Below are 57,671 nucleotides of genomic sequence, written 5' to 3'. Positions count from 1 at the left end.
GGATTGCAGCACTAAAAGAGATTAAAAAAATTGAACCTAGTGCAAAAGTTATTATGTGTTCCGCAATGGGTCAACAAGCGATGGTTATTGATGCGATTCAAGCTGGTGCTAAAGATTTCATCGTAAAACCATTCCAATCTGATCGTGTAGTTGAGGCAATCAACAAAACGTTAGGCCTATAGTCTTATGTTTTTGCCCTTAGCTAACGAACAAACTCAAGATTTAGGTCAATATAATCCTATTGGGGATATGTTAACTGTCATTGTTGTTCTTGCTATCATTATCGTTTTAATTATCGTATTGGTACGTTTTTTAGGTAGAAAGAACCGTCTTTCCTCAACTAATCGTTCAATACAAACGATGGGTGCTGTGGGACTGGGGCCTAACAAGTCTCTTCAAGTGATTCAAATCGGCGGAACGATGTATTTGGTTGGTGTAGGTGAAAATATCAATTTAGTTGATAAAATTACCGATCCCGATGAAATTGAGCTTTTGAAGCGAGCATTTGAAGAGGCTGATCCTGAGTTCCCAGCGATTACATCGGCGTTATCTAATTTGATGACGCGCTTTAAAAAGAAAGAGAGCTTCATTCAAGAAGAAGAACTTGAAGGCTCCTCTTTCCATGAAGTATTCCAGACGCAAATTCAGAAGAGACCTAATCGTAAGCAGCAAATTCAAGAGTTGCTGGAGGAATCGGAACAAGAAACTACAGATCGGTCGAGGGATTCATGAAGAAAAAGCTCATTATAATTGGCTTAATTGCAAGCCTTTGGAGCATTGTAGGTGTGTCTATAGCTTCTGCAGCCTCTGTGAATCCCATACCTAATGTGGGGATTCAGATCGGAGATTCGTCAGGACAGCCTAGCACTAGCTCATTGTCTATCATCCTTCTTATTACAGTATTAAGTATTGCACCTGCAATTCTAGTATTGATGACAAGCTTTACGAGAATTGTTATCGTACTTGGTTTTGTTAGAAGTTCACTGGGAACGCAGCAGATGCCACCAAACCAAGTTTTGATTGGGTTAGCCCTATTTTTAACCTTGTTTGTGATGAGCCCTACCTTATCTACGATCAATCAGGTTGCTCTTCAGCCTTATATCAAAGGAGAGATCACACAGACAGAAGCTTTGGATAAGGCAGCCGTTCCAATGAAGGAATTTATGTATACACATACAAGGCCTAAGGATATTAAGCTATTTCTAGATTACAGTAAGACGAAGGCACCTGAAAGCTATAAGGACATTCCATTAAGTGTGATGATTCCTGCGTTTGCAATAAGTGAACTCAAAACAGGCTTTCAAATGGGATTTATGATTTTTATTCCATTTCTCATTATTGATATTGTGGTCGCCAGTGTGCTGATGGCTATGGGGATGATGATGTTACCACCGGTTATGATCTCACTACCATTTAAAATACTACTATTTGTATTGGTAGACGGCTGGTATCTCGTTGTAAAGCAGTTGTTAATTAGCTTTTAAAAGTTAATAGAGTATGGAATAGAGCTTTGATTATCAATTGATGAATGTAAGAGGGGGACGCGGTAATGAGTTCGGAATTTATAATCGGTTTAGCCGGACAAGCTGTTTTTACCGTATTGAAAGTAAGCGCACCAATGCTTTTAATCGGTCTTACCGTTGGTTTGATAGTTAGTATTTTTCAAGCGACTACACAAATTCAAGAGCAGACGCTAGCTTTCGTTCCCAAAATTGTTGCTGTTCTCGTAGCTTTATTATTGTTTGGACCATGGATTTTAACAACATTAGTAGATTTTACTTATAACATTTTTAATAATCTTGCCAAGTATATTAGTTAGGATTATATGATGACATTAGGGAGTTTGTTACAGGGTTGGTCCATTTTTTTGTTAATCTTTTGTCGAATAACTGCTTTTTTTGTAGTTTCGCCTATTTTCTCAGCACGAAATGTGCCAAATAGCTTTAAAATAGGTTTCTCAACGATGATTGCCGTTTTAATATTTTTTGTTCAGGATGTAAATACACCTCTGCCAACCGATCTTAATTATGCTTTGATGGTCATAAGAGAGGTTTTAATTGGTCTTTTAATGGGGTATGTTGTATCGCTGATGTTTGCAGTCATTCAAATGGCAGGATCCTTTATCGATATTCAAATTGGATTTGGGATCGCCAATGTCATTGATCCAATGACGGGGACAACTGCACCAGTCATCGGTAACTTCAAATACATTTTTGCGGTTTTAGTTTTTTTAGGGATGAATGGACATCATTACTTAATTGATGCGGTTGTTCGTAGCTATAACTGGATCCCACTGGATAATGAGTTGTTTCAGCGTATTTATCAAGGAAATGTATCTGAATTTTTAATTCGTACATTCGGAAATGCCTTTTTACTTTCGTTTCAAATGGCAGCTCCCTTAGTTGTTGCCTTATTTCTAACGGATGTTGCATTAGGCTTTCTAGCTCGCTCAGCACCACAGTTTAATGTGTTTGTCATTGGGATTCCCTTAAAAATTGTTGTAGGTTTAGTTGTACTGTTATTGCTTGTACCTAGCTTCACCTATGCATTTGAGCAATTATTTGCCGTATTGTTCAAATCGTTACAAGGACTGCTTGGTACTATAGGGGAACGGCCTTAAGTTGTTTGGGAGGAATCCAAATTGAATTTACGCTATAAGTTGGATTTGCAGTTATTTTCCGGTGAAAAAACAGAAAAAGCAACTCCCAAGAAACGTCAGGAGTCCCGTAAGAAAGGGCAAGTCGCCAAAAGTCAGGATGTGGCTGGTTCACTTGTTATGTTGTCTGTCTTTTTATGTCTCATGACTTTTGGTGGTTACATAAAAGAAAGATTAATTAAGTTATATAGTGATGTTTTTTTACATCGTCTCACGATGGATGTGACTCAAGAAAATGCGATGGTGATGTTTAGAAGTTATGGTGTTCAGCTCATTTTGTTACTTGCGCCCATCCTTCTTATCGTTTTTGTTGTCGCAGCAGTAGCTAATTATGCGCAAGTTGGTTTCTTATTTACAGGAGATCCGATTAAGCCAAAATTCAGCAAGCTAGATCCCATTAAAGGGATGAAAAATATATTTTCAGCTCGTTCCTTAGTCGAATTTCTTAAATCTGTTTTAAAGCTCGTCATTATTGGTTATCTCGTATTTTCCACAGTATGGGGTGCGATGGACAGCATTTCTTCACTTGGTCATGTGTCAGTTGAAGAGGCCTTTAAATTTACAGCCAAAATGACGATGAATCTTGGAATTAAAATCTCTGTTGCTTTGTTTGTATTAGCAGTTTTTGACTATATGTATCAGCGTTATGAGTATGAAAAAAACTTAAGAATGTCCAAGCAAGATATAAAGGATGAATATAAGAAAACAGAGGGTGACCCTTTAATTAAAGGGAAGATTCGTGAAAGACAACGTCGAATGGCCTTGCAACGTATGATGCAAGAAGTACCCAAGGCGGATGTCATTATTACAAACCCAACTCACTTCGCTGTTGCATTAAAATATGATGCAAGCAAAATGGAAGCACCAGAGGTTGTTGCAAAAGGACAGGATTATGTTGCTCTACGTATTAAAGAAATCGCTAAGCAAAATGACGTAATCACAGTAGAGAATAGACCACTCGCAAGAGCTTTGTTCCAAAGAACAGAAATCGGAGATTCTATTCCAGCTGATTTGTTCCAAGCCGTAGCTGAGGTGTTGGCTTATGTATACAAATTACAGGGTAAAAATTAATGAAATGATGGGGATCGGAGGCGTCAACTGGTGAAGAAGTTTAAAGATATATTTGTGTTAGTGGGAGTTATCGGTATAGTTCTGTTGATGATTCTTCCGATCCCAATATGGCTGTTAGACGTCCTACTTATTCTAAATATATCGATTGCATTAATGATTTTGCTAGTTTCTATGAATACGAAGGAAGCACTACAGTTTTCTATTTTTCCTGCGCTTTTGCTCATTACAACATTGTTCCGCCTTGCGCTGAACGTATCCACGACGAAGCTGATTTTAGGTCAAGCCAAGGCAGGGGATGTAGTTGCCACATTTGGTTCGTGGGTTTCTCAAGGTCAACCCGTCATTGGATTTATTGTGTTCCTAATCTTAGTTGTCGTTCAATTTATCGTAATTACAAAAGGTTCTGAACGGGTTGCAGAGGTAGGGGCAAGATTTACGTTAGATGCGATGCCAGGGAAGCAGATGAGTATTGATGCTGACCTCAATGCAGGCTTAATTAATGAGCAACAAGCGAAAGAACGTCGTAGTAAGATTGAGAGAGAAGCTGACTTTTATGGTGCGATGGATGGTGCGAGTAAGTTTGTAAAAGGAGATGCTATTGCCAGCATCATCATGCTCATCATTAACCTGCTTGGTGGGTTTATTGTAGGGATGACGATTCATGGTATGGATTTCGGAACGGCACTAAATACTTATTCCATCCTTACGATTGGTGATGGCTTAGTTAGCCAAATTCCAGCACTCCTTATTTCAACAGCATCTGGTTTAATTGTTACTCGAGCTTCGTCGGAAGGTAACTTAGCATCTGATATTACCTCGCAATTGTTTGCTTATCCTAAGCTGATTTACATTGTTGCAGGCACGATTGCTTTGTTGGGGTTATTTACCCCTATTGGTCCAATCACAACATTACCTTTTGCAGGATTGCTAGGATATGCTGCATGGAAGATGCAGAAAAACTTCGATCTCAAACAGATTGAACAAGAGCAAGAAGAAGAGGAGCAGCAGATTGAAGAGGTTCGTAGTCCAGAAAGTGTCATTAATCTTCTTCAGGTTGATCCGATTGAATTTGAGTTTGGGTATGGTCTAATCCCACTTGCGGATGCTAGTCAGGGCGGTGATTTGTTAGATCGGATTATTATGATTCGTAGACAATGTGCCTTAGAACTAGGACTTGTAGTGCCTGTTATTCGTATTCGCGACAATATTCAACTAAAACCGAACGAATACGTCATAAAAATTAAAGGAAATGTCGTAGGTAATGGTGAATTATTACTTAATCACTATTTGGCAATGAGTCCAGGGATGGATGATGATTCCATCACAGGGATTGAGACTAGCGAACCAGCATTTGGTTTACCTGCGTTATGGATTGATGAAAGCACAAAGGATCGTGCAGAGCTGTCAGGTTATACGGTTGTAGACCCACCTTCTGTGGTGGCAACCCATTTGACTGAAATGATTAAAAAGCATGCACATGAATTGCTTGGTCGCCAAGAAACGAAAACACTTGTCGATAATCTTAAGGAAAACTATGCTGTGTTGGTTGATGAATTAATCCCATCTGTATTGTCGATTGGTGATGTGCAAAAAGTGCTTGCTAAGCTACTTCGTGAAAAGATTTCTATTCGGGATATGGTTACCATTTTCGAAACCTTGGCTGATTATGGAACCTACACCAAAGATCCTGACATTCTCACAGAGTACGTAAGACAAGCATTATCTCGTCAAATTACGCAGCAATTTACGCAGCAAGGTGAAACGATGAGAGTGATTACAGTGGGCCCTAGTCTTGAAAAGAAGATTGCCGAAAGTGTTCAGCAAAGCGAGCAAGGAAGTTATCTTGCTTTAGACCCACAATCTACACAAACGGTGTTCCAAAAATTAACAGAGCAAATCAATCGTCTCATTCAATCTGGGCAGCAGCCAATCGTTTTGACATCACCTACGATACGCATGTATTTGCGTCAGATCATCGAACGTACGATGCAGGATATTCCTGTATTGTCTTATAGCGAGCTTGAGCCGAATGTCGAAATTCAAAGTGTCGGGGTGGTTAATTTATGAGAGTAAAGCGATATATCGTAGATACGATGCCTGATGCAATGCTTAAAATTCGTGCTGAGCTTGGATCTGATGCAGTCATTTTAAGTACGAAGGAAATGAAAATTGGTGGCTTTCTAGGAATGTTCCAGAAAAAAAAGATAGAAGTGATTGCAGCCTCAGAAACATCTGAGGCTGCACCACAAACTAAATCTAAAACGATGGCTGCACCTATAGTACATGCTCCAGTTGCGAGAGGAACTGCTCCACAAGCTTATCGTAAAACGGCGCAGATGTTAGCAGGTAAGGAATCTGAGGAAGAGAAGGTGCAAATATCACAAAAAACCTCTTCGGTAGTAAATGCGATACAAGAAAAAACAGCGATTCAACCTAATAACGAAGTTGCTGTTGAAACATTAAAACAAAAAATAAATGCATTAGCTACTAGTGATACTTTGACGACTGAAAATGCACATGAAGATTCTCCATCTAATAATGAAAAACGTTTATTTGAAGAACTTCATCAAATGAAGCTGATGATGACGAAGCTAGCTAAACAGCAAGACCAGACACGTGAGCTTCCCGAAGCATTAGAAGAGATAAAAGAGTTACTTCTTAAACAAGAAATTGCAATGGAACTAATTGATCAATGGCTTGAGCCTGTATATGAGTCATGGAATCAAAGTAATAAGACAATATCGGATCAAGAAATGAAGCAAGCTGTGATGAATCAGGTTTCTACCTTTTTACAGAGTGTAATAGGAGAAGGGATTCGTAGTACAACAAAAATTGTTTATGTTGCAGGTCCAACTGGTGTTGGTAAAACAACGACGATTGCCAAACTAGCAGCAGATCAGATTTTTCGTGAACGTAAGCAGGTTGGTTTCATTACTGCAGACACGTATCGAATTTCTGCGATAGAGCAATTAAGAACGTATGCTACAATTTTGAATGTGCCGCTTGAAGTTGTGCAATCTCCAGGGGATATGCATCGAGCACTAAATGCATTATCGACTTGTGACTTGATTTTTATGGACACGGCAGGGCGGAATTACTTAAATGAGTTGTTTGTGGCAGAGCTCCATAGCTTGTTTAATCTATCAGAGCATAGTGAAACTTATTTAGTGCTCAGCTTAACCTCTAAAACAAAAGACATGCAAAAAATAACTGATCATTTTAGTAAATATGGCCTACAAAAGGTTATTTTTACAAAGCTTGACGAGACGGAAAGTGTAGGTCCGTTATATAATTTACTTAATGAATATCCATTAAAAGTTTCCTACATCACTAATGGGCAAAACGTCCCGGATGATATATTACCTGTTGATGATAAACTAATGCTTCAAATGTTAATGGAGGGACGGTCATGAGTGACCAAGCACAATCGCTACGACAGCTAGTATCTTCACATGATGACATTTTAACTACACGACCAAAGGCTGAGCGAGGTGCTAAGGTTATTACCGTAAGTAGTGGGAAGGGTGGCGTAGGTAAGTCAAACTTCACTTTGAACTTTGCCTTAGCATTAAAAGCTTTAGGAAAAAAGGTGCTTTTGTTTGATGCAGATATCGGGATGGCAAACATTGATGTGCTAATGGGTGTACGCTCCCAGTATAGTTTGTATCATTTACTGAAAGGCGAAAAGGATATAACGGAAATCATAAGTATTGGTACGGGGTCACTCCCTTATATTGCAGGTGGCTCAGGTATGGCTGATTTATTTACTTTATCCTCTAATGATCTTAACTTATTTATGACACAGCTTGAGAAAATTACAGCCGACATGGATTTTATTATTTTTGATACTGGTGCTGGCTTATCTAAGGAAGTATTGAATTTTATAACTGCTGCAGATGAATGCATTATTGTTACAACACCTGAGCCTACATCGATAACTGATGCTTACGCACTAATTAAAGTGATTCAGAGTCTTGAAGAACAAGTTTCTTTTAGACTGATGATAAACAGAGTGTCAGATGAACAAGAGGCGAAGCAGGTGTCAAATAAAATAGCATTAGTGGCTTCAAAGTTTCTAAATATTCAAATTCCGATGATTGGTTATATGAGTGATGACCAGCATGTAGTACGAGCTGTAAAAAAACAAGTTCCGTTTTCAGTTGCCTTTCCAACATGTACTGCCGCAAAGGATGTACAGCGGATGGCGATGAAATATATGAATGTGCCACAACTTCAATCCAAAGACACCTATTCTGGAATCAAAGGATTTATGCACAAATGGCTTAAGCGAACAAAATGATTCTGATATTTAGACAGGGGTGGACAAATTGAAGCCTTATCGGATAATGGTCGTTGATGATTCGGCCTTCATGCGTAAGATTATAAGTGATCTAATTGAAGAGGATCCTTTATTTAAAGTAGAAGCAACAGCAAAAACAGGAAAAGAAGCAGTAGAGAAAATCACCGCTTTAGCTCCCGATCTTGTCACGATGGATGTTGAAATGCCAGACATGAATGGTTTGGTAGCCTTGAAAATTATTATGGAGCTTCATCCGTTGCCAGTAATTATGTTATCAGGAATTAATGAGCAAGGGATGAAAGAGACGATCATGGCACTTGAGGAAGGTGCATTTGATTTTATACGCAAGCCTTCCGCATCAACTAGCTCCTATGATATTACTCAAGTTGGACGAGATTTAAGAAGTAAAATAAGCTCTGCACTCCAAATGAAGGAGCGTAAGATTGCTAGAGAAAAAGAGCAGCTTAAGGAAAAGGAATTACCAGTCAAGCCTAAGCTTAGCCCTCTACTTCAGTTCGATGAAGAAATTAATGCTTCTCAAAAGCAACAGACGCAACAGAAGATGGAGCAGCCAATACCAAAAGTAATACCGCAGGTAAATCCGATCATTCAACAAGCAGCAACAAAGGAAGAAAATATAGGGAATATAAAGGTTAATCCTGAAAAGCTTATAAAGCCTCCAGTCCCATCACCTAAGCCGGTGAGCAAACAAAAAGAGGTGGAGAGCAAACAACAAAAACCAGCACTTAAGGATTTATCACAGAATAGCATAAAGCGTGAAGTACAAAGGCCTATTACAAGCACTAGACAAAATGATAGTGGACAAGTAACATCTGCAAAAAAAGAGCTTGTCACAAATGTAAAGCCGATAACACCTCTTCGCAATAAAGCTGATTCTGTTTTAGATAAAAAGATGAATGTACCACGTAGTACAGGATTTTCCGACCTTGTTGCAATTGGGACCTCTACTGGTGGACCTAAAGCACTGAAAGTTGTGCTTGAACAAATACCGTCACGGTTTCCTGCACCTATTGTCATTGTTCAGCATATGCCTGCTAATTTCACTAAATCGTTAGCTCAACGATTAAATAGCCTTTGTGCAATAGAGGTTGTAGAAGGTGAAGAGGGAATGGTTCTAAAGCAAGGTACAGCATATATTGCTCCAGGTGGCTACCATATGGTTGTTGTACCAAGCGGCGGTGGACAATACAAAATTTCGTTATCTAAGCAAGATCTACGTAATGGGCATAGACCTTCAGTAGACGTTTTGTATGAATCTATTTTACCTTTGACCACATTGAAGCGACATGCTGTTCTATTAACAGGTATGGGCAGTGATGGGGCAAAAGCAATGAAGCAGCTGTATGATTCAGGGGTGACCTCCACAATTGCCGAGAGTGAGGAAACTTGTATTGTTTATGGTATGCCACGTTCTGCAATAGAACAAAAATGTGTTAATTATGTACTGCCACTACATGAGATTGGCGCTAAGCTAGTTCAAGTAGTGAGATAATGGATCTCTTGAAGGAGGTGCCTCACCATGGACATGAATCAGTATTTAGCCATGTTTATCGATGAGTCGAATGATCATTTACAGTCATTAAATGAAAAAATGTTGGAGCTTGAAAGCTCGCCTGATGATCTCAGCATAGTACAGGTCATTTTTCGTTCCGCCCATACCCTTAAGGGGATGGCAGCAACGATGGGGTTTGAGGATTTATCCTCACTAACACACCAAATGGAAAATGTGTTGGATTTAGTACGTAATGATAAGCTAAAAATGCAGGACTATATTTTTGATACGTTGTTCCAAAGTTTAGATGCACTTCAAGCTATGGTTGAGGATATTACTAATGGTGGAGAAGGCAAAGCTGATGTTAGCCATATCGTTACCTCTTTACAAAGTATTGTTAAAGGTGATTTTGTAACTACAAAATCAGCAACAATCTCATCTGTGGACACAACGGCAGATACAACCTCTGATGAAGGAGCAATTCAATTAGATGAGTTTCAGTATTCAGTACTGGAACAATCTATTTCTGAAGGTCATAAGGTGAATTACATTGATGTTGCTATTCGTGAAGACTGTCAGTTAAAGGCAGCGAGAGCTTACCTTGTGTTTGACCTTTTGGAGCGTTATGGAGAAGTGGTTAAGTCTAATCCTTCTGTTCAAGATATTGAGCAGGAAAAATTTGATCGTAGCTTTTCTTTGTTTTACATAACTCAAAAGGATGCTTCTGAAATTAAAGGATTAATCTCCAATTTATCTGAAATTGACACCGTTGAAGTGACTGATTTGGATCATAGTACATTGAAGCAACTCTGCTCTGGTGTAAGGGAGACTGCAATTACTTCAGCACCTGAAGCTCCAAAAGGTGAAGAAGTAAAACCTGTCGCAGTGCATGATGATGCGAAACATAAAAGCGCAGGTGGACACGGTGGTTCTACACCATCTAGAACAATTCGTGTAGATATTGATAGACTTGATGTGCTGATGAATTTACTTAGTGAGCTTTTAATCGATAGATCCCGACTTGAACAGCTTGCTGCGGAAGTTAAACGTTCTGATTTAACTGAAACTGTGGAGCATATGAGCCGCGTTGGTGGAGACTTACAAAATATTGTATTGAAGCTGCGCATGGTTCCAGTAGATACTGTATTTAACCGATTCCCAAGAATGGTTCGTGACTTGGCTAAATCATTAGATAAAAAGATCGATCTTATTGTTGAAGGTGCAGAGACAGAGCTTGATCGTACAGTTATCGATGAAATTGGAGATCCATTAGTTCACTTGCTTCGTAATGCAGTTGACCATGGTGTGGAATCAACAGCACAACGTATTGCTGCTGGTAAGCCTGAAACAGGAACAGTTCATCTTCGTGCATTCCATAGCGGAAACCACGTCTTTATTGAAATTCAAGATGATGGTAGTGGAATTGATCGGGAAAAAATTCTTGCTAAAGGGATTAAAAATGGCATCGTGACTGAAGCTGAAGGTGCCTTAATGTCAGATGAGCAAGTCTATATGTTATTGTTTGCAGCTGGCTTTAGTACTGCTGAAGTCATTTCTGATATATCTGGGCGTGGTGTTGGACTTGATGTTGTTAAATCTAAAATCGAATCCTTAAATGGGATCGTTTCGGTTGAATCAACACTAGGACAAGGAACAAAGTTCTCCGTTCAGCTCCCATTAACCTTGTCTATTATTTCTGCAATGCTTGTTAAAGTAGGCTCAGAGAAATATGCAATTCCATTGTCTTCTATTGTTGAAACTGGATTGATTAAACAAGATAAGGTGAAAAATGTACATGGTTATACGATGATTTCTTATCGTGATAGCTCGATACCTTTATTGTCTCTAGCTAAATTGTTTGATGTGCCTGATTATGATGAATCAGATGAAGAGGAAACTGAGATCGTCGTTATTCGTAAAGGTGATCGCTTAGCTGCAATTACAGTCGAAGACTTTATTGGTCAATCTGAAATTGTAATTAAAAATCTTGGCAAATACCTTCCTCCAATTCAAGGTATTGCGGGTGCAACCATTTTAGGTGATGGTCAAGTTGCTCTAATTATTGATTCTAATGCATTTATTAAATAGGAGGTTTTAGGCATGGGAGAAGAGTTGAAAGTAATCGTATTTAAGCTTGGGGAAGAAGAGTATGGAATTGAAGTAGATGCAGTACAAACGATCGAGCGTATGATGCCAATTACAAGAGTGCCCAAAACTTTATCTTTCGTAAAAGGGGTTATTAATCTACGTGGTGTCGTAATTCCAGTCATTGAGCTTCGTGGACGTTTTGGTCTTCCTTCTGTGGAATATACAGATCAAACTCGTATCATTATCGTTTCAATGAATGAAATCGAAGTTGGGTTTATCGTCGATTCTGCAAATGATGTTATTGACTTGAATTCCGATCTCATTGACGCACCACCAGATGTTGTTGGAGGAGTCAAAGCTAAATATTTAAGAGGTGTTGCCCGTATTTCAGAAGAGCGGCTTCTAGTGATGTTGAATTTGTCCGAGGAATTGAATCGGGCAGAAATTTCGCAATTAGAGAGCTTTGAGGGCTAATTAGTGAAGGATTTATTTGAACATCAAAGAGATTTCAAAATGGATGTACTGAAGGAAGTAGGGAATATTGGAGCTGGGAATGCCGCCACAGCTCTTTCCCGATTGCTAAACAAGCCAATTGACATGGCTGTACCCAAAGTACAAATGTTGCCTTTTGAGGCAATTGCAGAACGTGTTGGTGGTTCTGAAAATATTGTGTGTGCCGTGTTCTTTCGTGTAGAAGGCGAAGCACCAGGAAATTTGTTTTTTATTATGAGTCCCGCAGCAGCCAAAAGATTGTTAGAAAGATTAGCGGGATTTGAGGTTAATGAGGAAGAAGAGTTTTCAGAGATGGAATGGTCAGCACTTGCAGAAATCGGAAATATTTTAGCGGGTTCCTATTTATCTTCGTTAGCAGATTTTACATCTTTGTCTATGATGCCTACTGTCCCTGCCTTGGCATTAGATATGGCAGGAGCAATTTTAGGATATGGTCTCCTTCAGTTTGGTGAAATGGGTGATTCAGCCCTACTCATTGATACAACTTTTATTGAAGGTCAAGACGAAGTTGAAGGACAATTTTTCCTCATCCCAGACCCAGAGTCTTTTGGCAAAATTTTTAAGTCGTTAGGAATTTCGTCAGATCATGATTGAAGAACAAAAAATTGTTAAAGTGGGAATGGCTGAGTTAGACACGATAACCGGTCAAGGCCTTATTCGTACAACAGGACTTGGTTCATGTGTAGGTGTAACATTGTTTGATCCACACAGAAAAGTTGCAGGGCTTGCTCATGTTATGTTGCCATCATCTGATATTGCAAGAGAAGGCACACTAAATATTGCTAAATATGCAGATACTGCTTTGCCTGAACTGGTAGATCGCTTAAGTGATCTTGGTGCTGTAAAGGGTAAATTAGTGGCTAAAATGGCAGGTGGGGCTCAAATGTTTACATTTGGAGGAAAAGGCGATTCAATGAGAATAGGTCCTCGTAATGTAGACTCCTGTAAGCTTATGTTGTCTAAGTTAAATATTCCTCTAATTGGTGAAGATACTGGAGGAAATTACGGACGTACAATTGAGTTAGATCTAGAATCAGGTATTTTATTTATTCGTAGCATACAAAAGGAAGTAAAGGAATTGTAGCCATGTCTGGAAAAGTAAAATATTATTTACTGATAGGTTTTATTGGTTTCTTAATTACCTTTGCGGTATCTTCAGGTAGTAATCTTTTAGCTACCAGCTTACTACGAGGGGGATTGGCCTTCGTAGCATGGGCAGCATTAGCTTTTGTTGGTAATTGGATGCTTAATTTTATGAGAGAACATGGTGAAACCTCTGAAGAAAGTCAAATGTTGGCTGCGATCTCTGAGCAAGTAAAGGGTGGCAATCTTGATTTAACTACTCCTGATGAGAGTGATGAAATTAATGATCTATTGAAGCAGCCAATAGAGGGAGCCATACCTACTACTAATCAGGAAGATTTTGCTCCACTTAATCCGCCTAAACTAGTTAAAACACCTAATGACAATGATCCGGAAGAGCTGGTTAAGGTCGTTCGTCACCTGACAGAAGAATAAGGATGGTGAGGTCAATTGCACGAACGGAAAGCATCAACTCTAAACTATTCTGATTTATGGGAGAGTTGGAAAGAACACGGTGACATTAATGCAAAAAAACAACTAATCGAAAAATATTTGCATATTGTAGATTATGTCTCAGGGCGGCTTGCCGTTGGGCTTCCTAAAAATGTTTCTAAAGATGATTTAGCTAGCAATGGTGTAATGGGTCTTATTGATGCTGTAGATAAATTTGATTATAAGCGTGGTTTGCAGTTTGAAACCTATGCCTCATGGAGAGTAAGAGGCGCTATTTTGGATGGATTAAGACAAGGGGATTGGGTTCCACGTTCTGTACGGGAAAAATCAAAGCGGATTGAAGAAAGCTACCAATACTTAGAGCAACATTATTTGCGTTCAGTCAGTGATCTTGAAGTAAGTGAATATATGAATATCACTGAAAAAGAATTCCAGACAATGTTGCAGGAAGTGGCGGTGATGACCCTTTGCTCTTTGGAAGATCCAATTCGCGAAGAGGAGTCCGAGACAAGGCTTACTTTGCTAGTTGATGAGAAGGCTAAAAATCCCGACCATACCGTTCGAGAGTTTTATTTAAGAGAATCATTGTCTAAAGGGATTGAGAAGCTGACAGAGAAGGAAAGAACCGTTGTTTCCTTGTTATATTATGAGGATCTTTCCTTAAGTGAAATTGCAGAAGTAATGTCCCTATCTCCCTCACGAATATCTCAACTTCATTCTAAAGCTATTTTGCGATTAAGAGGTAGCTTGGAGAAGCAACGCGATATGTTAATGCAGGAAGATTAAACGAAGAAGACTTGAGGTTTTATTTTCTTACTACGGAATTGTTATGTATTTTAATAGTATGAAAAGGGGAGCAGTTTATGGAACTGGGTCAGCTGGATAAATTTTTGAGCGTGACAATTAATGAAGATAAAACTGTGGCATACCTGCAATTTATACAAAAAGATGATCAGTTTTCTTGTACTGCGGACGTTTTACGCCATTTTCTTCATAGTCAAGGCATCAAATATGGTATTCAGGAGGATATTGTTTCACGTATCGCAATAAACCCTCGTGAGTACTACTTCAGCAGAACACCAATTGCCATGGGGATTGAGCCTGTTGACGGGCAAGACGGTAAAATTCGTTATGCGATGCAACTGGAAGACGACCAACGACATGTACCCTCAGAAAAGGACGATGGGAAAGTAGACTTCAAAGATGTTACTCGCCTTAACAATATTTTTAGGGGACAAATCATCGCAGAGCTTGTACCAGCTATCCCTGGTAAATCGGGTACTGCTGTAACTGGAGAGTTAATCCCATGTCGAAATGGGAAGGAAGCCGTATTAAAGGTTGGTAAAAACGTTGTCCTTAACCCTGAGCAGACCGCTTTATATGCTGCCATTGATGGCTTAGTTACAATGACAGATAAAGGGAAAATTAATGTATTTCCGATCTATGAAGTGAATGGGGATGTGGATTACGGAATTGGTAATATTGATTTTGTTGGTACTGTTGTAATTCGGGGCAATGTATTAAGTGGCTTCCGAATTACAGCATCAGGTGATATAAGAGTCATTGGTGGAGTAGAAGGAGCAGAGCTATTTGCTGAAGGCTCCATTGAAATTACAGGTGGAATTATTGGCTATAATAAAGGGCTTGTTAAAGCAGGACATAATGTAAAAAGTTCTTTTATCCAAGATGGTAATGTGCAGGCAGGTGAAGACATTATCGTTTCACAAAGTATTATGCATTCTAATGTAAGAGCTGGTAGAGATGTGATATGTGATGGTACAAAAGGGCTTATTGTTGGTGGTAATATTCAGGCCGCTGAAAAAGTCATCGCTCGGATTATTGGAAATCCGATGTCAACAACTACAGTCATAGAAGTTGGCGTAGTTCCTGAACTAAGAAATGAGTTAATTGAACTGAAGCAAAAAATTAAAGAGCTCATGTCCAACATGGACAAAACAGAGAAAGCGCTGACATTGCTAGATCAGCTAGCCTCGTTAGGTAAGCTTACTCCTGATAAAGTCGCAATGCGTTCCAAATTAGGAATTACTAAGAAAAGTAATATGCGAGAAATCGATGAAATTAAAGAAAGAATGTTATATATTGAAAAGACATTAGAAGATACAGGGAAGTCTCGTGTAGAAGTTCTTAAAATGATTTATGGTGGTTCAAAGATTGTAATTGGACGATATATTAAGTACATTAAAGAACCGACATCCCGTATGGCTTTTTATTATAGTGAAGGGGATATTATGATGTCCTCCTACGTGTAAAATGCTTGGAACTTAAATTATTCCATTGCAAAGAGGGTAGATATGATGAATATGAAACCAGTAGAGATGCAAATTGCTGTTCCTAGAACAAGTGAAGCGACGCGCATTCAGCAGGATCAACAATATCGTCCTTTGAGCGATCAAGCCTTGCTAGCACATCAAAATTCAAAAGAGGCTGAGCATAACCGCAAAGTAAGCCCTGGTGTAGATGAGAGTGGGCAAAACACAGTCATTAAACGTGAAAAAGACCATCCCTCTTCACAGCAAGACCAAAGCTCACATGAGCAGCCTACGCCAGAGCAAGATCAAGAGCAAAAGCATTTTGCAGAACATCCATACAAGGGGAAAAATATAGATTTTTCTTTGTAGCTACTACGAAAAGCAAAAGGTGAGGATAATCGTGTTTACAGAACCATGGTTCTATATTGTTATGCTTGGAGTGGCAGCGATTCTTTATAGCTTCTTAATTCCAGGAAGGGTAAACAACAACATGAAACCCAATCAAAATAATGAGATTGAAGCAACACTGGAACAATACATGGCTGAGATTGAAAATGAAAATCAAGAGCTAATTCATTTAATTACTCAAATGAAGCAGGAATTTACTACGAAGCAATTAGCCGCACAAGAACAAATTGTAGAGTTGAGAAACCGATTGGTAACTGTGGAACAGGGTATGCAGTCTCAAGAAATAAAGCTTCGTACATTTACTTCTACTCAGGAGACAACATTAATGGCACGCATGTCTGAAGCTGCTTTAGCTCAAGCTGATTTAAAACAAGTTGTTATAGAGGAAGAAGCTACACCAGTATTGGAAGAAGTAGTAGAAGAAGAACCTACAAAGAAACACGAAGATTCTCTTCATTATAGATACCCTGAATTATTTGAGTTATATAATCAAGGAAAATCGATAGATATGATTGCAAAAGCAGTAGGTATTCAACGGGGCGAAGTCCAGCTAATTTTACAATTAGCAAACAAGGAGGAGTCCAGTTGATGAAAAATCCAAAGTTTATGTTTGGTCTTGGTGTCGGGCTTATTTTAGGTGCATTATTATTACAAATTATGAATATGGGCCAAGGGACATCAAATGTGACTTTAGACAAAGATCAAGTAATTGAAGCGGCAAATCGCCTAGGACTAAAGATTGTAGAGCCTACTGAGAAGCTAATGACTGAGGAAGAGTGGAAGGAAAAGTCCAAAACTGAGCAGGAGCAAAGTAAGAAGGATAATCAAAAGGACACTAACGCTACTAACAAGGATGCCAAAACGTCAACTGCTCCTGAGACACCCAAAACTCCTAGTGCACCTAGTAGTTCCGACACAGAAGCTAAAACTGAAACACCACAGAAGCCTACTACACCTTCTACACCCACCACTGCACAAGTAGATCAAACTCAGAAGCCGGTAGCGGCAAATACTCCAGCAGCAAAGGAAATCTCCTTTACAATTAAAAAAGGAGATTTTTTGTCAGATGTATCAAGTGGTTTGGAAAAGGCAGGGATCATAGGTAGTGCGAAGGAATTTCAGAAGGAAGCTGACGCAAAAAAAGTGAACTATAAGCTAAAAATCGGAACGTATAGCTTTACTGCCGGTGAAGAGTATAGCTCAATCATTTCTAAAATTGCACCTGGTATAAAATAATTTGTAGATGTGTTAGTTGCAAGCCTTGGCTACTTATGGTATATTAATTGACGGTGTTATAACGCACGCAAATCGATTTTGTGAAGGGTGCTCTTAAAATATAAGAGTCTTCATGGGAAATGACATTTGCGGAGGAAGCATCAAAAACCAAACTTTAGGAGGTGCGTGAAGATGGCAGTAATCTCCATGAAACAACTGCTTGAAGCAGGCGTACACTTCGGACACCAAACACGTCGTTGGAACCCGAAAATGGATCGTTATATCTTCACTGAAAGAAACGGAATTTACATTATCGACTTACAAAAAACAGTTAAAAAGGTTGACGAAGCTTACAACTTTATTAAAAGTGTAGCAGAAGACAACGGAACTATTCTTTTTGTAGGTACTAAAAAACAAGCACAAGATTCAGTTAAAGAAGAAGCTGAACGTGCAGGTCAATTCTACATCAACCAACGTTGGTTGGGTGGTACTTTGACTAACTTCGAAACAATTCAAAAACGTATTGATCGTTTGAAATTGTTAGAAACTTGGGAAGAAGATGGTACTTTCGCAGTACTACCTAAGAAAGAAGTTATCCTTCTTCGCAAAGAGAAAGATCGCTTAGAAAAATTCTTGGGCGGTATCAAAAACATGAAGGGTCTTCCAAGTGCATTGTTTGTTATTGACCCTCGTAAAGAACGTATCGCAGTAGCAGAAGCTCGTAAATTGGGTATCCCAATCGTAGGTATCGTTGATACTAACTGTGATCCGGACGAAATCGACTATGTAATTCCAGGTAACGATGATGCAATTCGTGCAGTTAAATTGTTAACTGGTAAAATGGCTGATGCTGTAATTGAAGCTAATCAAGGCGAACAAACTACAGTTTAATATCGTCTGAATCTTAAATAAATTAAATGAGAAAGGGTGGTTGGTAGGTGTAAACCTCTCACTACCCTTTTTTTAAGGAATAAATATGAAAGTGCTGTTTATTTAATCATATTAATGGGGGTAATTTAATCATGGCAGTAGATGCTAAATTGGTAAAACAATTGCGCGAAAGAACTGGCGCAGGTATGCTTGATTGTAAAAAGGCTTTAGAAGAGGCTGATAACAATCTTGATAAAGCGATTGAAATTCTTCGCGAAAAAGGCCTTAGCGCAGCAGCTAACAAAGCTGGCCGCGTTGCAACAGAAGGTGTAGTACAATCTTACATCCACGCTGGTGGACGTATTGGTGTATTGGTTGAAGTTAACTGCGAAACTGACTTTGTAGCAATGACTGATCAATTCAAGGACTTTGCACGTGATATCGCAATGCAAATCGCAGCTGCAAGCCCTCGTTATGTAAGTCGTGAAGAAGTTCCACAAGAAGAAATCGAAAAAGAAAAAGAAATTTTGACTGCTCAAGCTTTAAACGAAGGTAAACCAGAAAAAATCGTTGCTAAAATGGTTGAAGGTCGTATCAGCAAATATTACGAAGAATATTGCTTGATGGAGCAAAGCTTTGTTAAAGACCCAGACAAAACAATTACTCAATTGTTGAATGAAAAAGTAAGCACAATTGGTGAAAACATTACGATTCGTCGTTTTGTACGTTATGAGCTTGGTGAAGGTCTAGAGAAAAAACAAGAAAACTTTGCTGAAGAAGTTATGGCGCAAGTAAATAAATAAGTAATTTTATAATTGAATGTAGCAGAAAGTTGGAACACATCGTGTTCCTTCTTTTTTAAAAAATAAGGATTTATAACTTGAAAATTATAAATCCTTATTTTCGCCAAAATCGTTTTTGTGAGAGAACGATAAGAAACTTAATGTTGAGAACTATCAAGTACTTAGGCGATCTGCTATATTCTAAGTGGAGGGTATACATTTGGAACAACCTGTGTTTAAACGCGTAGTCTTGAAGGTAAGTGGCGAATCACTTGCAGGTCAAAATGGGTATGGAATAGATGCGGAAACGATCACATCTATTGCAGAACAAGTCAAAGAAGTTGTAGAGTTAGGAGTAGAGGTTGCTATCGTTTGTGGCGGGGGTAATATCTGGCGTGGTATCGCTGGTAGCGCTAAAGGTATTGACCGTGCTACAGCTGATTACATGGGGATGTTAGCTACTTTGATGAACTCGCTTGCTTTACAAGATGCATTAGAGCAAATCGAAGTACCTACTCGTGTACAAACCTCCATTGCCATGCAGCAAATTGCTGAGCCTTACATTCGTCGTCGGGCAATCAGACATTTGGAAAAAGGTCGCGTTGTTATTTTTGCAGCAGGAACAGGAAATCCTTTCTTCTCAACAGATACAACAGCAGCACTTCGTGCAGCTGAAATTGAAGCAGAAGTGATTTTAATGGCTAAAAACAAGGTGGATGGCGTATACTCTGCGGATCCATTTGTAGATGAAACTGCTGTGAAATATGATGTATTAACCTACATGGATGTATTGAACAAAAACTTGGGTGTTATGGACTCCACAGCTTCATCTTTATGTATGGATAATAATATTCCTTTGATTGTATTTGCAATTACTGAGCAAGGAAACATTAAACGTGTTGTACTTGGTGAAAAAATTGGAACAATTGTTAAAGGGAGTGTAGACTAATGCCGGAATCGGTTAAAAAAAGTGCCGAGGAGCGTATGGAGAAAGCGATTTTAGCTTTAAAACGTGATCTTGCTACGCTACGTGCTGGACGTGCAAATTCTTCATTATTAGATCGAATTCAAGTTGACTATTATGGATCACCAACGCCTGTGAATCAATTGGCTAATATTAATACACCAGATTCTCGTACCTTGATGATCCAGCCTTGGGATAAAAGCTCTTTAGCTGATATTGAGCGTGCAATCCAGAAGTCAGATTTAGGCTTAACACCTGCCAATGACGGTACTTCGATTCGTCTGTCAATTCCGCAATTGACTGAGGAACGTCGTGTTGAGTTAGTGAAGCTAACGAAAAAGTTTGGTGAAGAAGCCAAAGTTGCTATTCGCAACATTCGTCGGGATGCAAACGATGATATTAAAAAGCTAGAAAAAAGTGAAATTTCTGAGGATGAATCCCGTAGACATCAAGAGGATGTGCAGAAAGCCACTGATAAATTTGTCGCAGAGGTTGAAAAAGTATTGTCTGCGAAAGAGAAAGAGATTATGGAAGTTTAAGAGACATACAGCGGCCCCTCCTTTTCGGTGGGGTTTTGTCTCTTTTTCATTATCGGCTGGAGGAAAAAGGAATGATTAAGTTTTTTCAATCCTGGTTGGACAAAAAGAAAAGTCCATCAACTGTTCAAGAAACATCAGATATCATACCAAAGCATGTTGCTATTATAATGGATGGGAATGGTCGTTGGGCTCGTAAGCTTGGCTTACCTAGGGTTGTTGGTCATCGAAACGGGATGATGGCAATCAAGAGAGTGACTATCGCTGCTGATGAAATGGGTATCTCGATTTTGACCTTATATGCATTCTCGACCGAAAATTGGAAAAGACCAAAAGATGAAGTTGATTATTTAATGTCTCTTCCACAGGAGTTTTTAGCTTTAGAGCTTGAGGAACTTATTCAAAAAAATGTGCAGGTTCGTATGATGGGACATACAGAAGGCGTTCCGTCGAACACGCTTGAAGCTTTGCGAGAGGCTATTGTAAAAACTAAAAATAATACAGGACTTATTCTTAATTTTGCATTTAACTATGGTGGGCGACATGAAATTGTAGAAAGTGTGAAAAAGGTTGCTGCATTAGTCCAGAGTGGGGAAATGACGATAGATGATATTACAGAAGACACAATTCAGAGTCATTTGATCTCAAGTGACCTGCCTGATCCGGATCTATTAATACGTACAGGGAAAGAATTACGTTTAAGTAATTTCATGTTATGGCAAACTGCATATAGTGAGTTATGGTTTACAGATATTTATTGGCCAGCATTTAAGGAAGAGCATTTAAGAGAAGCTGTTGCCTCATATGGACAACGGACCCGCAGATATGGCGGATTATCATGATTTACAAAAGGGTGTGAAAGCTTGAAGCAACGTGTAATTACCGGGATTGTTGCTGGAGGCGTGTTTTTAGCTGTATGCCTGCTTGGTGGATGGAGTTATCATACGCTAATCATGCTGATGGCTTTAATTGGTTATTACGAATTTGTTCGTATGATAAAGTTGCCTTCATTAAGTTTCGTAGCGATTTTAGGTTATGTAGCGGTTTTATATTTTACTATCCCTTGGGGACTATTTAGTGATCATAGTGTGCCCTTAACAGCGACTTCTTTTTTATGGTTATTTCTTTTGTTGCTGCTAACAAGTACAGTGGTCACCAAAAATACAATATCAATTGATCAAGTCGCATTGTTGTTTATAGGTGCAGTTTATATCGGCTTTGGTTTTGAATATATTATAGCTACAAGAAATATGCCTGACCAGCATGGTTTGTTTTGGACCTTTTTATTGCTATCTTCAATATGGAGTAGCGATGCAGGTGCTTATTTTACCGGGCGTAGATTTGGTAAGACGAAGTTATGGCCTGCGATTAGTCCAAATAAAACAATTGAAGGTGCTGTTGGCGGTATTATATTGTCCATTGTGTCTGCGCTTATATTTGCATTGTCATCAGGGGGTATACTCGGCGTAGGTAGGGCAATTTTAATTGGGCTTTCAGCAGCAATTGTCGGACAGATGGGTGATTTAATTCAATCTGCCTATAAACGTAAATATGGGATCAAGGATTCTGGTAAATTACTTCCAGGACATGGTGGAATATTAGATCGTTGTGATAGCTGGATCATGGTGTTTCCATTCATACATATCCTGATGTTGTTGCCTTAATCAAGAAAAGTACGAGGTGTACAATGAAAAAAATAGCCGTAATAGGTTCTACTGGTTCAGTTGGAACCCAGACTTTAGATGTTGTTAAAAAACATCCTGAGCGCTTTTCAATTGAGGCTTTGGCAGCAGGTTCAAATATTGACTTGCTCTTAGAACAGGTTCAGCAATTCCGTCCTAAAATGGTATCTGTAGGTACAAAAGAGCTAGCAGATAAAATTTCAGGTGCATTACCAAGTGGTACAAGCGTGTTTTATGGTGAAGAAGGCTTGATTCAGGTTGCTGCTCATAATGATGCAGAGCTTGTTATTACTGCGATCGTGGGTAGTGTAGGGTTGCCAGCTACGCTAGCCGCAATTTCAGCAGGTAAACATATTGGACTTGCTAATAAAGAAACACTGGTGACAGCAGGACATATCGTCATGGAGCTGGCTCGTGAAAAAAATGTAGCTATTCTTCCTGTTGATAGTGAGCATTCAGCGATTTTTCAATGTCTAAATGGCGAAAACATCAAAGAGGTTGCTGGAATTACGATCACCGCTTCAGGTGGATCATTTCGTGATCGCACAAGGCAGCAGTTGGAGCATGTCACTGTAGAGGACGCACTGAAGCATCCCAATTGGTCGATGGGTGCAAAAATAACAATTGATTCAGCCACGATGGTCAACAAAGGACTGGAAGTGATTGAAGCACATTGGTTATTTGGACTTCCATACGAACAAATTGGTGTGGTGCTTCATCCTGAAAGTATCGTCCACTCTTTCGTTGAATACCGTGACAGTAGTGTTATTGCTCAGCTTGGGACGCCGGATATGAGAATACCTATTCAATATGCACTATCTTATCCAGAGCGTATTCCCTCCAAATCTTCTAGACTATCATTAACACAGGTTGGCGCACTTCATTTCAGAGAGATGGATTTTGAACGCTTTCCTTGCTTAAAAATGGCATATGATTGTGGTAAAATTGGAGGAACTGCACCAACTGTATTTAATGCTGCAAATGAAATTGCAGTTGCTCGTTTTCTAAATAAAGAAATTTCATTTTTGCAAATTGAAGAAATTATAGAAAAAATGATTGCCAAACATTCGGTGATTCATAACCCTGATCTTGAGACAATTCAAAATGTAGATGCACAGGTGCGAAAACTAGCGCTTTCTCTACTAAGGGATTAATTTGCAAAAATACAAAATAAATTAACAAAAGTAAGTAAAATGGTATTCTCTTGTGCCTCGCTTGAGAATAATGATATTCTATAACAATAGTGGACTAGTTAGTTGGCCAAAAAGGAGGATGCTTAGCTCTTGGAAACGATAAAAATCGTTTTAATGATTGTGTTTATGTTTTTTGTCATTGTAACCGTTCATGAATGGGGACATTATTATTTTGCTAAGCGTGCAGGTATTTTAGTGCGTGAATTCGCAATTGGTTTTGGTCCTAAGTTATATTCCTACAGAAGAAATGAAACCCAATTCACATTACGTTTGCTACCCTTCGGTGGTTATGCACGTATGGCGGGTGAAGAGCCTGAAATGGTTGAGGTGTCTGAAGGGCAAACTGTCGCATTACGTGTTTCAGAACAGGGACTCGTTAGCAAAATTTACCTTGATCGTTTAGATAGTCGTAAAAATGTCATTCGTGGTGAAGTACAATCGGTTGATCTTGTAGATGATTTGCATATCAAGCTTGATGTAGATGGCGAAATCATCTCTTACAAAGTAGAACCTAAGGCAATGATCGTTACAAAAGGAAAAGATACACAAATTGCGCCAAGAGATCGACAATATGGTAGTAAGACCGTGGGACAACGTGCATTAGCTATTTTTGCAGGACCACTTATGAACTTCTTGTTGGCATTTGTACTGTTTATCGTTCATATTCAGTTAGCAGGTGTTCCAGCTTCTGGACCTACACATCTTGAAATTGGACAAATTACCGAAGGTATGCCTGCCGCTCAAGCGGGTTTAAAGAGTGGAGACATTGTTGAAAGCATTAATGGAACTGCGGTGGGTACGGATGCAGAAAAAATGATCTCTGCGATTTCAGGCTCTGCTGGCAAGGAGATGAACTGGAAAATTCGTAGAAACAACGAGTTACTTGACATTAAAATTACACCTACCACAGTGGAAGGTCAAAAAGGTGGTAAAGTAGGCTCGGTCATCATTACGTTTGTACCAACAAGAGATGCGACAATTGGCGAGACATTTACAAAAGCTGGCGAGCAGATGCTAGACATGTCTAAGCTAATTTTTACAAGTCTCAAGCAAATTGTTAGTTCATTTGCAATCGATAATTTTGCGGGTCCAGTAGGAACCATTGAAATTACGGCACAAGTAGCGAAACAAGGCTTTGAACGGTTTATTTATTGGATGGCTTTAATAAGCTTAAACCTTGGTATTTTTAATTTGTTGCCATTCCCAGCATTGGATGGTAGTCGACTTGTTTTTCTTGGGGTTGAAGCGATTAGACGCAAACCAATAGATCCAAACCACGAAGGGATAGTTCACTTCATTGGGTTTGCAATGTTATTTTTATTAATGATTGCAGTCACCTTTAATGATATAGTTAGGTTAATTACTGGTTAAAATTTAGGGGGAAATGGGCAGTTATGGCTAAGGATGAAAAACAATTTGTAACAGAAATTACACCACAAGGCGAGGATTTCTCTCGTTGGTATATTGATGTCATTAAAAAAGCAGATCTCATGGACTATTCACCTGTTCGTGGGTGTATTGTATTTAAGCCAGACGGTTATGAAATCTGGGAGCATATCCAGCATGAATTAGATCGTAGATTTAAAGAAACAGGACATCGAAATGCCTATTTTCCAATCTTTATCCCTGAAAGCTTTTTCCAAAAGGAAAAGGAGCACGTGGAGGGCTTTAACCCTGAGTTACCATGGGTGACTGAAGCGGCTGGAGAAAAATTAGAGGAACGGTTAGCTGTTCGTCCTACTTCTGAAACGATGTTTGGACACATGTACCAAAAGTGGATTCAATCTTATCGTGACTTACCTGTACTTATTAACCAATGGGCTAATGTAGTACGTTGGGAGAAGCGGACATTACCGTTTTTACGTACAAGTGAATTTTTGTGGCAGGAAGGTCATACTGCGCATGAAAATGAAGAACAAGCACGTGAAGAAACAATGAAAATGCTAGAAATTTACCGCGATTTTGTCGAAAACTATTTGGCGATACCCGTTATTACTGGACAAAAAACACCTTCAGAGAAGTTTGCTGGTGCGGTGGATACATTCTCCATTGAAGCAATGATGAAGGATGGACGTGCAGTTCAGGCAGGAACATCACATTACCTAGGAACTAACTTTGCGACTGCGTTTGATATTAAATATTTAAATCGCGATAATGAGCAGGAATATGTGCACACCACTTCTTGGGGCGTAAGCACAAGACTAATTGGATCATTAATTATGGTGCATGGTGATGATCGTGGACTTGTTTTGCCACCGAAGGTAGCACCAAAGCAAGTGATGATTATCCCGATTGGACCTCCAAAAACTAGAGATGCTGTCGTTGGACGTAGTGATGAATTATTTGCTGAATTAAAAGCAGCTGGCATTCGTGTTGGAATTGATGATCGTGCGGATGTGCGCCCAGGCTGGAAGTTTAATGAATATGAAATGAGAGGCGTACCTGTACGTCTTGAAATTGGCCCTCGTGATATGGAAAATGGTGTTTGTGTCTTAGTTTCACGAATTAGTGGCGAGAAAAAAGTAGTTGAACAAAGTAATTTGGTTGCGGAAGTACAAGCTATGCTTGAACAAGTTCATCAAGAAATGTTTGAAAAAGCTAAAGCTTTCCGTCAAGAACATTTTTATTCTGTAAACACATTAGATGAAATGAAGGAAAGCATGGAAGAAAAACGTGGATTTACACTTGCAGGTTGGTGTGGATCAGAAGCTTGTGAAGATCAGGTGAAGGAAGAGACAGGCGCAACTAGCCGAAACATTCCGTTTGAGCCTGCTACGCAGCATGAACATTGCTTAGTATGTGGTGAAAAAGCGAGTCATACGGTGTTGTTCGCAAGAGCTTATTAATATCCAGTTTCGTTCATGTCGTTATACTGGCTTCCGGTTGCTCGGTTTTGTAGGGATCACCTGCACCGCACAGCTTGGAAGCCGTTTTAGTTTTAAACATGAGCTATCAAGGGGAGGAACTCATGACCGAAAATAAGGATAAAAGAAAAAGATTTGAATTGCTAATGAACCAAGCTGAAATTCCAGAAACGATGATTGAGCAGTTTTTTATAGATGGCTATATTGAGCAGGTTGAGGTAAGTCGAAGTAATAAAGAGTGGAAAATTGTGATTGTAAAAAATACAATCGTCCCTTCTGACGTATATCGAACTTTTTGTGTACGGATTCAAGAGCGATTAAGTCATGTTGCACAAATCAGATTTCAGTTTCAATATGAGCAACAGCAGGTAATGTTGCAGGATATCGTTAAGGAATATTGGAAACTTCTACTAGAATGGATTGCACGCGAGATTCCTTCTGTTAACGGCTTTATGTCACGTGCGCTTTATGAAATTGAACATGATTTAGTTTCTGTCGTATTTAGTGATGTAATGTCACTGGAGTTAGCGCGTAAAAAGCATATTGATCAGGCGATCGTAACATTTTATAACAAATATTTTGGATTAGAGCTTCGTGCGAAGTTAACTGAGGGAGATTATCAGCCTGAAGCGCTAGAAGAATTCCAGCAACGAATTGAGGAAGAAAATCGTGAAGTCATCCAAAAGATGATGGAAGAGCAAATGGTAGAACCACCAGAGGAAGTAGAGGATGGTAGTGAACCACCACCAAAACTTCAGATCGGTTACGATATTCGTGAGCAACCCGTACCTTTGCAGGAAGTTCAAGATGAAGAAAAGAAGGTTACGATTCAAGGTACTATTTTTGGACTTGATCGTAAGGAATTGCGTAATGGTAACACGTTATTTACTTTCTTCATTACTGACTTTAGTGATTCGTTGCAGTTAAAAATGTTTGCTAAAAACAAAGAAGACCTCAAAATTATGGGACAATTAGCAAACGGTAAATGGGTTAGAGCACGCGGTCGGGTTGAAATGGACCGCTTTATGCCTATTCCTGAGCTGGTGATGATTCCTTCGGACTTATCCGAGGTTCCTTCACCCCCAGAACGTAAAGACCAAGCGGATGAAAAAAGAGTGGAGTTCCACCTGCATAGTACGATGAGTACGATGGATGCAGTAACACCAATCGATCAATACATTAAAATGGCCGCCAAGTGGGGACATAAGGCGATTGCAGTAACAGACCATGCAGGAGTTCAATGTTATCCTGATGCAGCTAAAGCCGCTAAGAAAAACGGGATAAAGATGATTTATGGTGTAGAAGCGAATGTGGTAAATGATAACGTCGCTGTCGTTATGAATCCGCGAGAGGATGTACTTAAATCAACCACTTATATCGTATTTGATATTGAGACTACAGGTTTATCGGTAACCCAGAACAAAATTATAGAGATCGCAGCAGTGAAGATGGAGGATGGCAAGGAGATTGATCGTTATGCTACCTTTGTAGATCCGCACGTACGTATCCCTTATAACATTCAACAACTTACGAATATTAATGATGATATGGTGAAGGGTGCGCCTGATGTTGAGGAGGTATTACCTCAATTTGTTGACTTTGCAGGTGATGCAATTCTAGTTGCGCATAATGCTAGATTTGACGTAGGCTTTATAAATGCAAAGCTGAAGGAAATGGGACTTCCTGAAATGAACAACCCTGTACTTGATACGCTAGAACTCGCAAGGATGTTATTTCCAACTCTTAAAAATCATCGTCTTAATACATTAGCTGCAAAATATAAGGTTTCACTTGAAAACCATCACCGTGCGATTGATGATACGCTTGCACTAGGTGAGATTTTAAATGGATTGCTAGAGGATGCTGCCAAAATAGAGGGGATTACGAATTTAGCACGCTTAAATGATAAGGTTGGTCAAGATTTGTCCAACTCAAGACCTTTTCATTGTGGCATATACGCCTTAAACGCAGTTGGTAAAAAGAATCTATTTAAACTCATTTCACTATCACATACGGAATACTTCAAGCGGGTCGCATGTATACCTAAGTCTAAGCTAGAAGAGCTCCGTGAGGGATTACTCATTTTGTCAGGCTGTGAAAAAGGAGAGTTCTTCGAGACGGTCCTCAACAAATCTGTGGAAGAAGCAGAGGCGATTGCTGAGTTTTATGATGTGTTAGAAATCCAGCCCTTGACGATGTATATGCACTTGGTAGATAAAGGTCTAGTAGGTAGTGTAGATGAACTGAAAATTGCCGTTAAAAAGGTTTGTGAAATTGGCTTTAAGCTAAATAAACCGGTTGTTGCAACGGGGAATGTGCATTATTTGCATCCACGGGATAAGCTGTATCGTGATATTACGATTCATGGCATTACAGGCTTTAGTCCACTTAAAGATATTCGTAAGCCAGATGCTCATTTTAGAACGACGGATGAAATGTTGGCGGAATTTGAATTTCTCGGAACAGATAAAGCGTTTGAGGTTGTCGTGACCAATACATCTAACTTAGCAGATCAATTTGAGGAAATTGAATTGTTCCCTGATAAGCTGTTTACTCCAAATATGGAGGGAGCCGATGAGGAAATACGTAACACCTGCTACAATACGGCTAAATCAATCTACGGAGAAGAGTTACCTGATGTCGTTGTGCAACGTCTGGAGAAAGAGCTTGGTCCGATTATTAAATATGGGTTCTCTGCTAACTATTTGATTTCTGAGCGTCTAGTAAAAAAATCAAACCAAGATGGTTATTTAGTAGGTTCGCGGGGGTCTGTAGGATCTTCGGTAGTTGCTACCTTTTTAGGGATCTCCGAAGTAAATCCATTGCCTGCTCATTATATTTGTAATAATTCAGATTGTAAGCATAGCGAATGGTTCCTTGATGGTAGTGTGCCAAGTGGTTTTGACTTACCTGATAAAACATGTCCAGAGTGCGGAAATAAATTAAAGGGTGAAGGTCAAGATATTCCGTTTGAGACGTTCCTTGGCTTTAAAGGGGACAAAGTTCCTGATATTGATCTTAACTTCTCAGGGGAATATCAGCCGCAAGCTCATAATTATACAAAGGTATTGTTTGGAGAAAAAAGTGTATTTCGAGCAGGTACCATTGGCACCGTGGCAGAAAAAACCGCATTTGGTTTTACCAAGAAATATGAAGAGGCGAACCAAAAACATTGGAGAGGTGCGGAGTTAAACCGACTAGCATCTGGCTGTACCGGTGTTAAAAGAAGTACAGGGCAACATCCCGGCGGAATTGTTGTTGTACCTGATTATATGGAAGTAGAAGATATCACACCTGTACAATTTCCGGCAGATGATGTGACATCAGAATGGAAAACAACGCACTTTGACTATCACGCCTTTGACGCGAACCTGCTTAAGCTTGATATTCTGGGGCATGATGATCCAACAATGATGCGGATGTTGCAGGATTTAACAGGAGTAGATCCAACTACTATTCCAATGAATGACCCTAAAGTAATGAGCATGTTTAACTCTACTGAAGCTTTAGGTGTTACACCTGATAAAATCAGGTCACCAGTTGCGACATTTGGTGTACCAGAAATGGGAACGAAGTTTGTTCGTCAGATGTTGATTGAATCTCAACCAAGCTCGTTTGCGGATTTATTGCAAATTTCAGGTCTGTCGCACGGAACTGGGGTATGGCTAGGTAATGCTCAGGATTTAATTAAAAATGGCACCTGTAACATTAAAACAGTAATAGGTTGTCGTGATGACATTATGTTATTTTTGATTTATAAAGCAGGGATGGATGCAGGTCTAGCGTTTAAAATTACGGAAAGTGTACGAAAAGGGAAAGGGTTAACACCAGAGTGGATTGAGGAAATGAAAAAATGCAAAGTGCCACAATGGTATATCGATTCCTGTCTGAAAATTCAATACATGTTTCCGAAGGCGCATGCCGCGGCATATGTTATTTCGGCTGTACGTACAGCTTATTTCAAGCTTTATCATCCGATTGAATATTATGCAACCTATTTTACAGTACGTTCAGATGATTTTGATATTGAGTTATGCTGCCAAGGTTATGATGCGATTTATCGAAGAATTGAAGAAATTGAGCAAAAAGGCTTTCAAGCTTTGCCTAAAGAAAAAAGTATGTTACCAATGTTAGAGATGGCATTAGAGATGACAGCACGAGGCTTTAGATTTAAAAGCATTGATTTGTATCGCTCAGATGCTACGAGCTTTACAGTAGATGATGATGCTTTGATTCCTCCATTTTCAGCATTAGCGGGGATTGGGGATAACGCAGCACGTAACATTGCTGCTGCTAAGGAGCAAGGCGAGTTTTTATCCATTGAAGATTTTCAACAGAAATCAAAGGCTAGTAAAACAGTGATCGAATTGCTTGGAAATATGGGTTGCTTCCGAGGTCTACCTGAGAGCAATCAACTATCATTATTTTAAAGCGATATTAAGAAATGAAATCATTTTACATTTTTAGTAAATCGCATATATGGGAGTAAAGGTGTTTTACTTGTCACTATTCCCAGACTATGTTATAATTTTTGTGGTAATCATGTAGATAGAACGTGCTAAAAGAGTGGGGAAACCCACTCTTTCATCTTTGATATGAATCAATTTTCAAATTAATGTTCTGTAAAAGACCGTTTAAACAAATTGATTTATACACAAAACTATACTATAGCAGTTGCTGCTAATACTGAAGGTTCACGATGGAGGTATGTAAGCTTGAGCACACCTAAGATCAAAGAGACCGTTGAGAGTATGGTCACACCGTTTCTAGAGGAAAACGGCTTTGAACTGGTAGACGTAGAGTACGTAAAGGAAGGGAGCCAATGGTTCCTACGTGTATTTGTTGATAAAGAGGGCGGCATTGATATTGATGACTGCGGCCATATTAGTGAGTTTTTAAGTGAAAAGCTGGATGAGAATGACCCGATTACGGGTGCGTATTTCTTGGAGGTTTCTTCTCCTGGTGCTGAACGCCCTTTGAAAAAGGTAGAAGATGTAGTTAAAGCGGTTGGTAGTAATGTGTTCGTAACAACTTATGAACCGGTAGGTGGTCTAAAGGAGTTTGAAGGTCTACTTCAATCTTTTGAGGATGAGCAACTTGTCATTGTAGTTGGCAAGAAGTCACATACCATTCCATATAGTAAAGTTGCTAGTGCAAGATTAGCGATTATTTTTTAGTACAGCCTGTAATGGGTATTTTGAAAGGGGGAACTCGAGGCAAATGAGTATGGATTTTATTGAAGCCTTGAACGAGTTGGAAAGAGAAAAAGGGATTAGCAAGGATATTTTGTTCGAGGCAATTGAAGCGGCTTTAATCTCTAGCTACAAACGTAATTTTAACGCTGCACAAAATGTGCGTGTAGATATGAACCGAATGACAGGTGTAATTAAGGTGTTTGCACGCAAATTGGTTGTTGAAGATGTACTTGATTTGCGTACTGAAATTTCATTGCCTGCTGCACGTGAGATTAACCCTAACTTTCAACTTGATGATGTTGCTGAAATCGAAGTAACACCACGTGATTTTGGACGCATCGCAGCACAAACTGCTAAGCAGGTTGTTACGCAACGCATTCGTGAAGCTGAACGAGGCTTAATTTATAATGCTTTTGTTGAAAAGGAAGAAGACATCGTAACCGGGATTGTTCAACGTCAAGATATGCGTAATGTTTATGTTGATTTAGGTAAAGTGGAGGCACACTTGCCACTAACTGAGCTTATGCCAAATGAAAAATTTAAGCATGGTGACCGGATCAAGGCTTATATTACAAAAGTTGAAAATACAACAAAGGGACCACAGATTTTATTGTCCCGCAGTCATCCTGGGTTATTAAAGCGTCTTTTTGAGCTAGAAGTTCCAGAAATTTTTGATGGTGTGGTTGAAATTCGCTCTGTCGCTCGTGAAGCTGGCTTCCGCTCTAAAATTGCAGTGCATTCCCGCAATGCTGAGGTTGATCCAGTAGGATCTTGCGTTGGTCCTAAGGGGAATCGGGTTCAAACCATCGTTAATGAGCTGCGTGGTGAAAAAATAGATATCGTTCGCTATTCTGAAGATATAGAGGAATATGTTGCAAATGCACTTAGTCCTTCTAAAGTGCTTGAGGTTGGCGTGTTTGAAAGTGAGAAAATGGCACGTGTTATCGTACCTGACTATCAGCTTTCCTTAGCAATTGGGATTAAGGGACAAAATGCACGGTTAGCGGCTAAGCTCACTGGCTGGAAAATAGATATTAAGAGTGAAACTCAAGCCGAAGAGGAATTTGGCAGAGAAAAAACAGATTTGGGAGAATTAAATCAGGACTCCGTTTCTATCGATTAATTTACCCTAGAGCGGGAGGTGTTGCTGTTATGAAGCCCAGAAAAATTCCACTTCGCAAATGTGTGGCTTGTGGTGAAATGATGCCTAAGAAATCACTAATTCGAATTGTTAGATCTCCAGAGGGTGAAGTTTCTATAGATTTGACTGGCAAAAAATCTGGCAGAGGGGCATATTTGTGCGGTAAGGAAGCTTGTTTTAGATTAGCACAAAAAAATCGAGCATTAGATCGTGCACTTAAAGCTCAGGTTGGTCAAGAGGTCTATGAACAATTAGCTTCTGACTTCCTTAAAGTTGAACCACAGTTTATCAAGGTGCGTGACGAGAAAGAGGAAGAAGATGAGTAGTAAAGCTTTATCTGGTCTTGGACTTGCTATGCGTGCAGGCAAGATTGTGACTGGAGATGAAAGTGTGATGAAGGCGATTCGATCCAATGGAGCTAAACTGGTTATCGTTGCAGGGGATGCTTCCGCTAATACTTTAAAAAAATATCGCGACAAATGCGGGACCTATAAAATACCTTTGATTATCGGATTTGACCGACAACGGCTCGGAGCTAGTGTAGGAAAACCAGAACGAATTATTCTGGCACTAATGGATCAGGGTTTTGCCGATATGATTTCAAAAACGATCGTGAATACGTCGGAGGTGGAGTATATTGAGTAAACAAGAAAATAAAGATAAGCTCAGAGTATACGAGTATGCAAAGTCAATTAATATGAGCAGTAAGGAAATTATTACGATTTTGAAGCGACTTGATATTCCAGTAAACAATCATATGAGTGTGATGGAAAATGAAGTAATTTCAAAGGTTGAAAATTTCTTTAAAGATATTAAGAGCAATGCGGCTGCAAAACGTGATAACTCAGCGAATGCAAATCAAGCTGCGAAAACAAATGCTCAAACATCGGGATCGACTTCTGCAAGAGGAAGTCATACACCGCAGACTTCAACTGATAAAAAAGAAGTGACAATAAGCAATAACAAAAATCAACAGGAAAAGCAGGTAAGTATGAATAATAATAAATCAAATCATTCAAGTGCTTCAACGGGAAGCACACAAGGAACACAAAATAGAACTAATCGACCAGCTTCAACTCCACAAGGTAATCGGGGACAAGATTCTAGTCGTACTCAGCAACCACAAGCCCGCACTTCTTCTGCATCACAAGGGAATAGAGGGTCAAGCACTAACAACAGTAACAATAGTAATAACAGTAATACTAACAACAATAGCAACTACAAAAAAGGTAACAACAATAACAATAATCGACCAGGTCAAAGAAAGTTTGATGACAATCGCGGGGGGAACTACAGAAATAACCGTGGTGGGAAAAACAATCGTGGACGTGGTCCTGCACAACCTCCTCGTGAGAAAATTGATAACACCCCTAAGAAAATTATCGTACGTGGCAATTCCACAGTAGGGGAAACGGCAAAATTGTTGCATAAAGATGCTTCAGAGGTTATTAAGAAGCTAATTACACTTGGTGTTATGGCAACCATTAACCAAGAGTTGGATATTGACACAATCTTGCTGTTAGCAGCTGAATTTGGTGTAGAAGTTGAAGTGAAAATCCCAGTAGAGGATGATCGCTTTGAGACGCTTGAAGAAAATGATGATCCAGCTGATTTGATGGAGCGTCCTCCAGTTGTAACTATTATGGGTCACGTTGACCATGGTAAAACAACATTGCTAGATGCAATTCGCTCTACGAATGTATCTGGTGGAGAAGCAGGCGGAATTACACAGCATATCGGTGCTTATCAGGTTGAGATTAACAATAAGAAAATTACCTTCCTTGATACGCCAGGTCACGAAGCGTTCACTGCTATGCGTGCGCGTGGTGCTCAGTTAACGGATATTACGATTATTGTAGTTGCTGCTGATGACGGTGTTATGCCGCAAACCGTTGAGGCTGTTAACCATGCGAAGGCAGCAGGCCTACCAATTATCGTTGCAGTTAACAAAATTGATAAACCAGATGCGAATCCAGATAAAGTAAAACAAGAGTTAACTGAGTATGGACTTGTACCTGAAGAATGGGGCGGAGATACGATTTTCGTAAATGTTTCCGCGAAGCAAAAGCTAGGATTAGAAGGTTTGCTTGAAATGATCTTGCTTGTAGCAGAAGTGAATGAATATAAAGCAAATCCTGACAAACGTGCACGTGGCTTGGTTATCGAAGCTGAGCTTGATAAATCTCGTGGTCCAGTTGCACGTGTATTGGTACAGCATGGTACCCTTAAAGTGGGCGATGCTTTTGTAGCTGGTAACGCATTTGGACGTATCCGTACAATGGTGAACGAGAAGGGACGTCGTTTAAAAGAAGCAGGTCCTTCTACACCAATCGAAATTACAGGTCTTCATGATGTACCACAAGCTGGCGATCCATTTATGGTATTTGAGGATGAGCGTAAAGCTCGTTCCATCGCTGACAAACGTGCGATTACACAACGTCAATCTGACCTAGGTAGCAACACGAGAGTAACCTTGGATGATCTGTTCCAACACATTAAAGATGGAGAAATTAAAGATCTTAATGTCATCATTAAAGCTGACGTTCAAGGCTCTGTCGAAGCACTAAAAGGCTCGTTAGAGAAAATCGAAGTTGAAGGCGTACGTGTTAAAATTATTCATAGTGGTGCGGGTGCAATTACAGAGTCCGATATTATTCTTGCAGCAGCATCCAATGCGATCGTAATTGGCTTTAACGTTCGTCCTGATTCACAAACGAAAGCAACAGCTGAGCAAGAAAATGTTGATATTCGTCTGCACCGTGTTATTTATAGTGCGATTGAGGAAATCGAGCAAGCGATGAAGGGTATGCTAGATCCTGTATTTAAGGAGAACGTTATTGGGCATGCTGAAGTACGTAATACATTTAAAATTAGTAAGGTGGGAACCATCGCAGGTTGTATGGTCACCTCGGGTAAAATTATACGTTCTGCCGAAGTGCGCTTAGTGCGTGACGGTATCGTTGTGTTTGAAGGGAAAATTGATTCTCTTAAACGTTACAAAGACGATGCGAAGGAAGTTGCCCAAGGCTATGAGTGTGGTATTACACTTGACAACTACAATGACCTCAAAGAGGGCGATATCATTGAAGCATTTGTGATGGAAACCGTTCAACCTAAGTAATGTGGGGTGTGTAATATGGCAAAAAATCGTACAGGTCGCGTAAGCGAGCAAATCAAAAAAGAGCTTAGCTTGCTCATTCAGAGTGAGCTTAAGGACCCGCGGGTTGGATTCGTTACAGTAACTGGTGTTGAAGTAACTAATGACTTATCGCAAGCCAAAGTATTTCTAAGTGTACTTGGTGATGCAGAGCAACAAGACAATTCCTTGCGAGGTCTTGAAAAGGCAAAAGGCTTTTTAAGAAGTGAGCTTGGTAAAAGAGTGCTTCTACGTCATACACCAGAATTGATTTTTAAAATTGATGAATCTGTTGCTTATGGCAGTCGGATCGAGAAGCTACTTGGAGATGTAAAACAGGAAGAAAATTGATTTATAAGGAGACGGCAATGCGAGATTATGAACAGGAGCTACAGCAGAGTCAACAATTTCTGACAAAGCATGATGATTTCCTAATTGTGTCGCATGTACAGCCGGACGGAGATGCAGTCAGTTCTACCCTTGTGGTGGGCTGGCTTCTCTCATGTTTGGGTAAAAAATATGTTATGGTGAACGAAGGAGCGGTTCCTAGTCGTATGTTAGATCTGGAGCATGCATCAGACATCATAAATTTGTCAATGGCACCTTTAGATCGTAAATATTCTCATGTGATTTGTGTGGATTGTGCTGATTTTGCTAGGGTTGGAACAGTAAAGCAGTATTTTAATGAGGATGTAGAAATTTTAAATATTGATCATCATGCTACAAATGATAGCTATGGTGCAGTCAATTATATTGTGCCAGATGCTGCAGCAACGGCTGAAATCTTGTTTGATTTAGTAACCTATATGAAACTAGAATTAACAAAGCCCGTTGCTACTGCACTATATACAGGACTTTTAACTGATACAGGTGGTTTCAGATATTCGAACACAACACCTAAAGTAATGCAAATCGCGTCAGAATTACTGAAGTACGGTGTTGATGGACCTGGAATTTGTCAGAGACTGTTAGAAGAAATGAGTCCTGCTCAAATGAAGTTGTTAACTAGAGCACTTAATAATCTATTTATGTCTGAAGACGGAAAGATTAGTTGGGTAGTCGTTAATGAGCAAGATTTGGAGGCGACAGGTGCTGTATACGAAGACCTCGAAGGACTTGTTAATTATCCAAGAAACATTCAAGGTGTTGAGGTAGGTTTACTATTTAAGGTTATTAATGACAATGCTGTGAAGGTAAGTATGCGTTCAGCAGGACTAGTGGATGTAGCGGCAGTTGCCCATCATTTTGGCGGCGGTGGTCATGTGAGAGCTGCTGGTGTTAAAATGCTAGGGAATGTAAATGATATTATTAACCTTATCATAGAACAGGTGAAATCAAAATTATGACAACCACTTATGAAGGAATTTTGCCTGTGTTTAAACCCGCAGGATTTACCTCACATGATGTTGTCGCCAAAACAAGGGGTATTTTAGGGATGAAACGCATCGGCCATACCGGGACGCTAGATCCTGCAGTGACCGGCGTTCTTCCTTTATGTCTAGGTAGGGCAACAAGAATGGTTGAATATTTGCAGGAGCTTCCTAAGCAATATGAGGCAACACTTGTGCTTGGCGTCGCAACAGATACCGAAGATATGTCAGGAACTATCATTGCAAAGGTAAGCGAAGTTAATGTGACTCAAAAACAGATCGAAGATGTTATTCAATCTTTTATCGGTACGATTTCACAAATACCTCCGATGTACTCTGCTTTGAAGCAGGATGGGAAACGACTTTATGAGCTAGCTAGACAAGGTAAAGTAGTTGAACGTAAACCAAGGGAAGTTGTCATTCATAAGCTTGAATTAATTTCGGTAAACTTGGAACAGGAACAACCAACCATTACATTTTCTGTACTCTGCTCCAAAGGAACGTATATCCGAACGCTATGTGTAGATATCGGGCAAGCTTTAGGTGTTCCTGCTGTTATGTCTGATCTAAAGCGAACGATGTCTTCTGGCATTTCATTACATAAATGCTTGACGTTTGATGACATTGTGCGTTATACCAAAGAAGGAACTTTGCAAGATAGGCTTCTATCTGTAGATGAAGCCGTTGATTATTTACCAGCATACTCAATTACAGAAATGACAATGAACAGAGCCTTGCAAGGTCAAACAATATCTCCACAATATCTGACTCCAACGATTGAAGAAGGAGTAGAGTTATTAAGATTATATGGTCCTAATCAACAGTTTTTAGGTATTTTTCGCTTAGAGGAAAATCGTGGGATTCGTCCTGTCAAAGTTTTTCATCCTTAAAATTTGGAAAATACTCATATTAGTGAAAATGCAGGTGAAGCAACGTGGAAACAATCCATTTATCTTATCCGTTATCTCAAAATATTATTGCAAATCATACACAACCTCAAATTTTAGCAATTGGTCAATTTGATGGATTGCATCTTGGTCATCAGAGTGTGATTTTAGAAGCAAAGGCGATTGCTAATTCTACCCAATTACCACTAGCAGTCATGACTTTTTATCCGCACCCTAAAGAAGTGATGAAAAAGGGGAAATATGAAGGTTACTTGACGCCGCCTGTGCTTAAAGAGCAAATTTTGCAGGAAATGGGCATTGATTACTTATATATTGTAGATTTTGATGATGCTTTTTCACAGGTGAGTCCAGAGGCATTTGTACAAGGCATGTTATTGCCACTTCAGGTGCATACTGCTGTAGTTGGTTTTGATTTTAGGTATGGTTATCAGGGTGCGGGGGATGCAAGCACTTTGGCTCATTTAAGTGGGAACTGCTTACATGTCCAAACCGTTTCTCCATTTTTAATTAATGCTGAGAAGGTAAGTAGCTCAGGAATCCGTGTCGCGCTTCAAGAGGGTAATATGGGATTAGTTCAGCAATGGTTAGGACGTCCTTATATTATTACAGGAATTGTGAACCACGGTGAAAAACGTGGGCGTAAAATTGGATACCCAACTGCAAACCTAAAGCCAAATGAGCATTTCGTGTTACCCACTCGTGGCGTATACGCGGTGAAGGTAAGACATAAGGACCAATGGTTAAAAGGAGTAATGAATGTTGGCGTTAAACCTACGTTTCATAACAATATGCCTGAAACGACTTTAGAAATTCATTTATTTGATTTTGCTGGTGATTTGTACGATGAACAATTACTAGTACATTTAGTGAAATTTATTCGTCCTGAAATGAAATTTAATGGTGTGGAATCGTTAGTAGCACAAATTGCAAAAGATTCTGAAACTGCAAAAGCGATCTTAGCATAAATATTTACTTTCAAATAGGCATTGTGGTATACTACTATATGTTGTTGGGATTTAAAGGGGACAACTCTTATTCCTAACAATCATAACCTTAGCTTGGTTGTATGGTCTCACCGCCGATAACGAGGCTAATGGCGATTAGATAAAGGAGGTGAACAGGATGGCATTAACTCAAGAACGTAAGCAACAATTGATTGAAGAGCACAAAACTCATGAATCCGATACTGGATCCCCAGAGGTACAAATTGCTATCCTTACGGAGAACATCGTGAATTTGACTGATCACTTGCGTACACACAAGAAGGATCATCATTCCCGTCGTGGTCTTTTGAAAATGGTAGGTCAACGTCGTAAATTGTTGGCATACTTGAAAAACAAAGACGTACAACGTTACTCTGCATTGATTGAGAAGCTCGGATTGCGTCGTTAATTTGTTGTAACCAAAGCAGCCTGGTGTCTCCTAAACGCTGTGTCAGCGTTTAAGGTGTCACTAGGTTGCTTTTTAAAGTGGTACTAAAATGAATAGTTAGCGACAACGTAAATTTTGTTGCTTCTTTAAAAAATTAGCACCGAATAGGGTGCTTTTCTTATGAATGGCATTAAAAAAGGAAATAATGTAGTTTGTATAGAATTTATAACAAACTGCAATTTTAGTTCTTGTTGCCAAGGAACTACTACAAAAGATGATTTAATTAAGGAGGGATTTCATGGAAAAGAATGTAACGATGCAATTAGGGGGCAGAACTTTAACCCTTGAGACTGGACGTTTAGCTAAACAAGCGAATGCTGCAGTCATGGTTCGTTATGGCGATACGGCTGTATTATGTACAGTAACGGCTTCTTCTGAACCAAAGGACCTTGACTTTTTTCCATTAACAGTAAACTACGAGGAAAAGTTGTATGCTGTAGGTAAAATACCTGGTGGGTTTATTAAACGTGAAGGTCGTCCAAGTGAAAAGGCAATTTTGGCTAGTCGCTTGACAGACCGTCCGATTCGTCCACTATTCCCAGAAGGTTTCCGTAATGATGTGCAAATTGTTAACTTAGTGATGAGTGTGGATCAAGATTGCCAACCTGAAATTGCGGCAATGATTGGTACCTCTGCAGCACTAAGTATTTCTGACGTTCCGTTTAATGGTCCAATTGGTGGAGTAGCGGTTGGCCGTATAAATGGGGAGTTCGTAATTAATCCTGACATTGCACAGCAAGAGCAAAGCGATATTTATGTTGTAGTTGCAGGTACTAAAGATGCAATTATGATGGTAGAAGCAGAAGCGAATGAAGTGCCAGAAGAAGTAATGCTTGAAGCAATTATGTTTGGTCACGAGGAAATTCAGAAAATTGTTACTACAATTGAAGAATTTGTGAATATTGCTGGTAAAGAAAAAATGGAAGTTGTGCTTCATGCAGTAAACAGTGAAGTGAACGCAGCTGTGCGTGAATTTGCTCAGACTCGTCTAGTTGAGGCTGTTAAAATTGCTGAAAAGCATGAACGTCAAGACGCAATTGATGCCATTAACAATGAAACTGTAGCTCATTTTGAGGAGAAGTACATAGAGTCTCCAGAGCTTTTGGATGATGTTAAAGAAGTACTTCATGATATCGTCAAGGAAGAGGTTCGTCGCCTCATTACTCATGATAAAGTACGTCCTGATGGTCGTAAGTTGGACGAAATCCGTCCAATAGAATGTGACACGAATTTACTTCCACGTACACATGGTTCTGGTCTGTTTACACGTGGACAAACCCAAGCACTTAGCATTTGTACATTAGGTGCACTTGGAGATGTGCAAATTTTAGATGGTATTCATCTAGAAGAATCTAAACGTTTTATGCACCACTATAATTTCCCTCCGTTTAGTGTTGGTGAAGCTCGTCCATTACGACCTCCAGGTCGTCGCGAAATTGGACATGGTGCACTTGGTGAAAGAGCGTTGTCTAAAGTTATTCCAAATGAGACCGAATTCCCGTATACGATTCGTTTAGTATCCGAAGTGCTTGAATCTAATGGTTCAACCTCCCAAGCAAGTATTTGTGCAAGTACACTTGCGATGATGGATGCTGGTGTTCCGATTAAAGCGCCTGTAGCTGGGGTAGCAATGGGATTAATTAAAGATGGAGAACATGTATCCATTTTGACAGACATTCAAGGGATGGAAGATCATTTAGGTGATATGGACTTTAAGGTTGCAGGTACTGCTGAAGGTGTAACTGCGATTCAAATGGACATTAAAATCGATGGAATTGATCGTCAAATTTTATCAGATGCATTGTCACAAGCAAAAGAAGGACGTATGTTCATTTTATCCAAAATGATGGAACGCATTAATAAGCCAAATGAAAGCTTATCTAAATATGCACCTAAAATTACAACGATGAACATTAATCCTGATAAGATTCGTGATGTGATTGGTGCAGGTGGTAAAATCATCAACAAGATCATTGAGGAAACTGGCGTTAAAATCGATATTGAACAAGATGGTCGTGTATTTATTGCTTCAACTGATGAAGAAATGAATAATAAAGCACGTTCAATTATTGAAGGCATTGTAAAAGAGGTTGTTGTTGGTGAAATCTACATCGGAACCGTAAAACGGATTGAGAAGTTTGGTGCTTTTGTAGAAATTTTACCTGGCAAAGATGGTTTGGTGCATATTTCACAATTGTCTACAGAGCGTGTAGCTAAGGTTGAAGACGTTGTGGCCATCGGTGACTCTATTACAGTTAAGGTAACTGAAATTGATCAGCAAGGACGTATTAACTTATCTCGTAAAGTTGTACTAACCTCTGAACAACAATCATAATAAAATAACTCTATAGATTCATGGTTAGACTGGAAAGAGGCGGAATGATTTTATTCTGGCTCTTTTTTAAAGTTTATCCTCCTAAATGTTGCATAATAGACAGCTTGTTCACATAAGATGAGGACAAATAGAAGGTGAAGGGATGAGCCTGCCATGAATCGTAACAAGCTAATGCTTGTTGTATTTGTTGTCTTATTTGTGTTTGTGTTGGGGAAGTATTCAGGGGTTCAGGATTTTATCGTTGCTGGTCAAGATAGCGGAGCCTACACATTTGATGGTCTTAAAAATGATGGTGAGAAAGATGCATTGCTAAAGGAAATTGAACAAGAGGCTACAAAACGTTATATTGCTCCAATTGATGCTAAGATAGACCGAATTTGGAAGGCAATACCTGGATATAATGGTGTCGAGGTTGATATCGAAAAAACGTATTTGCAAGCTAAAAAACAACAAGCAGGCGCACCAATTCCATTTGTGTACCGTGAAGTCCCACCAGCAGTAAAACTAGAGGATCTAGAACCAAATCCGATTTATCGTGGCAATCCAGCAAAACCAATGGTCGCATTAATGATTAATGTAGCTTGGGGGAATGAGTACATTATTCCTATGCTTGATACGCTTGATAAAGCTAAAGTCAAAGCGACGTTTTTTTTCGATGGAAGTTGGTTGAATAAAAACACAGAGTTAGCTTTAGAAATTAAGAAAAGAGACCATCAGATCGAAAATCATGCTTACTCGCATCCAAATATGAGCAAATTAGCTCGTAGTCGGGCAACTTTAGAAATATCAAAAACGAAGGACTTACTAGCCTCACGGTTAGGCGTGAAAAATGAATGGTTTGCACCACCATCAGGTGATTTTAATGATCAGACTGTAAAGCTGGCTGCGGAGCAAGGCTTAAAGACGGTATTGTGGACACTTGATACGGTAGATTGGAAAAAACCAAATCCGTCTGATGTTGTAGCTAAAATATCGAAGCATGTCGAGGCAGGCTCTTTAATTTTAATGCATCCTACCGCCTCATCAAGTCAGGCTTTAGCTGGAATTATATCAGCTATTAAATCTAAAGGTTTACATATTGGAACCGTTACACAAGTGTTATCTCCTAATCGAATTGAAGCGACTACATTTGAGTAATTTTCGCTTTTTTGATAAGCTTTGTAAGTATGCCTTTATTAGTGATCCATTCTTTAAAGAGATTGGACGAGAAGTGTAAATAGGAGGGCCTTTCATGAAAAAGATTGTATTGAAAAATGGCCTTCGTGTGGTCATGGAAACAATTCCTGCTGTTCGCTCTGTTTCATTTGGAATTTGGGTTAAAACCGGCTCCAGAAATGAAACGATAGAAACAGGAGGGATTTCCCATTTCATAGAACATATGTTATTTAAGGGTACCGACCGTTTTGAAGCGAAGGATATTGCAGAACAATTTGATGCCATTGGTGGCAACGTAAATGCATTTACATCCAAGGAATATACTTGTTATTATGCAAAAGTATTGGATGCACATTTACCGATTGCAATGGATATATTGTCCGATATGTTTTTCCATTCAACAATCGATGATGAAGAACTACGTAAGGAAAGAAACGTAATTTTAGAAGAAATTTCAATGTATGAAGATACTCCGGATGATTTAGTACATGATCTAGTTGTCCAAGCCTCTTATGGAGATCATTTGCTTGCTGCACCTATTTTAGGTACAGAAGCTAAACTGAATCCAATGACTTCCGCTCATCTTAAACAGTACATGCGTGATCGTTATACGATTGAAAATACAGTCATTAGCATTGCAGGGAATATTGATGACTCTGTTATACAGTTAGTTGAGCAATATTTTGGACACTTTGAGGGAAGAGGACAGGAGCAAATGATTGAAGCGCCTGCTTTTTTGAGTGGGTTAAAGTTTCAAGAGAAAAAGACAGAGCAAAATCATATCTGCATGTCTTTCCCAGGTATTCAAATTGGACATCCTAAGCAATATGCCATGGCACTTATTAACAATGCTTTAGGTGGAGGAATGAGCTCTAGATTATTTCAAGAAATTAGAGAAAAACGTGGTTTAGCGTATTCAGTCTACTCCTATCATTCTTCTCATGCGGATAGTGGATTATTTACCGTCTATGCAGGCACAGCACCAAAGCAAACGGAAGAGGTAATTAAGCTCACTACAGAGTTATTACATGATTTTTCTATTCATGGACTTAATGAGCAAGAGCTTCGTAAGGGTAAAGAGCAGCTAAAAGGAAGCTTAATCTTAAGCTTAGAAAGTACAGGAAGTCGGATGAATCGTCTGGGGAAAAATGAGCTAATGATTGGACGTCATGACTCATTAGATGATATGATAAAACGCATTGAAGCCGTAACGAGTGAAGATATACAAGAAGTTATACATGTGATGTTTGCCCAGCCGTATGCTGTTGGTATGGTAGGTACGTCAGATCGTGTTTTAACAGATTTAAGGAGAGATGAACTTGTCATTTGAAGTACAAATTAAACGTTTAGCTGGAAATGAAGATATTGAATTGCCGCGTAAAATGTCAGAGCTTGCTTCAGGCTTTGATTTGTTTGCTGCCGTTACAGAGGATATGATATTTAAACCTGGCGAAAGAGGTTTGGTTCCAACGGGGATTGCGATCGCAATGCCAGGGGGGCTTGAGGCACAAATCCGTCCTCGAAGTGGACTTGCCTTTAAGCATGGGATTACATGCCTGAACACACCTGGTACGATTGATGCCGATTACCGCGGGGAAATCAAGGTGTTACTCATTAATCTTGGTCAGGAGCCTTTTACGATCAAGCGCAATGAGCGTATTGCACAGATGGTCTTCCAGATCGTACCTGAGGTAAAACTACACCAAGTTGAGGAATTGTCTGAAACCGTTCGTGGTGAAGGTGGCTTTGGTCATACGGGAAGAAACTAATTTTAAGATTGAACGAAATTCATAGGTTAGCCCAAGATATACTGAATATAATTATTCAGCATCTTGGGCTTTTTTTATTTTGGTCACATACTAGGCGGCTCTATGGAACCACTTGTTAGGCGGCGGCATAAGATGATCTATACGCCGTTGCTTGGAAGGAGTGCCTGCTTTAATGTTAACTGGCATAACAATTATTTTTGTTGGTGGGGATGCGCGTCAAATTGAAGTGATTAATAAATGCACTGAGCTTGATGCAGTTGTTAAAGTTATAGGTTTTGATCAAACACAGGTGCCGCTCCATGGCGTCACGCATGAAACTTTACAAAAAGAGGTTTTGGCAAAAGCGGATGTGATTGTATTGCCTGTTGCTGGCTGTGATGATCAAGGAAAAGTAATAACGCCATTTTCAAATGTAGAGTGTTTCTTAAGCGATGAGCTTTTTGCAGCAATTCGTAAGGAAACTTTAGTTTTTACAGGTATTGCTAAGAAATTGCTAAAAAAGAAAAGTGAAGAATTTGGTTTTAGGCTGATCGAGTTAATGGAACGTGATGAAATTGCGATTTATAATTCCATTCCGACCGCCGAAGGCGCCGTTATGATGGCGATTCAAAATACGGATATTACATTACACGGTTCAACATGTGTTGTGCTTGGTTTAGGTCGTACTGGCTTTACTTTAGCTTCTACACTACAAGCTTTGGGTGCAAACGTTCGGGTAGGTGTGCGTAGACAGGTGCATATGGCTAGAGCAGTCCAAATGGGCTGGAAGCCTTTTGCAACAACGGATTCCAAGCTCTATGAGGGGCAAATTGACTTGATTTTTAATACAATTCCGACTATGATAGTCACAGCGCAAATTATCTCGAAATTGCCTCGGGAAGCTGTCATTATTGATTTGGCCTCAGCTCCTGGAGGAACGGATTTTCGTTTTGCAGAGAAAAGAGGGGTCAAAGCTCTGCTCGCTCCTGGCCTACCTGGAATTGTTGCTCCCAAAACCGCTGGAATGATTATTGCAAATACAATATGTCATTTGGTCATGGAAGAGTTTCAATTACGGGGGGATGAAAAGTGAATTGGCAGGGGAAAACGGTAGGTTATGCGGTCACCGGTTCGCATTGTACATTTGCAGAGGTTATGCCGCAAATTCAGCGTTTTGTGGATGCAGGTGCACAAGTAGTTCCAATTATATCTCAGTCTGTAATGATGACAGATACGAGATTCGGTAAATCAGAGGATTGGCGTAAACAGTTACAGGATATAACGGGCAGAGACATTATTTCTACTATTGTGGATGCAGAACCGTTAGGACCTTCTAAATTATTAGATGTGCTTGCCATAGCACCATGTACAGGGAATACAACAAGTAAGCTTGCAAATGCAATGACGGACAGTCCAGTATTAATGGCAGCCAAGGCTCAGCTTCGCAATGGACGCCCCGTTGTGATCGCAGTTTCTACAAATGATGGACTTGGTTTTAATCTAGCGAATATTGCAAAATTAATTGTTGCCAAAAATATTTATTTTGTTCCTTTCGGACAGGATAGTCCAACTGGCAAGCCGAACTCACTTGTTGCTAAAATGGAGCTCATTCCTGAAACGTGTTATGCTGCATTATCGGGAGAACAACTTCAGCCACTGATTATTGAAAAATTTCGGCAATGATATATGAAGATAATACAATCTCATAGGAGATTTCCGAAAAATTGGTTCCACAGGTGATGACGTTACGATTGTACAAAAAATGAATCAGAATAGGGAACAGAACACTTGATAAGTGCTTTACTGGGACATGAAACTGGAGGAATACCCATGCGCATTTTAGTGCAGAAATTTGGAGGCACATCTTTATCAACAGAAAATGCCAGAGAATTAGTAATTAAGCATATCAAACGAGAGCTAGATCAAGAATATCATTTAGTCGTCGTGGTATCTGCAATGGGCAGGAAAGGGGACCCTTATGCCACAGATACATTGCTTGATTTGATTGATTCCAGTGGAGGGGTATTACCCGCAAGAGAAAGAGATTTATTGCTAGGCTGCGGAGAAGTAATTTCAGCTACGCTGTTATGTAGCTTACTGAGAAGACAAAATATTTCCTCTGTTGTTTTAAATGGCGCGCAAGCAGGATTTTCAACGGATCAGCATTTTGGGAATGCCAGAATACTTGGCGTGTATCCTAAGCGTGTTTTGGAAGAGTTAGAGCTAAATAAGGTTGTCATCGTGACTGGTTTTCAAGGACAAAGCCAAGGCGGTGAGTTAACGACATTAGGACGTGGTGGAAGCGATACTTCCGCCACAGCGTTAGGTGCAGCATTACATGCTGAAATGGTTGATATTTATACCGATGTAGATGGCATCTTAACTGCAGATCCAAGAATCGTGGAAGAGGCAAAAAAATTAGCTTTTGTTAGTTATGCTGAAATATGTAATATGGCGCATCAAGGCGCCAAGGTAATACATCCTCGGGCCGTTGAGATTGCGATGCAATCGGGAATTCCGGTTCGGGTACGTTCTACATTTTCTGATGAAGAGGGTACATTAGTGGCTAATCCAGAAGGAATAAGAGATGTACAGGTTGGTGTAGTGGACAGATACGTGACCGGAATTGCTTATGTGGCGAATGTGACTCAAATTACAATTGATGCCGTAGGAAGCAATACGGACAACCTTCAGCTTAAAGTATTCCAAGCGATGGCGGAAAAAGACATTAGTGTAGACTTTATAAATGTAACTCCACATGGTGTGGTATATACAGTGTTTGATACCGAAGCAGATAAAGCACAGGAGCTGCTAGAAAATTTAGGATTTGTGCCTAAGCTTCTGCACGGATGCGCTAAAGTGTCTGTCATCGGTGGAGGAATTAATGGTGTACCTGGAATTATGGCGAAAATTGTAGAAGCATTATCAGAGCAAAATATTCCGATTTTACAATCTGCAGACTCTAATACGACAATTTGGGTTTTAGTAAATAAAGAAAATATGGGGCAGGCATTACGTTCTTTACATGCAAAGTTTGAATTGGGGCGAGAAACAAATCATTAGGAGGAGACAACATGGAATTTGGAAGGCTAATTACAGCCATGGTCACTCCCTTCGATGAACAAGGACTCATTGATTGGGATCAAACCAAAAGGCTTATGGACTACTTGATCGAAGAACAAAAAACCGAATCCTTAGTTATTTGTGGTACTACAGGAGAATCCCCAACATTGTCGGAAGCAGAAAAACTGGAATTATTTAAGTTCACAGTGAATTACAGTAGAGGGCGCTGTAAAATTATTGCTGGCACAGGAAGTAATAGTACAGCACATTCTATCGCATTAACAGAGGCGGCAGAAAAATGTGGAGTAGACGGCATTTTGCTTGTTGCACCGTATTATAATCGCCCAAATCAAGAAGGCTTGTATCGACATTTTAAAGCCATTGCACAAGCGACAGTATTACCCGTTATATTGTACAATGTGCCAAGTCGAACGGCGGTAAGTATTAGTGCTGAGACAACGATTGCTTTATCTAAAATACCTAACATCATTGCAACAAAAGAATGTGCAGGGCTAGATCAGGTTGCTGAAATTGCTGCAAATACCGAAGACGGATTTAAAATTTATTCTGGTGATGATTCTTCGTTTTTACCCGCCTTGTCAGTAGGCGCATATGGTTTAATAAGTGTATCAAGCCATATTGCAGGTAGCAAAATAAAAGATATGATTGATGCATTTGTAAATGGAGATACTACAGCTTCCGCTAAACTTCATCAGCACTTATTACCTTTATTTAAAGGATTATTTAAAATCCCAAATCCGGTTGCTGTCAAATATGCATTAGTACAGCGAGGTTTGCAGGTCGGTTCTGTGAGACTACCATTGGTTGATCCAACTGAAGAAGAAGCAAAAGAAATTAATGAATTAATCGCAAAATACTAAAGACCATAAAAAGGTCTTAATTCCAAAAACTGATGTCTGTTTACAGGCATCGGTTTTTTCTGTATAGAGCATTGTAATATGAGCATAGGAGTTTCAGCGACTTGTGTTTTGTCAATTTAATCATGTATAATGGTTTCAAGTGACTGGGTGCGGTGTATTTAATGTAAAAATTTAATTATAAAAATGATCGACGTCCAAAACAATTAGGAGGGTTAGATTCACTTGTCCAAAAAAAATAATAATGATAAATTGACGATCTTTGCATTGGGCGGCGTTGCAGAAATTGGGAAAAACATGTATGTGATTCAATACGCCAATGATATCGTCGTTATTGATGCTGGCCTAAAATTCCCTGAAGAGGATATGTTAGGCATTGATATCGTCATACCCGATATAACTTATTTAACTGAAAATCGGGATAAGGTAAGAGGGATTGTATTAACACATGGTCATGAGGACCATATTGGTGGCTTGCCATATGTTCTTAAAAACCTCAATGTTCCAGTTTATGGAACTAAGCTAACATTAGGTTTAGTTGAGAACAAGCTTAAAGAAGCAGGCTTACTAGGGGAAACAAAACGCATTTTAATCAATGCGGATTCAGAAATTGAATTAGGAACTTCCATGAAGGCAACGTTTTTCAAGACGAACCATAGTATTCCAGATTCCGTTGGGGTTTGCATTGAAACACCAGAAGGAAATGTTGTGCATACAGGTGACTTCAAATTTGATCATACCCCTGTCAATGGTCAATTTGCTGATTTACATCGTATGGGTGAAATTGGAGCAAGAGGTGTATTGGCATTATTATCTGATAGTACAAATGCTGAAAAACCAGGCTTTACGCCTTCTGAAAAAAATGTCGGTTTAGTATTAAATGATATTTTTCAAAAAGCGAGTCAACGTGTGGTTGTTGCAACTTTTGCTTCGAATGTACATCGTGTACAACAAGTTATTGATGCTGCATATGCTACAGATCGCAAGGTAACGATTATTGGTCGTAGTATGGTTAACGTAGTTTCAATCGCTTCTGAGCTTGGTTACTTAAATGTTCCTGACGGAATATTGATTGAGCCAGAGGAAGTCAACAAAATGGCAGCAGATCGTGTCGTTATTTTATGTACAGGAAGCCAAGGAGAGCCGATGTCTGCATTGACAAGAATGGCTCGTTCTACTCATCGGAAGGTGGATATTTTACCTGGAGATACTGTCATTATCGCGGCAACTCCAGTACCTGGTAACGAAAAATTTGTAGGACGCACGATTGATGAGTTATTCCGTTTAGGCGCTGAAGTAATCTATAGTGGTTCTAACTCAGGTGTGCACGTATCTGGTCATGGTAGCCAAGAGGAATTAAAGCTGATGCTGAACTTGATGAAGCCTAAATACTTTATTCCAATTCATGGTGAATATCGTATGTTGCGTAAGCATGCTCAATTAGGAGAATCTGTAGGGGTTGACCCTGACAATATTTTCTTAGTCGATATTGGTGATATTGTAGAGATTGAGCAAGGCTCAGCTCGTAAAGCAGGTAAAGTACCAGCAGGTAACGTATTAATAGATGGACTTGGCGTTGGTGATGTAGGAAATATTGTACTTCGCGATCGTAAGTTATTATCACAGGACGGTATTCTTGTTGTTGTTGTTACACTAAGCAAGCAAGACGGTACGATTGTATCTGGTCCAGACATTATTTCACGTGGTTTTGTTTATGTCAGAGAATCTGAGGGCTTGTTAGATGAGGCTAATCGTATTGTTTCTAGCACCTTAGAGAAATTGATGAGTGAAAATGTAAATGAATGGGCTTCATTGAAAACCAATGTAAAAGATGCATTAGGACGTTTTCTATATGAGCAAACTAGACGTAGACCTATGATACTTCCTATTATTATGGAAGTGTAACCCATAAAGGGCACACAGTCGCCTCTTCTCCTGTCAAGTAATATTGGACGGTTCCTTCAGGAGAGGGGGCTTTTTTTGTTTTAAACTCCTTTTTGTGTTGTAGTACTTTTGCAAGTATAGGTTGTAGTGTCATCTCCACATACTAAGGCATCAATGAAATACTTAGGAGGACCAACCTAATGACAGAAAAACAAACCAAAATAAAAAATGAGGAACAAGAACCTGTTTCACCACCTGTAGAAGAGCCAAGTGATAAAAAAACAGATGTTCCCCAAATGATTCAGCAACTAGGACAAACCTCTGTGCCGACGAGCAATGAGTCTAATGTATATTGTTTAACCATTATAGGACAAATCGAAGGACATCTTGTGCTTCCACCTCAAAATAAAACAACGAAATATGAGCATCTCATTCCTCAATTAGTTGCTGCAGAACAAAGTAAACAAATCGAAGGCTTGCTTATCATCTTAAATACAGTTGGTGGAGATGTTGAGGCAGGGCTGGCGATTGCAGAGATGTTATCATCACTAACCAAACCAACGGTAACGGTTGTTATTGGGGGTGGACATAGCATTGGTGTACCGATTGCTGTTGCCTCTGATTATTCCTTTATAGCAGAAAGTGCTACCATGACGATTCATCCAATAAGAATGACAGGAATGGTAATTGGTGTGCCTCAAACCTTTGAATACATGGAGAAAATGCAAGAAAGGGTTGTACGCTTTGTCACAACACATTCCAGAATGTCTGAAAGTATGTTTAAAGAGCTTATGTTTAAAACAGGTGAGCTAAATCGAGATATTGGTACCGCAGTAGGTGGAGCAGATGCAGTGAAATATGGGTTAATTGATGGTATTGGTGGAATAGGTGAAGGGCTTTTAAAACTTAATGAATTAATTACTCAAAAGAAATCTGCGATTAGCACACAATATGGGGGGCTTACACAATGAGTGATTATTATGATCCTTATACCTTTGAGGCTTATGGGAGTCCTGAGGATCAAGTTCAAAATTATATTGAAGTTGATATGAATGGGGTATTAATGCAAGTTCGGATGGAAGGGACAAATAAAGCTACGATTATTCGTCTGTTACGCTGTAATTTAGATTACTATTTAGATCCTGCATATGCCCCAGGGAGTCAAATCATGTTTATGCCTCAATTGATGTCGTAGTCTATATATGAATATATTGTTTCTTATAGGTGTCCCTCGGATGAATATGGTATAATATTCTTCTGGGGGGTGTTCCTTTTTGGCTGCAAAACGTAAAAAAAGAAAAAGGAAATCTGCTGCAATTGGTAGCATACTTAAATATGAAATATATGGGATCATCCTAATTACATTATCCATGATTGCTTTAGCCGGTGAAGCGGCTGTAGGTCGAACATTGTCAAAGATGTCTGCCCTTTTACTTGGGAAATTTTATTTTACTATACCTTTGATTGGCATATATATCGGACTTGCGGTTATGATTCATCGCAAATGGCCTACAAAATGGAGTCAGAAAAAAAGTGGGTTATTGCTTGCTGTTCTAGCCTTAGTATTGATGAGTACAATTTTAACAATGAAGCAAAAAATGATGCCGGGCGTTTCCTTAACTGCCTCGCAAATATTTAGTCAAATCAATGGAGATATTCGGTCTGCCTTATTTCAGCCTGGCAATGAAAATATAGGCTTTAGTATGGTGAATTTAAATATTAGCGGGGGTTACATAGGAGGAATAGAGTTTACTCTTCTGTATTCATTATTTGGAATGGCAGGAGCTACACTCATCATGATCGTGATGTTAGCCATTAGCTTTATGTTAATTACCGGATTATCCTATGTGGAAATGTTTAGAGTCGCTCGAACCCATGCTGGGCAATGGAGTAAGCTAATAAATAAAAAGCTACATTTGTTACGTCCAGTTCCTGTTAGACAAAGTAAAAGACAAAAGGTGAGTCCCCCTATCTCTGAACCTCTTCAGGAAGATGAGGAGCAAGCTCAAACTACTTTCGATAGTCAGGATGGGGTTGAGACCTCCTCGGCTCAAGGAATCAAAAAAATGTTGGTTCAATTGTTAGGCTTTAAAAATAAAAAAGAAATACCTTTGCCAGAGGATACTGTTCAGAAGGATGCTTTATCCTCCTCTAATCAAGAAGAACAAAGGTCTGGTCCTGTGATGATTAATTGGAATGATCTTGATTATGATCAGGAAGGTTGGCACTCATCTGAACAAGAAGCAATAGAGCCTTTGTCAGAGGACAAGCATCTTACATCGCAAGAAACGGGTCCAATAATACGTGATTTCTTCGATCACATTCAGAAGGAAGAGAACTTTGAATTTGAGGAAGAACTCACAGATCCTAATAGCCTTGATATGGCTTCTACTGAAAATGTACAAGTTGATGTTGATTCACAAAGAGAGGCAGAACTGGAAGGTGGGGATATGACTCAAGCTGAGACTGCCGATGTTGCGTCGGATTCTGATTCATCATTAGCTTTAAATTCAGAGCTTGGCCCAGATTTAAACCAAACTGAACCGCCTCCACCCAAACCTGCTCCTAAGCCTTATAAGTTACCATCCTTCCGTTTGCTTTCAAAGCCTTCAGGTGGAGGTAAGTCCAAGGATCAAGCAGATTATATGCAAACCGCGCGTAAGCTTGAAGCGACACTTGAAAGCTTTGGTGTACGTGCGCGTGTGCTTGAGGTCGTCAGAGGACCAGCAGTAACAAGATACGAAATTCAGCCAGATATTGGTGTGAAGGTAAGCCGAATTGTGAATTTGACCGATGATATTGCATTAGCGCTTGCCGCTAAAGATATTCGGATGGAAGCTCCAATCCCAGGGAAATCAGCCATTGGTATAGAGGTTCCAAACAATGAGGTTTCATTAGTGACAATGCGGGAAGTCATGGAGACGCAAACGTTTCAGGAAGCAGAGTCTAAGCTTTCGATTGCATTTGGACGAGACATTTCAGGGGCTACAATTGTAGGGAATCTTGCTAAAATGCCCCATCTATTAGTAGCAGGAGCAACAGGTTCAGGAAAATCGGTATGTATTAATGGGATTATTACGAGTATTTTGTACAAAGCAAAGCCAGATGAAGTTAAATTTTTAATGGTAGACCCTAAAATGGTGGAGCTAAACGTATATAATGGCATTCCTCATTTGCTTGCACCGGTTGTGACCGATCCTAGACGTGCTTCGCTTGCACTCAAAAAAATTGTAGTCGAGATGGAAAAGCGTTATGAGCTGTTCTCTAAATCAGGAGCCAGAAATGTAGAAGCCTATAATACGATGATGAAGGATATACCTGAAAATATATTGCCTTATATCGTCGTTATTGTAGACGAGTTAGCTGACCTAATGATGGTTGCTGCTAATGATGTAGAGGATGCAATTGCTCGGTTAGCACAGATGGCTCGTGCAGCAGGGATTCATCTCATCATTGCTACTCAGCGTCCTTCTGTTGATGTTATTACTGGGGTGATCAAGGCCAATATTCCATCGCGTATTGCATTTGGTGTTTCCTCTCAGGTTGACTCTAGAACGATTTTAGATATGGCAGGCGCCGAAAAATTGCTTGGACGTGGTGATATGTTATTTATGCCGATGGGCGCATCTAAGCCTGTTCGTGTACAAGGGGCATTTATGAGTGATCAAGAAGTCGAAGCGATTGTTGGATATGTGAGTGGACAAGGTCAAGCCGAATATGATGATTCGTTAGTTCCTGAGGTAGAGGAAGAAGACCAAAGTCATGAAGAAGTGGTGGATGAATTGTTTGACCAAGCAGTACAAATTGTGGTTGATGCAAAGCAAGCGTCTGTATCCCTATTGCAACGTCGAATGAGAGTAGGTTACACGCGTGCTGCTCGTCTCATTGATTCAATGGAAGCTAGAGGTATTATTGGTCCGTATGAAGGAAGTAAGCCGCGTGAAGTATTAATGTCAATTGAGCAATATAAAATGGGTAAAATATCGTCTTAACTATATGTTGATAATGTCCTAAACTAGATAACTGTAGAAGGATCTGTGCGTTTATGTACAGGTTCTTTTTTTTGTTTATGAATAGGAAATGAGGTCGTTTGTCATACTAAAGTCAATCACATTTCAAATAAAGAAAGGTAGACTACACGTATGAAAAAAGCAAAAATATGGTTGGCTGCCGGATTGGTATTGCTATTATTTTGCCTTGTATATGGGCCAAATCCGTTTCCGAAAGGAAGCACGAATGCTCATGCTTTAGAACAAGGAGAGCCCGAAGTTGAGCCGGTATTTAGCTCACAGGTAATACAACAAGGTGCATATGGTCAAGATGTGTATGAGCTACAAGGTCGACTCAAATTTCTTGGATTTTATTATGGCAAAATAGACAGTCAGTTTGGTTCTAAAACGAAAGATTCCTTGAAATGGTTTCAATCTGAATTTGGTCTAAAGGTAGATGGGATTGCAGGTGGAAAAACAAAATTAAAGCTATATAATGCTACCAAAGCTTGGAAGCCTGGACAAAATGATGGTACTACTGGTGCGCAAGGCAATAAAGGTAACAAAGACTCTGGTAACAAAGAGACAGCAAAGCTTAGCCCGTCAAACAATCATGGATTATCCGCTAATGATTTGAAGATTATGGCAAATGCGGTGTATGGAGAATCACGTGGTGAGCCTTTTGAGGGACAAGTTGCTGTCGCTGCTGTTATTTTAAATCGTGTCAAATCACCAAGCTTTCCGAATTCAGCATCAGGGGTTATATTCCAACCCGGTGCATTTACGGCAGTAGCAGATGGTCAAATCTACTTAGAACCAAATGAATCTGCTCGTAAAGCAGTACAGCAAGCACTTAATGGATGGGACCCTTCAGATGGTTGTTTATACTATTTCAACCCTGTAACAGCCACCTCTAAATGGATTTGGACACGTCCACAAGTCAAAACGATTGGGAAACACATTTTCTGTATGTAAGTAACATACTAGGGCAATCGCTTAAGAAATGAGATCAAAAACCATTTCAAAGTGATTGCCCTAAGCTTCTTGTGAGCAGGTTGCTTCTTTACTTTGAATTGGTATAGAATGGAACTATTCATGTTACAGTAAGCGCAATTACACTTTCTTGAAAAGGAGTTTTAGGCTTGAATAAATTTGCATTTGAGCGTGGGCATGTAGGCAATGTCGCTATCCATGTTTTGCCAACCACTCGGTTTAAAACATTTGCTGTTTCATTATATGCAGGAATCCCTCTTCAAGAGGAGACTGTTACTGAAACGGCGATAACGCCATTTGTGTTAAGACGTGGTACACAATCTTTCCCAGAAAGTATTGCATTTAAGGAGCAATTAGAGCATTTATACGGAGCGGGGTTTGGATTTGATGTATACAAGCGGGGTAACTATCAAATTGTACAATTTCAGATGGATACCATTAATGATGTTTTTGTGCAAAGTGATGAATCGTTATTGGAAAAAAGTTTTTCTTTTTTAGGTGAGGTCATTACAAAACCTGCTTTAGAAAATGGAAACTTTAAAGCTTCTTATGTGCAGGCTGAAAAGGATAATGTAAAGCAAAAATTAGAATCTATTATTAACGATAAAATACGATATGCATCTGAGCGTTGTCTTGAAGAAATGTTTAGAAATGATCCTTATCGTTTACATCCGCTTGGAAAGCGTGAACATATAGATAGGGTTACATCGGAGTCATTATATGCTGCATACCAGCATTGGCTTGCACAAAGCAATCTAGATTTGTATGTTGTAGGGGATACAAGCTTACAAGAAGTAGAGCGATTGGTGGAGCGTTATTTTAATCTAAATCGTACAGGAACGTATGGGTACAGTCATGAAGTCAGTCAATTTAGTAAAGAAGATGTGCGTCATGTTGAGGAAAAACTGGATGTGAACCAAGGCAAACTTAACTTAGGACTTCGCACTCCAATAACTTATGCTAGCGATCAATATCCAGCTGCATTAGTTTATAATGGCATTTTAGGCAGCTATCCTCATTCCAAGCTGTTTATTAACGTACGTGAGAAGGCTAGTCTTGCTTATTATGCTTCATCTCGATTAGATGGGCATAAAGGTTTTGTAGGTATTCAGGCGGGAATTGAAATTAAAAATTATGAGCAGGCTCTTTCAATCATTCAGGCACAGCTTGAAGCATTGCGCAATGGTGAAATTAGTGAGACGGAGATGGAACAAACCAAGGCAATGATTAGAAACAGCTTGTTACAGCTGCAAGATTCGGCTTTTGAGATGATTAGCTTTGATTTCAATTCTGTCTTGTCTGGAAAAGTTCGATCTGCAGACCAATTGTTAGCTGCAGTAGAACAAGTTACTGTACAGGATGTAGTTGCAGTTGCGCAAACGGTTCATTTAGACACGATCTACTTTTTAACAGGGCAAAAGGAGGAATAGCAAAAGTGGAAGTGATAACGTACGATAATTTGCAGGAAACATTATATTACGAGCAGCTCCCTAATGGTCTACAGGTTTATGTCCTTCCTAAAGATGGATTTCAAAAAACGTATGCTACCTTTGCCACTCGTTATGGATCTATAGATAATCACTTTAAAGTGGCTGGGCAAGACGAACAGCAGGTTCCTGACGGTATCGCTCATTTTCTTGAACATAAAATGTTTGAGGAGCCTGATGGTTTAGATGTATTTACCAAATTTGCTGCGAATGGTGCGTCTGCCAATGCGTTCACGAGCTTTGAGCAAACTGTATACTTATTTTCAGCAACAGATCATATATTGGACAATATTGAAACGCTAATCAACTTTGTTCAAAATCCTTACTTCACAGATGAGAACGTGGAGAAGGAAAAGGGGATTATCGGTCAAGAAATTAATATGTATGGAGATAATCCGGATTGGCGTGTTTATTTTGGCTTAATTGAAGCGATGTATAACTTACATCCTATGCATATTGATATTGCAGGTACAGTGGAATCGATTAGCACGATAACG

The 57,671-nt window shown here is 39.5% G+C and carries 55 protein-coding genes (2 of these 55 only partly in view); all 55 read left to right on the top strand.

Features of this window, described 5'->3' with window-relative positions:
* Positions 1–182: the final stretch of a response regulator gene (locus ABE099_RS07625; protein ID WP_210087846.1), read on the top strand. Its footprint begins 184 nt before the window's first position; only the last 182 of its 366 coding nucleotides appear in the window; its start codon lies beyond the left edge, outside the window; it ends in the stop codon at positions 180–182.
* 4 nt (positions 183–186) lie between these two features.
* Positions 187–732 carry a flagellar biosynthetic protein FliO gene (locus tag ABE099_RS07620; protein ID WP_430028962.1) on the top strand — a complete coding sequence of 182 codons (546 nt, stop codon included), beginning with the start codon at positions 187–189 and terminating at the stop codon, positions 730–732.
* Positions 729–1,484 carry a flagellar type III secretion system pore protein FliP gene (fliP, locus tag ABE099_RS07615; protein ID WP_210087844.1) on the top strand — a complete coding sequence of 252 codons (756 nt, stop codon included), beginning with the start codon at positions 729–731 and terminating at the stop codon, positions 1,482–1,484. Before ABE099_RS07620 ends, fliP begins: the two co-directional genes overlap by 4 nt.
* A 65-nt stretch (positions 1,485–1,549) precedes the next feature.
* Positions 1,550–1,819 carry a flagellar biosynthesis protein FliQ gene (gene fliQ, locus ABE099_RS07610; RefSeq protein ID WP_210087843.1) on the top strand — a complete coding sequence of 90 codons (270 nt, stop codon included), beginning with the start codon at positions 1,550–1,552 and terminating at the stop codon, positions 1,817–1,819.
* A 9-nt stretch (positions 1,820–1,828) separates the two neighbouring features.
* Positions 1,829–2,620: a flagellar biosynthetic protein FliR gene (gene fliR / locus ABE099_RS07605; RefSeq protein WP_210087842.1), complete on the top strand. Its 792-nt coding sequence runs from the start codon at positions 1,829–1,831 to the stop codon at positions 2,618–2,620.
* Positions 2,621–2,641: 21 nt separating this feature from the next.
* On the top strand, positions 2,642–3,727 hold the full coding sequence (gene flhB, locus ABE099_RS07600) for a flagellar biosynthesis protein FlhB (RefSeq protein WP_430028959.1): 1,086 nt from the start codon (positions 2,642–2,644) through the stop codon (positions 3,725–3,727).
* A gap of 30 nt (positions 3,728–3,757) precedes the next feature.
* On the top strand, positions 3,758–5,794 hold the full coding sequence (gene flhA, locus ABE099_RS07595; RefSeq protein ID WP_430028957.1) for a flagellar biosynthesis protein FlhA: 2,037 nt from the start codon (positions 3,758–3,760) through the stop codon (positions 5,792–5,794).
* Positions 5,791–7,140 (top strand): flagellar biosynthesis protein FlhF, encoded by a 1,350-nt coding sequence (gene flhF / locus ABE099_RS07590; protein ID WP_430028955.1) that lies wholly within the window; start codon positions 5,791–5,793, stop codon positions 7,138–7,140. Before flhA ends, flhF begins: the two co-directional genes overlap by 4 nt.
* Entirely contained in the window at positions 7,137–8,027 is an 891-nt protein-coding gene (locus ABE099_RS07585; RefSeq protein ID WP_430028952.1) for a MinD/ParA family protein, read from the top strand. Before flhF ends, ABE099_RS07585 begins: the two co-directional genes overlap by 4 nt.
* Before the next feature lie 28 nt (positions 8,028–8,055).
* Positions 8,056–9,540: a protein-glutamate methylesterase/protein-glutamine glutaminase gene (locus tag ABE099_RS07580; protein WP_430028950.1), complete on the top strand. Its 1,485-nt coding sequence runs from the start codon at positions 8,056–8,058 to the stop codon at positions 9,538–9,540.
* 27 nt (positions 9,541–9,567) lie between these two features.
* Complete coding sequence (locus tag ABE099_RS07575; protein ID WP_430028948.1) at positions 9,568–11,628, top strand: chemotaxis protein CheW; 2,061 nt, start codon at positions 9,568–9,570, stop codon at positions 11,626–11,628.
* Positions 11,629–11,640: 12 nt separating this feature from the next.
* The gene (locus ABE099_RS07570) at positions 11,641–12,102 is read left to right on the top strand and encodes a chemotaxis protein CheW (RefSeq protein WP_210087835.1); all 462 of its coding nucleotides are present in this window, start codon (positions 11,641–11,643) and stop codon (positions 12,100–12,102) included.
* A gap of 39 nt (positions 12,103–12,141) precedes the next feature.
* Positions 12,142–12,735, top strand: a complete 594-nt coding sequence (locus ABE099_RS07565) for a chemotaxis protein CheC (RefSeq protein ID WP_430028946.1) — start codon at positions 12,142–12,144, stop codon at positions 12,733–12,735.
* Positions 12,728–13,225 carry a chemotaxis protein CheD gene (locus ABE099_RS07560; RefSeq protein WP_430028944.1) on the top strand — a complete coding sequence of 166 codons (498 nt, stop codon included), beginning with the start codon at positions 12,728–12,730 and terminating at the stop codon, positions 13,223–13,225. The genes ABE099_RS07565 and ABE099_RS07560 overlap by 8 nt, the downstream gene beginning before the upstream one ends.
* A gap of 2 nt (positions 13,226–13,227) precedes the next feature.
* Positions 13,228–13,659, top strand: coding sequence for a hypothetical protein (locus ABE099_RS07555; RefSeq protein ID WP_430028942.1), 432 nt, complete (start codon positions 13,228–13,230; stop codon positions 13,657–13,659).
* A gap of 15 nt (positions 13,660–13,674) precedes the next feature.
* Complete coding sequence (locus tag ABE099_RS07550) at positions 13,675–14,463, top strand: FliA/WhiG family RNA polymerase sigma factor (protein ID WP_210087831.1); 789 nt, start codon at positions 13,675–13,677, stop codon at positions 14,461–14,463.
* A 77-nt stretch (positions 14,464–14,540) separates the two neighbouring features.
* Positions 14,541–15,947: a DUF342 domain-containing protein gene (locus ABE099_RS07545; RefSeq protein WP_430028939.1), complete on the top strand. Its 1,407-nt coding sequence runs from the start codon at positions 14,541–14,543 to the stop codon at positions 15,945–15,947.
* 45 nt (positions 15,948–15,992) lie between these two features.
* Positions 15,993–16,316 (top strand): hypothetical protein, encoded by a 324-nt coding sequence (locus ABE099_RS07540; RefSeq protein ID WP_430028937.1) that lies wholly within the window; start codon positions 15,993–15,995, stop codon positions 16,314–16,316.
* A gap of 31 nt (positions 16,317–16,347) precedes the next feature.
* Complete coding sequence (locus ABE099_RS07535) at positions 16,348–16,944, top strand: DUF6115 domain-containing protein (RefSeq protein WP_430028935.1); 597 nt, start codon at positions 16,348–16,350, stop codon at positions 16,942–16,944.
* A complete protein-coding gene (locus ABE099_RS07530) occupies positions 16,944–17,591 on the top strand; it encodes a hypothetical protein (protein ID WP_430028933.1) in 648 nt (215 codons plus the stop codon). The genes ABE099_RS07535 and ABE099_RS07530 overlap by 1 nt, the downstream gene beginning before the upstream one ends.
* Positions 17,592–17,762: 171 nt before the next feature.
* Positions 17,763–18,461: a 30S ribosomal protein S2 gene (rpsB, locus tag ABE099_RS07525; protein WP_430028931.1), complete on the top strand. Its 699-nt coding sequence runs from the start codon at positions 17,763–17,765 to the stop codon at positions 18,459–18,461.
* A 131-nt stretch (positions 18,462–18,592) separates the two neighbouring features.
* Positions 18,593–19,243 (top strand): translation elongation factor Ts, encoded by a 651-nt coding sequence (gene tsf, locus ABE099_RS07520; protein ID WP_210087826.1) that lies wholly within the window; start codon positions 18,593–18,595, stop codon positions 19,241–19,243.
* Positions 19,244–19,442: 199 nt separating this feature from the next.
* Positions 19,443–20,171, top strand: coding sequence for a UMP kinase (gene pyrH / locus ABE099_RS07515; RefSeq protein WP_210087825.1), 729 nt, complete (start codon positions 19,443–19,445; stop codon positions 20,169–20,171).
* Entirely contained in the window at positions 20,171–20,725 is a 555-nt protein-coding gene (gene frr / locus ABE099_RS07510; RefSeq protein WP_430028929.1) for a ribosome recycling factor, read from the top strand. The genes pyrH and frr overlap by 1 nt, the downstream gene beginning before the upstream one ends.
* 71 nt (positions 20,726–20,796) lie before the next feature.
* The gene (locus ABE099_RS07505; RefSeq protein WP_430028927.1) at positions 20,797–21,564 is read left to right on the top strand and encodes an isoprenyl transferase; all 768 of its coding nucleotides are present in this window, start codon (positions 20,797–20,799) and stop codon (positions 21,562–21,564) included.
* Between the two features lie 21 nt (positions 21,565–21,585).
* Positions 21,586–22,386, top strand: coding sequence for a phosphatidate cytidylyltransferase (locus ABE099_RS07500; RefSeq protein ID WP_430028925.1), 801 nt, complete (start codon positions 21,586–21,588; stop codon positions 22,384–22,386).
* A gap of 23 nt (positions 22,387–22,409) precedes the next feature.
* Entirely contained in the window at positions 22,410–23,558 is a 1,149-nt protein-coding gene (locus ABE099_RS07495) for a 1-deoxy-D-xylulose-5-phosphate reductoisomerase (RefSeq protein WP_430028923.1), read from the top strand.
* A gap of 129 nt (positions 23,559–23,687) precedes the next feature.
* Positions 23,688–24,968, top strand: a complete 1,281-nt coding sequence (gene rseP, locus ABE099_RS07490; protein ID WP_430028921.1) for an RIP metalloprotease RseP — start codon at positions 23,688–23,690, stop codon at positions 24,966–24,968.
* 23 nt (positions 24,969–24,991) lie between these two features.
* Positions 24,992–26,443: a proline--tRNA ligase gene (gene proS, locus ABE099_RS07485; protein ID WP_430028918.1), complete on the top strand. Its 1,452-nt coding sequence runs from the start codon at positions 24,992–24,994 to the stop codon at positions 26,441–26,443.
* Between the two features lie 122 nt (positions 26,444–26,565).
* Positions 26,566–30,891 carry a PolC-type DNA polymerase III gene (locus ABE099_RS07480; RefSeq protein WP_430028916.1) on the top strand — a complete coding sequence of 1,442 codons (4,326 nt, stop codon included), beginning with the start codon at positions 26,566–26,568 and terminating at the stop codon, positions 30,889–30,891.
* A gap of 285 nt (positions 30,892–31,176) precedes the next feature.
* Entirely contained in the window at positions 31,177–31,638 is a 462-nt protein-coding gene (gene rimP / locus ABE099_RS07475; RefSeq protein ID WP_210087817.1) for a ribosome maturation factor RimP, read from the top strand.
* Between the two features lie 43 nt (positions 31,639–31,681).
* On the top strand, positions 31,682–32,779 hold the full coding sequence (gene nusA / locus ABE099_RS07470) for a transcription termination factor NusA (RefSeq protein ID WP_430028914.1): 1,098 nt from the start codon (positions 31,682–31,684) through the stop codon (positions 32,777–32,779).
* 29 nt (positions 32,780–32,808) lie between these two features.
* Entirely contained in the window at positions 32,809–33,123 is a 315-nt protein-coding gene (gene rnpM / locus ABE099_RS07465) for an RNase P modulator RnpM (RefSeq protein WP_210087815.1), read from the top strand.
* The gene (locus tag ABE099_RS07460) at positions 33,116–33,442 is read left to right on the top strand and encodes a L7Ae/L30e/S12e/Gadd45 family ribosomal protein (RefSeq protein WP_430028911.1); all 327 of its coding nucleotides are present in this window, start codon (positions 33,116–33,118) and stop codon (positions 33,440–33,442) included. Before rnpM ends, ABE099_RS07460 begins: the two co-directional genes overlap by 8 nt.
* Positions 33,435–35,918: a translation initiation factor IF-2 gene (gene infB, locus ABE099_RS07455; protein ID WP_430028909.1), complete on the top strand. Its 2,484-nt coding sequence runs from the start codon at positions 33,435–33,437 to the stop codon at positions 35,916–35,918. The genes ABE099_RS07460 and infB overlap by 8 nt, the downstream gene beginning before the upstream one ends.
* A 15-nt stretch (positions 35,919–35,933) precedes the next feature.
* Positions 35,934–36,284, top strand: coding sequence for a 30S ribosome-binding factor RbfA (gene rbfA, locus ABE099_RS07450; protein WP_430028907.1), 351 nt, complete (start codon positions 35,934–35,936; stop codon positions 36,282–36,284).
* Between the two features lie 17 nt (positions 36,285–36,301).
* On the top strand, positions 36,302–37,279 hold the full coding sequence (locus ABE099_RS07445) for a DHH family phosphoesterase (RefSeq protein WP_430028905.1): 978 nt from the start codon (positions 36,302–36,304) through the stop codon (positions 37,277–37,279).
* The gene (gene truB / locus ABE099_RS07440) at positions 37,276–38,193 is read left to right on the top strand and encodes a tRNA pseudouridine(55) synthase TruB (protein ID WP_430028903.1); all 918 of its coding nucleotides are present in this window, start codon (positions 37,276–37,278) and stop codon (positions 38,191–38,193) included. Before ABE099_RS07445 ends, truB begins: the two co-directional genes overlap by 4 nt.
* Positions 38,194–38,237: 44 nt before the next feature.
* A complete protein-coding gene (locus ABE099_RS07435) occupies positions 38,238–39,176 on the top strand; it encodes a bifunctional riboflavin kinase/FAD synthetase (protein WP_430028900.1) in 939 nt (312 codons plus the stop codon).
* A gap of 157 nt (positions 39,177–39,333) precedes the next feature.
* Positions 39,334–39,603: a 30S ribosomal protein S15 gene (rpsO, locus tag ABE099_RS07430; RefSeq protein ID WP_210087808.1), complete on the top strand. Its 270-nt coding sequence runs from the start codon at positions 39,334–39,336 to the stop codon at positions 39,601–39,603.
* A 277-nt stretch (positions 39,604–39,880) separates the two neighbouring features.
* Positions 39,881–41,977, top strand: coding sequence for a polyribonucleotide nucleotidyltransferase (gene pnp / locus ABE099_RS07425; RefSeq protein ID WP_430028898.1), 2,097 nt, complete (start codon positions 39,881–39,883; stop codon positions 41,975–41,977).
* A 153-nt stretch (positions 41,978–42,130) separates the two neighbouring features.
* Positions 42,131–43,114, top strand: coding sequence for a polysaccharide deacetylase family protein (locus ABE099_RS07420; protein WP_430028895.1), 984 nt, complete (start codon positions 42,131–42,133; stop codon positions 43,112–43,114).
* 94 nt (positions 43,115–43,208) lie between these two features.
* Entirely contained in the window at positions 43,209–44,462 is a 1,254-nt protein-coding gene (locus ABE099_RS07415; protein WP_430028893.1) for a M16 family metallopeptidase, read from the top strand.
* Positions 44,452–44,901, top strand: a complete 450-nt coding sequence (gene dut / locus ABE099_RS07410) for a dUTP diphosphatase (protein WP_430028891.1) — start codon at positions 44,452–44,454, stop codon at positions 44,899–44,901. The genes ABE099_RS07415 and dut overlap by 11 nt, the downstream gene beginning before the upstream one ends.
* Positions 44,902–45,073: 172 nt before the next feature.
* Entirely contained in the window at positions 45,074–45,973 is a 900-nt protein-coding gene (gene dpsA, locus ABE099_RS07405; protein ID WP_430028889.1) for a dipicolinate synthase subunit DpsA, read from the top strand.
* Complete coding sequence (locus ABE099_RS07400) at positions 45,970–46,563, top strand: dipicolinate synthase subunit B (protein WP_430028887.1); 594 nt, start codon at positions 45,970–45,972, stop codon at positions 46,561–46,563. The genes dpsA and ABE099_RS07400 overlap by 4 nt, the downstream gene beginning before the upstream one ends.
* Before the next feature lie 147 nt (positions 46,564–46,710).
* Positions 46,711–47,943 (top strand): aspartate kinase, encoded by a 1,233-nt coding sequence (dapG, locus tag ABE099_RS07395; protein WP_430028885.1) that lies wholly within the window; start codon positions 46,711–46,713, stop codon positions 47,941–47,943.
* A gap of 11 nt (positions 47,944–47,954) precedes the next feature.
* Positions 47,955–48,824: a 4-hydroxy-tetrahydrodipicolinate synthase gene (gene dapA, locus ABE099_RS07390; protein WP_430028883.1), complete on the top strand. Its 870-nt coding sequence runs from the start codon at positions 47,955–47,957 to the stop codon at positions 48,822–48,824.
* Positions 48,825–49,046: 222 nt separating this feature from the next.
* The gene (locus ABE099_RS07385; protein WP_430028881.1) at positions 49,047–50,726 is read left to right on the top strand and encodes a ribonuclease J; all 1,680 of its coding nucleotides are present in this window, start codon (positions 49,047–49,049) and stop codon (positions 50,724–50,726) included.
* 179 nt (positions 50,727–50,905) lie between these two features.
* Positions 50,906–51,676 (top strand): ClpP family protease, encoded by a 771-nt coding sequence (locus ABE099_RS07380; protein ID WP_430028879.1) that lies wholly within the window; start codon positions 50,906–50,908, stop codon positions 51,674–51,676.
* The gene (locus ABE099_RS07375; protein ID WP_430028877.1) at positions 51,673–51,900 is read left to right on the top strand and encodes a YlzJ-like family protein; all 228 of its coding nucleotides are present in this window, start codon (positions 51,673–51,675) and stop codon (positions 51,898–51,900) included. Before ABE099_RS07380 ends, ABE099_RS07375 begins: the two co-directional genes overlap by 4 nt.
* Before the next feature lie 79 nt (positions 51,901–51,979).
* Positions 51,980–54,697 carry a DNA translocase FtsK 4TM domain-containing protein gene (locus ABE099_RS07370; RefSeq protein ID WP_430028874.1) on the top strand — a complete coding sequence of 906 codons (2,718 nt, stop codon included), beginning with the start codon at positions 51,980–51,982 and terminating at the stop codon, positions 54,695–54,697.
* Positions 54,698–54,847: 150 nt separating this feature from the next.
* Positions 54,848–55,669, top strand: a complete 822-nt coding sequence (sleB, locus tag ABE099_RS07365) for a spore cortex-lytic enzyme (protein WP_430028872.1) — start codon at positions 54,848–54,850, stop codon at positions 55,667–55,669.
* A 167-nt stretch (positions 55,670–55,836) separates the two neighbouring features.
* The gene (yfmF, locus tag ABE099_RS07360) at positions 55,837–57,117 is read left to right on the top strand and encodes an EF-P 5-aminopentanol modification-associated protein YfmF (protein ID WP_430028870.1); all 1,281 of its coding nucleotides are present in this window, start codon (positions 55,837–55,839) and stop codon (positions 57,115–57,117) included.
* Between the two features lie 5 nt (positions 57,118–57,122).
* Positions 57,123–57,671: the 5' portion of an EF-P 5-aminopentanol modification-associated protein YfmH gene (gene yfmH / locus ABE099_RS07355; RefSeq protein ID WP_430028868.1), read on the top strand. It continues 735 nt past the right edge of the window; the window shows 549 of its 1,284 coding nt (coding positions 1–549); it begins with the start codon at positions 57,123–57,125; its stop codon lies beyond the right edge, outside the window.

Source organism: Paenibacillus turicensis (assembly GCF_050461185.1).
Lineage (GTDB): Bacteria > Bacillota > Bacilli > Paenibacillales > Paenibacillaceae > Fontibacillus > Fontibacillus turicensis_A.
The sequence above is the reverse complement of the archived record's forward strand: the minus strand, read 5'-3'. Positions and strand labels throughout refer to the sequence as shown.

Excerpts from the sequence above, each read along its gene's own strand:
- ABE099_RS07620 (WP_430028962.1), top strand. The coding sequence starts at position 187 with ATGTTTTTGCCCTTAGCTAACGAACAAACTCAAGATTTAGGTCAATAT.
- fliP (WP_210087844.1), top strand. The coding sequence starts at position 729 with ATGAAGAAAAAGCTCATTATAATTGGCTTAATTGCAAGCCTTTGGAGC.
- fliQ (WP_210087843.1), top strand. The coding sequence starts at position 1,550 with ATGAGTTCGGAATTTATAATCGGTTTAGCCGGACAAGCTGTTTTTACC.
- fliR (WP_210087842.1), top strand. The coding sequence starts at position 1,829 with ATGACATTAGGGAGTTTGTTACAGGGTTGGTCCATTTTTTTGTTAATC.
- flhF (WP_430028955.1), top strand. The coding sequence starts at position 5,791 with ATGAGAGTAAAGCGATATATCGTAGATACGATGCCTGATGCAATGCTT.
- ABE099_RS07585 (WP_430028952.1), top strand. The coding sequence starts at position 7,137 with ATGAGTGACCAAGCACAATCGCTACGACAGCTAGTATCTTCACATGAT.
- ABE099_RS07575 (WP_430028948.1), top strand. The coding sequence starts at position 9,568 with ATGGACATGAATCAGTATTTAGCCATGTTTATCGATGAGTCGAATGAT.
- ABE099_RS07570 (WP_210087835.1), top strand. The coding sequence starts at position 11,641 with ATGGGAGAAGAGTTGAAAGTAATCGTATTTAAGCTTGGGGAAGAAGAG.
- ABE099_RS07565 (WP_430028946.1), top strand. The coding sequence starts at position 12,142 with ATGGATGTACTGAAGGAAGTAGGGAATATTGGAGCTGGGAATGCCGCC.
- ABE099_RS07560 (WP_430028944.1), top strand. The coding sequence starts at position 12,728 with ATGATTGAAGAACAAAAAATTGTTAAAGTGGGAATGGCTGAGTTAGAC.
- ABE099_RS07555 (WP_430028942.1), top strand. The coding sequence starts at position 13,228 with ATGTCTGGAAAAGTAAAATATTATTTACTGATAGGTTTTATTGGTTTC.
- ABE099_RS07545 (WP_430028939.1), top strand. The coding sequence starts at position 14,541 with ATGGAACTGGGTCAGCTGGATAAATTTTTGAGCGTGACAATTAATGAA.
- ABE099_RS07540 (WP_430028937.1), top strand. The coding sequence starts at position 15,993 with ATGAATATGAAACCAGTAGAGATGCAAATTGCTGTTCCTAGAACAAGT.
- ABE099_RS07530 (WP_430028933.1), top strand. The coding sequence starts at position 16,944 with ATGAAAAATCCAAAGTTTATGTTTGGTCTTGGTGTCGGGCTTATTTTA.
- rpsB (WP_430028931.1), top strand. The coding sequence starts at position 17,763 with ATGGCAGTAATCTCCATGAAACAACTGCTTGAAGCAGGCGTACACTTC.
- tsf (WP_210087826.1), top strand. The coding sequence starts at position 18,593 with ATGGCAGTAGATGCTAAATTGGTAAAACAATTGCGCGAAAGAACTGGC.
- frr (WP_430028929.1), top strand. The coding sequence starts at position 20,171 with ATGCCGGAATCGGTTAAAAAAAGTGCCGAGGAGCGTATGGAGAAAGCG.
- ABE099_RS07505 (WP_430028927.1), top strand. The coding sequence starts at position 20,797 with ATGATTAAGTTTTTTCAATCCTGGTTGGACAAAAAGAAAAGTCCATCA.
- ABE099_RS07495 (WP_430028923.1), top strand. The coding sequence starts at position 22,410 with ATGAAAAAAATAGCCGTAATAGGTTCTACTGGTTCAGTTGGAACCCAG.
- proS (WP_430028918.1), top strand. The coding sequence starts at position 24,992 with ATGGCTAAGGATGAAAAACAATTTGTAACAGAAATTACACCACAAGGC.
- ABE099_RS07480 (WP_430028916.1), top strand. The coding sequence starts at position 26,566 with ATGACCGAAAATAAGGATAAAAGAAAAAGATTTGAATTGCTAATGAAC.
- nusA (WP_430028914.1), top strand. The coding sequence starts at position 31,682 with ATGAGTATGGATTTTATTGAAGCCTTGAACGAGTTGGAAAGAGAAAAA.
- rnpM (WP_210087815.1), top strand. The coding sequence starts at position 32,809 with ATGAAGCCCAGAAAAATTCCACTTCGCAAATGTGTGGCTTGTGGTGAA.
- ABE099_RS07460 (WP_430028911.1), top strand. The coding sequence starts at position 33,116 with ATGAGTAGTAAAGCTTTATCTGGTCTTGGACTTGCTATGCGTGCAGGC.
- rbfA (WP_430028907.1), top strand. The coding sequence starts at position 35,934 with ATGGCAAAAAATCGTACAGGTCGCGTAAGCGAGCAAATCAAAAAAGAG.
- ABE099_RS07445 (WP_430028905.1), top strand. The coding sequence starts at position 36,302 with ATGCGAGATTATGAACAGGAGCTACAGCAGAGTCAACAATTTCTGACA.
- truB (WP_430028903.1), top strand. The coding sequence starts at position 37,276 with ATGACAACCACTTATGAAGGAATTTTGCCTGTGTTTAAACCCGCAGGA.
- rpsO (WP_210087808.1), top strand. The coding sequence starts at position 39,334 with ATGGCATTAACTCAAGAACGTAAGCAACAATTGATTGAAGAGCACAAA.
- pnp (WP_430028898.1), top strand. The coding sequence starts at position 39,881 with ATGGAAAAGAATGTAACGATGCAATTAGGGGGCAGAACTTTAACCCTT.
- ABE099_RS07420 (WP_430028895.1), top strand. The coding sequence starts at position 42,131 with ATGAATCGTAACAAGCTAATGCTTGTTGTATTTGTTGTCTTATTTGTG.
- ABE099_RS07415 (WP_430028893.1), top strand. The coding sequence starts at position 43,209 with ATGAAAAAGATTGTATTGAAAAATGGCCTTCGTGTGGTCATGGAAACA.
- dpsA (WP_430028889.1), top strand. The coding sequence starts at position 45,074 with ATGTTAACTGGCATAACAATTATTTTTGTTGGTGGGGATGCGCGTCAA.
- dapG (WP_430028885.1), top strand. The coding sequence starts at position 46,711 with ATGCGCATTTTAGTGCAGAAATTTGGAGGCACATCTTTATCAACAGAA.
- dapA (WP_430028883.1), top strand. The coding sequence starts at position 47,955 with ATGGAATTTGGAAGGCTAATTACAGCCATGGTCACTCCCTTCGATGAA.
- ABE099_RS07380 (WP_430028879.1), top strand. The coding sequence starts at position 50,906 with ATGACAGAAAAACAAACCAAAATAAAAAATGAGGAACAAGAACCTGTT.
- ABE099_RS07375 (WP_430028877.1), top strand. The coding sequence starts at position 51,673 with ATGAGTGATTATTATGATCCTTATACCTTTGAGGCTTATGGGAGTCCT.
- sleB (WP_430028872.1), top strand. The coding sequence starts at position 54,848 with ATGAAAAAAGCAAAAATATGGTTGGCTGCCGGATTGGTATTGCTATTA.